The 57,671-nt window shown below is 44.5% G+C and carries 53 protein-coding genes, 5 tRNA genes and 1 rRNA gene (1 of these 59 running past the window's edge); 43 read left to right on the forward strand and 16 right to left on the reverse strand.

Going from position 1 to position 57,671, the window contains the following annotated elements; all coding sequences use genetic code 11:
* The 11 genes from ABMB67_RS19445 to dnaA form a co-directional block, all read right to left on the reverse strand.
* Nucleotides 1–62 (reverse strand): 16S ribosomal RNA (locus ABMB67_RS19445); the annotation flags it as partial.
* Between the two features lie 294 nt (nt 63–356).
* The gene (locus ABMB67_RS19450; protein WP_354573085.1) at nt 357–1,331 is read right to left on the reverse strand and encodes an NAD(P)-dependent alcohol dehydrogenase; all 975 of its coding nucleotides are present in this window, start codon (nt 1,329–1,331) and stop codon (nt 357–359) included.
* 72 nt (nt 1,332–1,403) lie between these two features.
* A complete protein-coding gene (locus ABMB67_RS19455) occupies nt 1,404–4,043 on the reverse strand; it encodes a winged helix-turn-helix domain-containing protein (RefSeq protein WP_354573086.1) in 2,640 nt (879 codons plus the stop codon).
* A 111-nt stretch (nt 4,044–4,154) separates the two neighbouring features.
* The gene (locus ABMB67_RS19460; RefSeq protein WP_354573087.1) at nt 4,155–5,243 is read right to left on the reverse strand and encodes an HD-GYP domain-containing protein; all 1,089 of its coding nucleotides are present in this window, start codon (nt 5,241–5,243) and stop codon (nt 4,155–4,157) included.
* A gap of 119 nt (nt 5,244–5,362) precedes the next feature.
* Nucleotides 5,363–7,882 (reverse strand): DNA gyrase subunit A, encoded by a 2,520-nt coding sequence (gene gyrA / locus ABMB67_RS19465; protein ID WP_354573088.1) that lies wholly within the window; start codon nt 7,880–7,882, stop codon nt 5,363–5,365.
* Nucleotides 7,883–7,906: 24 nt separating this feature from the next.
* Nucleotides 7,907–9,847, reverse strand: coding sequence for a DNA topoisomerase (ATP-hydrolyzing) subunit B (gene gyrB, locus ABMB67_RS19470; RefSeq protein ID WP_251224670.1), 1,941 nt, complete (start codon nt 9,845–9,847; stop codon nt 7,907–7,909).
* Nucleotides 9,848–9,899: 52 nt separating this feature from the next.
* Nucleotides 9,900–10,175 carry an extracellular matrix regulator RemB gene (remB, locus tag ABMB67_RS19475; protein ID WP_251224669.1) on the reverse strand — a complete coding sequence of 92 codons (276 nt, stop codon included), beginning with the start codon at nt 10,173–10,175 and terminating at the stop codon, nt 9,900–9,902.
* A gap of 19 nt (nt 10,176–10,194) precedes the next feature.
* Nucleotides 10,195–11,307, reverse strand: coding sequence for a DNA replication/repair protein RecF (gene recF, locus ABMB67_RS19480; protein WP_251224668.1), 1,113 nt, complete (start codon nt 11,305–11,307; stop codon nt 10,195–10,197).
* An 11-nt stretch (nt 11,308–11,318) separates the two neighbouring features.
* Entirely contained in the window at nt 11,319–11,534 is a 216-nt protein-coding gene (gene yaaA / locus ABMB67_RS19485; RefSeq protein ID WP_251224667.1) for a S4 domain-containing protein YaaA, read from the reverse strand.
* A 214-nt stretch (nt 11,535–11,748) separates the two neighbouring features.
* Nucleotides 11,749–12,885 (reverse strand): DNA polymerase III subunit beta, encoded by a 1,137-nt coding sequence (dnaN, locus tag ABMB67_RS19490; protein WP_251224666.1) that lies wholly within the window; start codon nt 12,883–12,885, stop codon nt 11,749–11,751.
* A 177-nt stretch (nt 12,886–13,062) separates the two neighbouring features.
* Complete coding sequence (gene dnaA / locus ABMB67_RS19495) at nt 13,063–14,418, reverse strand: chromosomal replication initiator protein DnaA (protein WP_251224665.1); 1,356 nt, start codon at nt 14,416–14,418, stop codon at nt 13,063–13,065.
* Between the two features lie 638 nt (nt 14,419–15,056).
* Here dnaA and rpmH point away from each other — a divergent pair.
* The 11 genes from rpmH (at nt 15,057) to ABMB67_RS19550 (ending at nt 25,861) form a co-directional block, all read left to right on the forward strand.
* Nucleotides 15,057–15,194 carry a 50S ribosomal protein L34 gene (gene rpmH, locus ABMB67_RS19500; protein WP_003323480.1) on the forward strand — a complete coding sequence of 46 codons (138 nt, stop codon included), beginning with the start codon at nt 15,057–15,059 and terminating at the stop codon, nt 15,192–15,194.
* Nucleotides 15,195–15,295: 101 nt separating this feature from the next.
* Nucleotides 15,296–15,664: a ribonuclease P protein component gene (gene rnpA / locus ABMB67_RS19505; protein ID WP_251224664.1), complete on the forward strand. Its 369-nt coding sequence runs from the start codon at nt 15,296–15,298 to the stop codon at nt 15,662–15,664.
* Nucleotides 15,665–15,836: 172 nt separating this feature from the next.
* Nucleotides 15,837–16,610 carry a YidC family membrane integrase SpoIIIJ gene (spoIIIJ, locus tag ABMB67_RS19510; RefSeq protein WP_251224663.1) on the forward strand — a complete coding sequence of 258 codons (774 nt, stop codon included), beginning with the start codon at nt 15,837–15,839 and terminating at the stop codon, nt 16,608–16,610.
* Entirely contained in the window at nt 16,607–17,233 is a 627-nt protein-coding gene (gene jag / locus ABMB67_RS19515; RefSeq protein ID WP_251224662.1) for an RNA-binding cell elongation regulator Jag/EloR, read from the forward strand. The genes spoIIIJ and jag overlap by 4 nt, the downstream gene beginning before the upstream one ends.
* A gap of 361 nt (nt 17,234–17,594) precedes the next feature.
* Nucleotides 17,595–18,971, forward strand: a complete 1,377-nt coding sequence (gene mnmE, locus ABMB67_RS19520; RefSeq protein WP_251224676.1) for a tRNA uridine-5-carboxymethylaminomethyl(34) synthesis GTPase MnmE — start codon at nt 17,595–17,597, stop codon at nt 18,969–18,971.
* 23 nt (nt 18,972–18,994) lie between these two features.
* Nucleotides 18,995–20,881 carry a tRNA uridine-5-carboxymethylaminomethyl(34) synthesis enzyme MnmG gene (mnmG, locus tag ABMB67_RS19525; protein ID WP_251224661.1) on the forward strand — a complete coding sequence of 629 codons (1,887 nt, stop codon included), beginning with the start codon at nt 18,995–18,997 and terminating at the stop codon, nt 20,879–20,881.
* A 14-nt stretch (nt 20,882–20,895) separates the two neighbouring features.
* Nucleotides 20,896–21,609: a 16S rRNA (guanine(527)-N(7))-methyltransferase RsmG gene (gene rsmG / locus ABMB67_RS19530; protein WP_354573089.1), complete on the forward strand. Its 714-nt coding sequence runs from the start codon at nt 20,896–20,898 to the stop codon at nt 21,607–21,609.
* Nucleotides 21,610–21,804: 195 nt separating this feature from the next.
* Entirely contained in the window at nt 21,805–22,644 is an 840-nt protein-coding gene (gene noc / locus ABMB67_RS19535) for a nucleoid occlusion protein (protein WP_251224659.1), read from the forward strand.
* Between the two features lie 338 nt (nt 22,645–22,982).
* On the forward strand, nt 22,983–23,783 hold the full coding sequence (locus ABMB67_RS19540; protein ID WP_285890600.1) for a ParA family protein: 801 nt from the start codon (nt 22,983–22,985) through the stop codon (nt 23,781–23,783).
* Nucleotides 23,764–24,618, forward strand: coding sequence for a ParB/RepB/Spo0J family partition protein (locus ABMB67_RS19545; protein WP_354573090.1), 855 nt, complete (start codon nt 23,764–23,766; stop codon nt 24,616–24,618). Before ABMB67_RS19540 ends, ABMB67_RS19545 begins: the two co-directional genes overlap by 20 nt.
* A 91-nt stretch (nt 24,619–24,709) precedes the next feature.
* Entirely contained in the window at nt 24,710–25,861 is a 1,152-nt protein-coding gene (locus ABMB67_RS19550; RefSeq protein WP_354573091.1) for an aminotransferase class V-fold PLP-dependent enzyme, read from the forward strand.
* Between the two features lie 44 nt (nt 25,862–25,905).
* Here the strand turns inward: ABMB67_RS19550 and yyaC are convergent, their stop codons facing one another.
* On the reverse strand, nt 25,906–26,547 hold the full coding sequence (gene yyaC / locus ABMB67_RS19555) for a spore protease YyaC (RefSeq protein WP_251224656.1): 642 nt from the start codon (nt 26,545–26,547) through the stop codon (nt 25,906–25,908).
* 82 nt (nt 26,548–26,629) lie between these two features.
* On the opposite strand from yyaC, the gene ABMB67_RS19560 reads away from it, so the two are divergent.
* The 6 genes from ABMB67_RS19560 to rpsR all read left to right on the forward strand — a co-directional run bounded on the left by ABMB67_RS19560 (nt 26,630) and on the right by rpsR (nt 30,480).
* The gene (locus ABMB67_RS19560; protein WP_251224655.1) at nt 26,630–27,646 is read left to right on the forward strand and encodes a YkvI family membrane protein; all 1,017 of its coding nucleotides are present in this window, start codon (nt 26,630–26,632) and stop codon (nt 27,644–27,646) included.
* 85 nt (nt 27,647–27,731) lie between these two features.
* On the forward strand, nt 27,732–27,929 hold the full coding sequence (locus ABMB67_RS19565) for a DUF951 domain-containing protein (protein WP_251195500.1): 198 nt from the start codon (nt 27,732–27,734) through the stop codon (nt 27,927–27,929).
* Between the two features lie 103 nt (nt 27,930–28,032).
* Complete coding sequence (ychF, locus tag ABMB67_RS19570) at nt 28,033–29,133, forward strand: redox-regulated ATPase YchF (RefSeq protein ID WP_251224654.1); 1,101 nt, start codon at nt 28,033–28,035, stop codon at nt 29,131–29,133.
* Between the two features lie 238 nt (nt 29,134–29,371).
* Nucleotides 29,372–29,659, forward strand: a complete 288-nt coding sequence (gene rpsF, locus ABMB67_RS19575; protein WP_251195502.1) for a 30S ribosomal protein S6 — start codon at nt 29,372–29,374, stop codon at nt 29,657–29,659.
* 24 nt (nt 29,660–29,683) lie between these two features.
* Nucleotides 29,684–30,175: a single-stranded DNA-binding protein gene (gene ssb, locus ABMB67_RS19580; RefSeq protein WP_251224653.1), complete on the forward strand. Its 492-nt coding sequence runs from the start codon at nt 29,684–29,686 to the stop codon at nt 30,173–30,175.
* A 71-nt stretch (nt 30,176–30,246) separates the two neighbouring features.
* On the forward strand, nt 30,247–30,480 hold the full coding sequence (gene rpsR / locus ABMB67_RS19585) for a 30S ribosomal protein S18 (RefSeq protein WP_251224652.1): 234 nt from the start codon (nt 30,247–30,249) through the stop codon (nt 30,478–30,480).
* 181 nt (nt 30,481–30,661) lie between these two features.
* Here the strand turns inward: rpsR and ABMB67_RS19590 are convergent, their stop codons facing one another.
* Nucleotides 30,662–30,979 (reverse strand): hypothetical protein, encoded by a 318-nt coding sequence (locus ABMB67_RS19590; RefSeq protein ID WP_354573092.1) that lies wholly within the window; start codon nt 30,977–30,979, stop codon nt 30,662–30,664.
* 437 nt (nt 30,980–31,416) lie between these two features.
* On the opposite strand from ABMB67_RS19590, the gene ABMB67_RS19595 reads away from it, so the two are divergent.
* The 18 genes from ABMB67_RS19595 (at nt 31,417) to ABMB67_RS19680 (ending at nt 47,773) form a co-directional block, all read left to right on the forward strand.
* Nucleotides 31,417–31,539 carry a hypothetical protein gene (locus ABMB67_RS19595; protein WP_354573093.1) on the forward strand — a complete coding sequence of 41 codons (123 nt, stop codon included), beginning with the start codon at nt 31,417–31,419 and terminating at the stop codon, nt 31,537–31,539.
* Nucleotides 31,529–32,308 (forward strand): collagenase, encoded by a 780-nt coding sequence (locus ABMB67_RS19600; protein WP_354573094.1) that lies wholly within the window; start codon nt 31,529–31,531, stop codon nt 32,306–32,308. The genes ABMB67_RS19595 and ABMB67_RS19600 overlap by 11 nt, the downstream gene beginning before the upstream one ends.
* 378 nt (nt 32,309–32,686) lie before the next feature.
* Complete coding sequence (locus ABMB67_RS19605) at nt 32,687–33,613, forward strand: YybS family protein (RefSeq protein ID WP_354573095.1); 927 nt, start codon at nt 32,687–32,689, stop codon at nt 33,611–33,613.
* An 11-nt stretch (nt 33,614–33,624) separates the two neighbouring features.
* Nucleotides 33,625–35,592, forward strand: a complete 1,968-nt coding sequence (locus ABMB67_RS19610) for a DHH family phosphoesterase (RefSeq protein ID WP_251224650.1) — start codon at nt 33,625–33,627, stop codon at nt 35,590–35,592.
* Nucleotides 35,592–36,035: a 50S ribosomal protein L9 gene (rplI, locus tag ABMB67_RS19615; protein ID WP_251224649.1), complete on the forward strand. Its 444-nt coding sequence runs from the start codon at nt 35,592–35,594 to the stop codon at nt 36,033–36,035. Before ABMB67_RS19610 ends, rplI begins: the two co-directional genes overlap by 1 nt.
* A 271-nt stretch (nt 36,036–36,306) precedes the next feature.
* Nucleotides 36,307–37,671, forward strand: coding sequence for a replicative DNA helicase (gene dnaB, locus ABMB67_RS19620; RefSeq protein ID WP_251195508.1), 1,365 nt, complete (start codon nt 36,307–36,309; stop codon nt 37,669–37,671).
* A gap of 237 nt (nt 37,672–37,908) precedes the next feature.
* Nucleotides 37,909–39,195, forward strand: coding sequence for an adenylosuccinate synthase (locus ABMB67_RS19625; RefSeq protein ID WP_251224648.1), 1,287 nt, complete (start codon nt 37,909–37,911; stop codon nt 39,193–39,195).
* Between the two features lie 353 nt (nt 39,196–39,548).
* A tRNA-Lys gene (locus tag ABMB67_RS19630) sits at nt 39,549–39,624 on the forward strand.
* A gap of 14 nt (nt 39,625–39,638) precedes the next feature.
* A tRNA-Glu gene (locus tag ABMB67_RS19635) sits at nt 39,639–39,713 on the forward strand.
* Between the two features lie 19 nt (nt 39,714–39,732).
* Nucleotides 39,733–39,809: transfer RNA gene (locus ABMB67_RS19640), tRNA-Asp, on the forward strand.
* A gap of 27 nt (nt 39,810–39,836) precedes the next feature.
* Nucleotides 39,837–39,912: transfer RNA gene (locus ABMB67_RS19645), tRNA-Phe, on the forward strand.
* A gap of 396 nt (nt 39,913–40,308) precedes the next feature.
* Nucleotides 40,309–40,381 (forward strand) — tRNA-Thr (locus ABMB67_RS19650).
* A gap of 320 nt (nt 40,382–40,701) precedes the next feature.
* Complete coding sequence (locus tag ABMB67_RS19655; protein WP_354573096.1) at nt 40,702–42,153, forward strand: peptidoglycan DD-metalloendopeptidase family protein; 1,452 nt, start codon at nt 40,702–40,704, stop codon at nt 42,151–42,153.
* 168 nt (nt 42,154–42,321) lie between these two features.
* On the forward strand, nt 42,322–43,032 hold the full coding sequence (yycF, locus tag ABMB67_RS19660; protein WP_251224646.1) for a response regulator YycF: 711 nt from the start codon (nt 42,322–42,324) through the stop codon (nt 43,030–43,032).
* On the forward strand, nt 43,033–44,859 hold the full coding sequence (gene walK, locus ABMB67_RS19665; protein ID WP_251224645.1) for a cell wall metabolism sensor histidine kinase WalK: 1,827 nt from the start codon (nt 43,033–43,035) through the stop codon (nt 44,857–44,859).
* Nucleotides 44,856–46,199 (forward strand): YycH family regulatory protein, encoded by a 1,344-nt coding sequence (locus ABMB67_RS19670; protein ID WP_354573097.1) that lies wholly within the window; start codon nt 44,856–44,858, stop codon nt 46,197–46,199. Before walK ends, ABMB67_RS19670 begins: the two co-directional genes overlap by 4 nt.
* Nucleotides 46,186–46,962 carry a two-component system regulatory protein YycI gene (locus ABMB67_RS19675; protein ID WP_251224643.1) on the forward strand — a complete coding sequence of 259 codons (777 nt, stop codon included), beginning with the start codon at nt 46,186–46,188 and terminating at the stop codon, nt 46,960–46,962. Before ABMB67_RS19670 ends, ABMB67_RS19675 begins: the two co-directional genes overlap by 14 nt.
* 13 nt (nt 46,963–46,975) lie before the next feature.
* Nucleotides 46,976–47,773 (forward strand): MBL fold metallo-hydrolase, encoded by a 798-nt coding sequence (locus ABMB67_RS19680; RefSeq protein WP_354573098.1) that lies wholly within the window; start codon nt 46,976–46,978, stop codon nt 47,771–47,773.
* Nucleotides 47,774–47,893: 120 nt separating this feature from the next.
* Here ABMB67_RS19680 and ABMB67_RS19685 read toward each other — a convergent pair whose 3' ends face one another.
* Complete coding sequence (locus ABMB67_RS19685; RefSeq protein ID WP_354573099.1) at nt 47,894–48,835, reverse strand: iron-hydroxamate ABC transporter substrate-binding protein; 942 nt, start codon at nt 48,833–48,835, stop codon at nt 47,894–47,896.
* A gap of 298 nt (nt 48,836–49,133) precedes the next feature.
* Here ABMB67_RS19685 and ABMB67_RS19690 point away from each other — a divergent pair, with 298 nt between their 5' ends.
* The 4 genes from ABMB67_RS19690 to ABMB67_RS19705 all read left to right on the forward strand — a co-directional run bounded on the left by ABMB67_RS19690 (nt 49,134) and on the right by ABMB67_RS19705 (nt 51,941).
* Nucleotides 49,134–50,351 carry a S1C family serine protease gene (locus ABMB67_RS19690; protein ID WP_354573100.1) on the forward strand — a complete coding sequence of 406 codons (1,218 nt, stop codon included), beginning with the start codon at nt 49,134–49,136 and terminating at the stop codon, nt 50,349–50,351.
* A 138-nt stretch (nt 50,352–50,489) separates the two neighbouring features.
* A complete protein-coding gene (locus ABMB67_RS19695; RefSeq protein WP_251195518.1) occupies nt 50,490–50,654 on the forward strand; it encodes a CxxH/CxxC protein in 165 nt (54 codons plus the stop codon).
* A 70-nt stretch (nt 50,655–50,724) separates the two neighbouring features.
* The gene (gene rlmH / locus ABMB67_RS19700) at nt 50,725–51,204 is read left to right on the forward strand and encodes a 23S rRNA (pseudouridine(1915)-N(3))-methyltransferase RlmH (protein WP_354573101.1); all 480 of its coding nucleotides are present in this window, start codon (nt 50,725–50,727) and stop codon (nt 51,202–51,204) included.
* A gap of 242 nt (nt 51,205–51,446) precedes the next feature.
* Nucleotides 51,447–51,941: a hypothetical protein gene (locus ABMB67_RS19705; protein ID WP_354573102.1), complete on the forward strand. Its 495-nt coding sequence runs from the start codon at nt 51,447–51,449 to the stop codon at nt 51,939–51,941.
* Nucleotides 51,942–52,307: 366 nt separating this feature from the next.
* Here the strand turns inward: ABMB67_RS19705 and dcm are convergent, their stop codons facing one another.
* Nucleotides 52,308–53,483: a DNA (cytosine-5-)-methyltransferase gene (gene dcm, locus ABMB67_RS19710; RefSeq protein WP_354573103.1), complete on the reverse strand. Its 1,176-nt coding sequence runs from the start codon at nt 53,481–53,483 to the stop codon at nt 52,308–52,310.
* Between the two features lie 145 nt (nt 53,484–53,628).
* Here dcm and ABMB67_RS19715 point away from each other — a divergent pair, with 145 nt between their 5' ends.
* Nucleotides 53,629–54,573: a type II restriction endonuclease gene (locus ABMB67_RS19715; RefSeq protein ID WP_354573104.1), complete on the forward strand. Its 945-nt coding sequence runs from the start codon at nt 53,629–53,631 to the stop codon at nt 54,571–54,573.
* A gap of 286 nt (nt 54,574–54,859) precedes the next feature.
* On the forward strand, nt 54,860–55,684 hold the full coding sequence (locus tag ABMB67_RS19720; RefSeq protein ID WP_354573105.1) for a recombinase family protein: 825 nt from the start codon (nt 54,860–54,862) through the stop codon (nt 55,682–55,684).
* Here ABMB67_RS19720 and ABMB67_RS19725 read toward each other — a convergent pair.
* Nucleotides 55,681–55,902, reverse strand: a complete 222-nt coding sequence (locus ABMB67_RS19725; protein ID WP_354573106.1) for a helix-turn-helix domain-containing protein — start codon at nt 55,900–55,902, stop codon at nt 55,681–55,683. The genes ABMB67_RS19720 and ABMB67_RS19725 overlap by 4 nt on opposite strands.
* A gap of 114 nt (nt 55,903–56,016) precedes the next feature.
* Between ABMB67_RS19725 and ABMB67_RS19730 the strand changes: the two genes are divergently transcribed.
* Both ABMB67_RS19730 and ABMB67_RS19735 read left to right on the forward strand, forming a co-directional pair.
* Entirely contained in the window at nt 56,017–56,646 is a 630-nt protein-coding gene (locus tag ABMB67_RS19730; RefSeq protein ID WP_354573107.1) for a hypothetical protein, read from the forward strand.
* Nucleotides 56,647–56,982: 336 nt separating this feature from the next.
* On the forward strand, nt 56,983–57,671 hold the 5' portion of the coding sequence (locus ABMB67_RS19735; protein ID WP_354573108.1) for a phage/plasmid replication protein, II/X family. The gene runs 415 nt beyond the window's last position; 689 of the gene's 1,104 nt are visible here — the first part of the coding sequence; the start codon lies at nt 56,983–56,985; the stop codon falls past the right edge of the window.

Here is a 57,671-nt window from a genome sequence, read left to right on the forward strand (position 1 = left end):
ACTTGCATGTATTAGGCACGCCGCCAGCGTTCGTCCTGAGCCAGGATCAAACTCTCCATAAAAATGGTGAGCTGATTAAGCTCTTACGTTAATAAATTGACAGTCGCTTCACCCTGCATCCTGTGCAGGCTCCGCTGACTTTTTTGTGGTGACATTCGTCACCTTTTTCGCTTGGCTTTTGTTCAGTTTTCAAAGAACTCGTTGTCGTTTATGGCGACTTAATTATCATATCAAATACCGACTCGCTCGTCAATACTTTTTTTAATTAAGAGTTCATCCGTCATTGGCGACAAGAAATAATATAACATATTTTAAAAGAACAATGCAACACTTTTTTCATAAATATATTTATCCCGTCATGAGTTTTCGCTTGCTTTCGCCATCGTAATGACGACATTACCTTTCTTATGGCCTTTTTCTACATAACGATGAGCCTCCACTATTTTTTCTAAAGGATAACAGCGATCAATAACCGGTCTGAAAGCGCCGGTCTCCAACAACTCCTTTAACGTGATAAGATGATCTGTTCTCTCAGCAGAAACTCCGGAGATTACTTTCGTACGAGTCGTTATTGAAGCAGTGACACTTTGCCACATTTGCGAAAGCCCGCTAGCCCCCAAAATCAATCGTCCGTTTTTCTTTAACCGTTTTTGGCTGGAGAGGACAGATGCTTTCCCTACCGTATCAAAGATCATGTCATACTGTTCATCACTCGCGGTGAAGTCTTCTTTTTTGTAGTCGATAACATGATCTGCGCCTAATGATCTGACTAACGCGACATTCTCTGTACTGCAAACCCCTGTAACGAGCGCACCATAATGTTTGGCGAGCTGGATTGCAGCTGTCCCGACTGCTCCGGAAGCTCCATAAATGAGCACATTCTGTCCACTTTCTATATTCGCCTTTTTTAAAAAATGCAGGGCGGTTAATCCGCCGAAAGGAACAGACGCAGCTTCTTCAAAAGAAATAGCAGGCGGTTTGAATGTTAAGACTGCTTTTTCAGGCAGGCTTATATAGTCAGCATAAGCACCGAATGTCATTCCCGTTACGCCAAAAACGGCATCTCCGGCTCTGAGTCCGCTGACATCTTGACCGATCTCCTCCACCACTCCAGCGAATACCCCGCCTAAGACCGGCCTTCTCGGTTTCGTCAGCCCAAAGAAGAACCTGACAGGAAACGGCTCTCCCTTTCGCATACGCCAATCAGCTGAATTTACGGCGGTAGCCAATATTTTAACGACTATTTCCTCTCTTTTAGGTGCAGGCTTTGTCACTTCTTCAAGCCGGAGAACGTCCGGCGGCCCATAACTCTCACAAACGATTGCTCTCACTAGATCACACCTCTCCCTTTTCTCCCTAACATACTGCTTTATCGCGAGGCTGTGCAGCTACTAAAGTATGGTTTACATCAATCCTAAATCGCGGGCGCGGGCGACCGCTTCTGTTCGCCTTTGAACGTGCAGCTTATCAAAAATATTACGATTATATCCTTTTACCGTGCTCAACGCGAGAAACAGCCTGTCGCAAATTTGACGATTGGACAATCCTTTGGCGATCAGCTGCAGTACTTCCACTTCACGTGCAGTCAGAGGGTCGGGTAACGGCGCAGCTTTTGCGCCGCTATTTTCGCTCGTGCGCTGTTCTGCACGACCAAGCAAAAGCAATCTTTGTCCATAAGGTGTCAGCAAACCTTGAGCCGCTGCTTCCGCTAACAAATTAACGATTGGCAGCCCTTCATCAAGAAAAAGCCGGACAAAGCCGTGTGGCTCGGCAATCCGCAAAGCATGCTTTAACGTTTGCAGCGCCTGTTTCTGTTCGCCGCAAGCGTGGAAAATAAGCGATTGAAGGATCTCTGCTTTAAGCTGTTCATCCTGCCATTCGTTTTCCACCACGTACCTGCGCCTTGCCGTTAAGGTCTTCAGTGCCGTATGCGTATCTCCTGACGCGAGCGACACACGAGCGTGAAGGAGAGAGTGATCGATTGAATCAGCTAATTGAAGAGCGGCAGGCAGCTCCCCGTGCAGCAGCAAGATGCGCCCCCGCAAGGCCATAATAGCCGGCTGCAGCCTGTCGTACTGCTCCTGCCGGGCGATTTGCTCAAGCTCAGCCAACCGGGCTGAGGCCCCTATTGTATCTCCTCCTGTCAGCTGAAGCTGTATAAGAAACAATTCACACGCTGCAGCTCTGTCTGAGTTTTCGACTTGCCTCGCCAATTGTGCCCCTCTTTTGCCATGCTGAATAGAAGTGTTGACATCATTCCATTCATAGAAAATCCTCGCTAAGCCAAGATGCGCCTCACACGCTGCCGGGAGGGACGGTTGGCCGGCAAGCTCCAGGGCGTTCTGATACGTTCGCGCCGCCGGTTCAAGCAGCATTTCACTTTCCTGAACATTGCCCAGTCCGATTGTCGCCATAAGCGTAATCATCGAATGCCCAAGCTTCTTGCTGCTGGATATCGCCTCTGTATACGCCCGGCTGGCAGCGAGACGCTTCCCCTGAAGCTGATACGCGTAGCCAAGCGTCCAGGAAGCTGCCGTCCGAACGGGTACGTTGTCCGGATGCAAATAGCGCAGCGCCTGTTCGGATTGGTGAACAATCGTCTCAGCCTGATGCAGACTGACCGCTGCAGTCGCTCTGATCACGGCAATATGCCCAAGCAAGTTTCGATTGGCAGCATTTTGCTCAGCGGCTAGCAAAGCGGCTTCCGCCACCTGCAGCTTTTTCTCGATTCCAGTTAGTTGGCTGATGAACAATAGTGCTGAAGCGTGTGCGACCATTAATGCCGGCCGCTCAACGAGTACGGCGGCAGGCAATGACTCCAACCAGTTTAAGACTGGCGTCACAGCTCCACGAAAGTGCAGCGGCAATCCTCCTCCGTCCATCAGCCGGCTCGCCCGCTCGATATCATTCGCCGCGGCGGCATGCTGAAAAGCCTCCAGCTCCAGGTCATGCTGTTCAAACCAGATACTCGCTCTTTTGTGCAGGCATGACTGCTCTGCATCCGCCCCTTTGGCAGCGGCAAATTTCTTTCGTAAAAGATCGGCAAAAAGATGGTGGTAGCGATACCAGCATTTTTCATCATCCAACGGAATGACAAACAGATTGAGCCTCGTCATCTGCTGCAACATTTCCTCGCTGCACTTCTCGTTTGGAAAGAATGTCCGTGCATCGAGAACGGCATCACAAAGGGATGCACAAAATCGTTCAAGAATCGAGGTTCGCAGCAGAAAGCGCTGCATGCTCTCTGGCAGCTGTTGCCACACCTCCTCTACCAAATAATCAAAAATAAAGGAATGTGTGCCGGTAAACGAGTTGATAAAATCAGTCTTGTTCTCCGCATCGCGCAAGGAAATCGCCGCCAATTGCATTCCGGCAATCCAGCCCTCCGTACGTGATTCAAGCAAGGCTGACTCTTCTAGTGAAAGATCGATTTCCATCGCATCGGCAAAAAACTGAAAGGACTCGTTTTTGGTGAAGCGCAAATCTGATCCACGCAGTTCGGTTACGTGATCACGCGCCCTTAACCGTGCGAGAGGGAATGGTGGATCTTCCCGAGTGAGAAGGACAACGTGCATATTGGACGGGAGATGGGTAAGCAAAAAGAGAAGAATCTGATTAACGGAACCGGCAGCTACAAGATGGTAATCATCGAGCACGAGAAGGAAAGGACTCTCCATTTTCCCGATGTCATGAAGCAAAGAGGTCAAAAGGAATTCAGTTGAAGGGGATTGGGGAGTTTGAAGCAGCTTCATCAGCTGATCACCTGTCTTTTCTTTGATCGTTTGCAAAGCGGCGATCAGGTAAGTGATAAAGCGTTTTGGATCACAGTCTTCTTTATCTAATGAAAGCCAGGCAGCAGGACGCCCACATTGGGAAAGCCATTCGCTTGCTAGCGTTGTTTTTCCGCAGCCGGCTGAAGTAGAGATCAAGGTCAGTTTGCGGTGCAGTCCTTTGTTTAAGCGTTCTATTAAGTGGAGACGAGAGACTGCATTAGGTGGACAGGACGGAATAAAGAGTTTAGTGGAAATAAGCGCATCTTTCATTTGAATCTTCTCACCATCCTAAAAAAACAGTTGGGCTCGCTACATTTTTATAGAGAGGCGCGCGGGGTACCCCTCTCTACAACAAGTAGTGTGAACGAAGGACGTACGGGATTATTTCTTTACAATCTCTTCAATATGAAGCTTTGGTTCCTGCACGAGCTGAATAATGGTATTGTCACTAAGCTTGACCATTGGTCTCGTTGGCGCCTGCTGATCAAAAAAGATGACTTCCGCCTCTTGACCGGACGATAAGCGGACCCGACTGCCAATCGTACTTTGAACTAAGCTTTGAACGAGCATTTCAACAACTTTTGTTTCAAGCTTTCCAAACCGCTCCTTCTCGATTTCTTCCAACACTTGAAAAGGGGAACGTTTTGGCCGGTAATGACGCTCTGAGATCATCGCATGATACATATCGGCGACAGCCACAATTTGACTGAACAAATGAATTTTTTCCGCAGACACCCCTAATGGGTAACCGCTGCTATCATACCGTTCATGATGCTGCAGCACCCCAACTAATATCGAATCGGTTACACCAGGGACACCTTTCAGCATTTTATAGCTGTAAATAGGATGCTTTTTCACTTTTTCATATTCTTCCTCGGTCAAAGAACCTGTTTTCCTTAAAATCGCTGAAGGGAGCTTTGCCATTCCTGCATCGGCCAACGCCCCACACAAACCGACCTGGATCGAGCGTTCCTCAGTCAGTCGTAATTTTTTCCCCAGGAAAGCTGAGAGGATTCCAACATAAACGGAGTGATGATAAAGATAATCCGCTTTATTATTCAAATGGTGGAGATGAAGCAAATAATCAGGTGAATGGTGGATTTTTTCAAATAGCGATTCAAAGAGTGATCTGACCGCAGACATATCTACCGCTTTTCCTTCTTTCCATGATTCGAAAAGCTTTTTGTACATTTTGACGGCTGAGAGATAGTCTTCTCCTACATCCGTTTCCTTTGACGCTGTCTGTTCTTCTTCAACCGCCGGCTCTTCTTTCACTGCGCCCGGAACAAACGTCTTGCCATCGGCGAGCCGCGGTCTTACCTCAACGGTTTCCACCAAAAAGGCTTTTAAAAATTCCAGATGCTCTTCATTCAAAACCGTGTTCCTCTTCACTAATGGAACTTCTGTTAAGCCCGGCACATCTTTTGACATCACGCACCCTGGTTGAAGCTGTGCTACTTTCACTTCCATCCCCGCTCATCTCCTCTTCTTTGAACCTTATCTTCTTTCTATTATATCGGCACATCGAAAAAAGAGCTATACGTCATGGCATAAAACAGCCTGTCCGTATAGCCCGAAAAATGAAAATATTATTCGTTACCGTCTTCTTCAATTCCTTCTTCTACTTTTGCTACTTCTTCATTTTCCTCTGGTTGATCCGCTTCTGCCTCTTCCACATCTTCCTCGTCTTCGATATCAACCCGGGCGACAGTCGCCACTTCTTCGCCTTCATCGACACGAATTAACATCACACCTTGCGTATTCCGTCCGGTCGTAGAAATTCCTTCTACTTGCGTCCGGATAATCACGCCGCTGGCGGTAATAATCATAATGTCATGATCTGCCGAAACGACCTTCAAAGAAACGAGCGGGCCATTTTTTTCGGTGATGTTACATGTTTTAATTCCTTTACCGCCACGGTTTTGAATCCGATATTCCTCAATTGGCGTCCGCTTTCCGTACCCTTTTTTCGTGACGATTAACACATCATGTCCTTCAACGACCATATCCATTCCGACGACACAGTCATCATCACCGAGCGTAATCCCGCGCACTCCGGCTGCCGTTCGTCCCATTAGACGGACATCCTGCTCATGAAAGCGAATCGACATCCCCTGCCTTGTGCCGATAATGATTTCCTGGTTGCCGTCAGTCAGACGGACACCATGAAGCTCGTCCTCATCGCGCAGGCTGATGGCGAACAATCCACCGCGACGGATATTGGCAAACGAAGACAGTTCTGTCCGCTTGGCGACCCCTTGATTTGTCAGGAAGAACAAATAGGCGTCATCTCTAAACTCTTCAATCGGAATAACCGTACTGATGTATTCACCCGGCTCAATTTGTAAAAGGTTGATAATCGGAATCCCTTTCGCCGTCCGGCCTAAATCAGGAACCTCGTACCCTTTCAGGCGATACACCTTCCCTTTGTTTGTAAAAAAGAGAATCGTATGATGGGAATTCGTCGTGAAAAGATGCTGAACAAAATCATTATCATTTGTCCCCATCCCTTGAATTCCTTTTCCGCCCCGCTTTTGACTGCGGTAAGTGGAAATCGGCATCCGTTTAATATAGCCGTGATGGGTAATCGTCACGACAATATTTTGCCGTGGGATCAGATCTTCATCCTCTAAATGATCCTCGCTCATCGAGATGACCGTACGGCGCTCGTCATTAAACTTCTCTTTAATCGCTGTCAGCTCTTCTCTGATGATTTCAAGAACCTTCTCCTCATCAGCCAAAATCGCTTTTAATTCAGCGATTCTTTCCATCAGCTCTTTATACTCGTTTTCGATTTTATCCCGTTCCAAGCCTGTTAAGCGCTGAAGCCGCATATCGAGAATCGCCTGCGCCTGCTCATAGCTCAACGAGAAACGCTCCATTAAGCCGTTGCGGGCAATTTCCGTCGTTTGCGAGGAACGAATCAGGCTGATCACTTCATCAAGATGATCTAACGCGATTCTTAACCCCTCTAAAATATGGGCGCGCGCTTCCGCCTTGCGCAGCTCGAATGCCGTGCGCCGACGGATAACTTCAATCTGATGCTCGAGGTAATACTCGAGACATTGCTTTAAGTTGAGCACTTGCGGATGCCCTTTGACAAGCGCTAGCAAATTAATCCCGAAGCTTGACTGCAAAGCCGTTTGCTTATACAGATTGTTGAGGAGCACATTGGCATTGGCATCGCGCCGCAGTTCAATCACGATTCGCATTCCATTCCGGTCGGACTCATCACGAAGATCTGTGATTCCGTCAATCTTCTTATCGCGCACCAGTTCGGCGATTTTCTCGATCAGCTTTGCCTTGTTTACTTGATAAGGCAATTCGTGAACAAGAATCCGGCTTTTGCCATTCTGCTCCTCGATTGCTGTTTTCGCCCGCAGCGTGATTGAGCCTCTCCCCGTTTGGTAGGCGCGGCGGATTCCGGAACGGCCTAAAATTTCAGCACCGGTCGGAAAATCAGGCCCTGGAATATACTCCATCAACTCTTCGACCGTAATCTCAGGGTTACGCGACAAAGCAAGCACTCCGTCAACCACTTCACCTAATTGATGCGGAGGAATATTTGTCGCCATCCCAACGGCAATTCCTGACGCTCCGTTCACGAGCAGGTTCGGAAAGCGCGCCGGAAGTACGACCGGTTCTCTTTCCGATCCATCATAGTTATCTGTATAATCAATCGTATCTTTGTTAATATCGCGCACTAATTCCATCGAAATCTTCGACATCTTCGCTTCAGTGTATCGCATCGCTGCCGCTGCATCGCCATCGACTGAACCGAAATTACCGTGACCATCAATCAGCATGTAACGGAAGCTGAAATCCTGCGCCATTCTAACCATCGTCTCATACACAGCGGAATCACCGTGCGGGTGATACTTCCCAATGACCTCACCGACAATACGTGCTGACTTTTTATAAGCTTTATCAGGCGTCATTCCTAATTCATTCATCGCAAACAAAATCCGGCGGTGTACCGGCTTCAGTCCGTCTCGGACATCAGGAAGGGCGCGACTGACGATAACGCTCATCGCGTAGTCCATAAAGGACTCTTTCATTTCCTGACTTATATTTATCGGTTTTACTTTCGATTGATCTTGCTCAGCCATTTGTATTAACCTCCATCTTCACGCCTAGACATCGAGATTCTTGACATACTGCGCATTTTCCTGAATGAAATCACGGCGCGGCTCTACTCGATCTCCCATCAAAATCTCAAAAATTTCATCCGCCTTCATCGCATCCTCTAACGTGACTTGAAGCACCGTCCGATGCTCGGGATCCATCGTCGTCTCCCAAAGCTGAGTCGGGTTCATCTCACCAAGACCTTTATAGCGCTGAATGCCGACTTTGCTGCGGTCCTCGACTTTCTTTAAAGCTTCCTCCAGCTCTTTCTCACTGTATAAATAGCTGACATCCCGGCCCACGGTCAGTTTGAAAAGCGGAGGCTGGGCAATATAAATATAGCCCTTTTCAATCAACGGCCGCATATAGCGGTAGAAGAATGTCAGGATCAGGGTGCGGATATGGGCTCCGTCAACGTCGGCATCCGTCATAATGATCACTTTATGGTAACGCGCTTTTTCAATATCGAAATCATCGGAAATACCCGTACCGAGCGCCGTAATAATCGCCCGGATTTCATTGTTGGCAAGAATCTTATCCAATCTCGCCTTCTCGACGTTCAAAATTTTTCCCCGAAGCGGAAGAATCGCTTGGAAATGACGGTCCCGCCCTTGCTTCGCCGAGCCGCCCGCCGAGTCGCCCTCAACGATATAAACCTCACTGATCGAGGCATCACGCGACGAACAGTCGGCAAGCTTCCCCGGCAACGAGCTGACTTCAAGGGCGCTTTTTCTTCTTGTTAATTCACGCGCTTTTTTAGCCGCTTCCCGGGCCCGGGAGGCCATCAGCCCTTTTTCAATAATCTTGCGCGCGACCTGCGGGTGTTCATTCAAAAACCGCGAAAAATGCTCGGAGAATAACGAATCGGTAATTGTCCGGGCTTCACTGTTTCCTAATTTCGTTTTCGTCTGCCCCTCGAACTGCGGATCGGGAATTTTCACAGAGATAATCGCCGTTAGTCCTTCTCTTACATCTTCCCCGGTTAAATTCGGATCATTTTCTTTGAAGAGGCCATTTTTTCGGGCATAGTCATTAATAACCCGCGTCAATCCTGTTTTAAAGCCGGATTCATGCGTCCCGCCTTCATGGGTACTGATGTTGTTCGCAAAGGAATAAATATTGCTGCTGTAGCTGTCGTTATATTGAACAGCAACCTCAACAGCTAAGCCATCCTTTTCACTTTCAATATGAATCGGCTCTTCGTGTAACACTTCTTTCGACCGGTTAAGATGCTGGACAAAGGAAGCAATCCCGCCTTCATAGTGATAGGTGGCTTCTTTTTCTTCTTCACGCTTATCCGTAATTTTGATCGTTAATCCTTTATTAAGAAAAGCCAGCTCACGCAGGCGTGTCGCGAGCGTATCGAAATCATATTCCGTCGTTTCCGTAAAAATCGTCGGGTCAGGCTTAAAATGAATGATCGTCCCAGTCTTGTCGGTTTCCCCGATCACCGATAAATCGGCAGCCGGCACCCCTAATTGATATTTTTGATAATGAATCTGGCCTTCACGGTGAACCTTTACTTCCAGCTCTGTCGAAAGAGCATTTACAACAGAAGCTCCGACTCCATGCAAACCGCCCGATACTTTATAACCGCCGCCGCCAAACTTTCCGCCGGCGTGCAAGACGGTCATAATCACTTCAACAGCTGGACGGCCCATTTTTTCCTGAATTCCAACAGGGATCCCGCGTCCATTATCTTCCACCGTAATGCTGTTATCTTCTTCGATCGTGACGTGAATCGTATCACAATACCCGGCCATCGCCTCGTCAATGCTATTATCTACAATCTCCCAAACCAAATGATGCAATCCGCGAGCGCTTGTAGAACCAATATACATCCCCGGCCGTTTCCGTACCGCTTCAAGTCCTTCTAAAACCTGAATCTGACTTTCATCATAGGATTGTTGTTCAGGATGTTGTTCATTCGTCACCTTGTTCACCTTCATTCTCATTTATCTATCAAATCTATTGCAAAAATCACTTGCCGTCAGGTCTCTCTCATTCAGCTTCTTTCTCGAAGGCATAGTCTGTCATCGTTTTTCCCATCGCCCGCCGATTCAGCGTCAAAGAAGAAACCGGAGAATAATAGATGTCGTTGTCTGTAATAACGATTGATTTAATATAATCAGCTGAAATGATCGTTTTTGCCTTGCGGGCTTCTTCTTCTTTCAGATAGGTTTTTGTTATCGAGGAATGCTCTTGGACATCGCGATTTAATATAGCAATAATATCTTTTGAACGGATCAGCACATCGCCGCCTAAATGAATAAACACCGGTCCACCGCCTCCCCAATCATCTTTTTTCCACCGTGCCTTCTGTCACTTCAAATACAGCCGCCTGCTTTAGCGTCTGTTCATCAATTCCTTCCACGCTTGTCGTTGTCACAAACGTCTGGACTTTATCCTGAATCGAGCGTAACAAATGGGACTGACGATAATCATCAAGCTCAGAGAGGACATCGTCCAGCAAAAGGAGCGGGTACTCCCCAACCTCGGCATAAATCAATTCAATTTCGGCTAATTTAAGAGCAAGCGCGGTTGTTCGCTGCTGACCTTGCGAGCCATATGTTTGAATATCATGCCCGTTCACCCGAAAGCTGAGATCATCCCGTTGCGGCCCAAAAAGGGTGACACCGCGTTGAATCTCCTTATCCCGCTTTTGTTTATACACTTGATAGAGTTCTTCTTTTATGTTCGACAAATCCATCTCGTCTGATACCTCTCCCGGGGGAACATAGCTGATTTCGAGCTTTTCTTTTCCCCGGCTGATATCGTAATGAATCGGAAAGGCCCATTCCTGCAACCGTTTCACAAAAGCGAGCCGGCGACTGATCACCTCTGCCGCCAGTGCGACAAGCTGATCGGTCAGAATATCGAGCATCTCACCTGAGCCTTTTCTCGCCTGAAGATCCTTCAACAGATGATTGCGCTGCACAAGGACTTTCTGATACAGGCCGAGATGATACAAATAGACCCGGCTAATCTGACCAATTTCCATATCAAGAAACCTTCTGCGGACTTGCGGGCTTCCTTTGACCAGCCCGAGGTCCTCCGGCGCAAACATGACGACATTCGCCGCCCCTACATACTCACTTAATTTGCGCTGCTCAAGCCCGTTGACCTTGCCTTTTTTCCCTTTCAGCGACAGGATCAACTCCAATTCAAAAGGACCCGTCCTTCTTGCGAAATGCCCTTCTATCCGTGCAAATTCCTCCCCCCAGCGGATAAGCTCCTTGTCCTTCGTCGTCCGGTGGGATTTGGCCAAAGCGAGAACATAAATCGCTTCCAGCACATTCGTTTTCCCCTGTGCATTTTCCCCAAGAAAAATATTTACGGGTTGTTGAAATGATAAGGCTGCCTGATCATAATTGCGGAATTGCCGAAGCGTAAGCTGCTTTAAATCCAAAGGGAGTCCCCCTATTCCGCTGCAATTTCAAATTCTGTTCCATCGGCGAGCGTCACTGTATCGCCCGGGCTGAGCTTTTTTCCGCGCCGGTTTTCTTCCTCTCCATTCACCCATACCACATGTTCAGCAAGATACCACTTTGCCATGCCGCCCGTGTCTATGATTCCTGCTTCTTTTAAAAATTGTCCCAGTGTTATGTACTCCGTCGAAATGGAGATTTGGTTCATTTCATCACTCTTTTCTGCATGAACTCGTTGGCGTATCAAAGGGAAGACAGCAACTCACCGTATGATTTGCTGTCTTCATAAAATCACGTCATTAGATTATCTTACTTTATATTGTACTAAACCAAAGCTGACTAGCCAAGTCTTATTGTGAGAGTCGTCCCGAATCATCGCGGGAATTTTAAGAAAAACGCCTCTGGCTTCGTTCCTAGCTGCTTTAATAGGTTCTTACCGGTGAAAAGAGATGCAAATAATTGTCATGATCAATCGGTTTGATGACGAACGGGCTCATCGCCCCGGTGAACATCACATGAATGTCCTCACTGTCAATAACCTTCAACGCATCAATGACATTTTTTCCGTTAAATGAAATCCTCATCTCTTCCCCGTCAATTTGCGCGTCGATATGCTCCGTAACCTTTCCGACCTCCGGTGAAATCGAAGTCACCTCAACCTGACCGTCCAATGTTTTTAAGTTAATTACATTGTTTTTTCCTTCTCTTGATAAGAGCAGCGCCCGCTCCAATGTGTGCAGAAATGACTTCGTCTTTAAGTGAAGCGACGTTTTCGACTGAGTCGGAATCATACTTTTCGTAACCGGATATTTCCCCTCCAGCAATCTTGAGAAAAAGAGCAGATTCTCCATTTTGAACAAAACTTGATTCTCCGTCACAACGACATCAATTAAGTCATTAGAATCATCAATAATTTTGCTAAGCTCAATCAAGCTCTTCCCAGGAATAACAACATTTTCAAATGAAAGGGAATTATCGTTCTTTTCGATTTTCGCCTTTCTGATCGCCAATCGGTGACTGTCTGTTGCAGTACAGATTAACTCTCCTTCCTCGGTCTCCAAGTTTACACCTGTCAACACCGGACGTGTTTCCTGAGTGGACACCGCAAACACCGTTTGCCTGATCATATTCTTCAGCATATCTTGCGGCAGTTTAAAAAGAAGATCCTCCTCAAGCTGCGGCAGACGTGGATATTCCTCTGGATCAAGGCCGTTTAAATTAAATACGGAAGAACCAGAACGAATCGTCGTCGCAAACTGATCGGTGACGCTCACTTCAATATCCTCACCAGGTAATTTCTTTACAATTTCCGCAAAAAAACGGGCCTGTAACACGATGCTGCCAGGCTGTTGGATCGTCACGATTTCTGAATCGGCATCCTCTTTTGGAATAAACGTTTCGATCGAGACATCCGAGTCACTGCCGGTCAGCGTGATTCCATCCTCTGTCGCCACAATTTTAATTCCCGTCAAAATCGGAATGGTCGTTCTTGATGAAACGGCTTTTGCTACATGCTGGACATCTTGAACAAATCGATCACGCGTAATTGTAAATTGCATTCTGAAAAACTCCTTATAATTCATTAATATTTTTAATAAAAAGTAGAAGTACTAGTAATAGAGCCTGTGGATTTGTGGAAAACTGATAAAAAGAACGAAAAAAGCAGCCTATCCACATGTGGGCAGTATGTTGATAGGCAAGTAAACATTATCCACAATTCACACAAAATAAAAAAGTTAAGAAGTACGAAGCTGGTCCATTAAATCCTGAATTTTCGCCTGGAATTCCTGATCACTTGCTAGCAAAGCGGAGATTTTTTCATGGGCATGAATCACCGTCGTATGGTCTCTGCCGCCAAATTCGCTTCCGATTTTAGGAAGGGAGGCATCTGTCAGCTCTCTCGATAAATACATGGCAATTTGTCTTGGGAAAGCGACGGATTTTGTTCGTTTTTTTGCTTTGAAATCCTCCAACTTTACATGATAGTGTTCACCGACAAATTTTTGGATGTCGGTGATCGTCAGCACCTTTGGCTTCGAATTCGGAATGATGTCCTTTAATGCTTCAGCGGCCAGATCGGCATTCATATCCTGATTAATGAGAGAGGAATAAGCGACGACCCGGATTAAAGCTCCTTCCAGCTCGCGGATATTCGTGTCGATTTGATTGGCGATATAAAGCATGACTTCATTTGGAATATCAAGGTTTTCCGCTTTCGCTTTCTTACGTAAAATCGCGATTCTCGTTTCTAAATCTGGCGGGGTGATGTCGGTAATTAACCCCCATTCAAATCTGGAACGAAGCCGATCCTCAAGTGTCGGGATCTCCTTCGGCGGTCTGTCGCTCGAAATGACAATTTGTTTTGATTCCTCGTGAAGTGCGTTGAATGTATGGAAAAACTCTTCCTGAGTTTGTTCTTTTCCCGCTAAGAATTGAATATCATCTATTAGAAGCACGTCGACATTTCGGTATTTATTGCGAAAATGGACGGCTTTGTTATCACGGATTGCATTGATAAATTCGTTCGTAAATTTCTCCGAAGATAAATAAACAACTTTCGCATTCGGGTTATGATCCATCACATAATGGCCGATCGCATGCATTAAATGCGTCTTTCCAAGTCCAACCCCTCCATAAATGAAAAGGGGGTTGTACGCTTTTGCCGGAGCTTCGGCGACTGCGAGTGAAGCCGCATGGGCAAACCGGTTCCCAGAACCGATTACGAACGTATCAAACGTATATTTATCGTTCAGCATCGTCTTCGTCACATGATTTGTTTGGCCATTGTCCTGCACGGGCCGCTTCTTGGGCACCGGCTCAATCAGAAAGCTTTCCTCCATTTCATTTTGAGGAATGACAAATTTAGGCTGGAGTCTGGTTCCTGTCAGCTGTTCAATCGTGTCAGAGGTTAAATCAGCATAATGATCTTCAAGCCAATCACGGGCAAATTCATTCGGCGCCGTAATAATAATGACGTCGTTTTGGATGTCATTCGCCTTCGTCGCTTTTAACCATGTCTCAAAACTAGGCTTGCTGACCTTTTTTTCAATTTCAGCAAGAGCCTGGTTCCATAAATCATGGATGTTTTCCAAAAGTTTCGCCTCCTTGTCCTTTTTTCAATACAATACCAAACAAGCATCTACCGTATGTATAAGGCGATGAACGATTCAAACCGCTTAGCTGTTCAACCTTTGTACAATCATGAGATGCGTTCGTATAAATATACATATGCACATATAATGTGAAAAGGATATAATATAGTAGAAAAACGTCGCGAAGTTTCTTTTTGAACAGGCTGTGGAGAAAAAAACTCACAAGATAAAAAAGATGTCCACAACGTTACCCACAGACTGTGGACAAGATTGTGACCGTGGATTGCTGCCCACGAGTGAAAACAACTTAATCATAGCAAAAAAACGCTTGAGTGGCAACGCTTTGTTGCATTTATCCACATAACACAGCATCTTGTGTTCAAATGATATCCACAGCACAAGATATGTGAACAAGTTGTCAGTATTTTTGTGGAGAAGTCGGATTGTGTCGAGAAATGATTATCCACAAGAGGTAAAATGTAAAAATTGCTAGAAGGATTGTAAAGAAATTTAGTAGACTGTTAAAATGGAAAGAGAGAAAGAAACAAGTTGAAAAGGTTTCTTGACAACTGCACCTAATGTTCCTTATAATTTACAAGAATGTCTTTTTGAATAGTATCCTCAGGGAGGTGTAATAAATGGGAAAACCAACATTTCAACCGAATAATCGTAAGCGTAAAAAAGTCCACGGTTTCCGTGCGCGTATGAGCACTAAAAACGGCCGTAAAGTGTTAGCGCGTCGTCGTCGTAAAGGAAGAAAAGTTTTATCTGCATAGGCCACTGAATGTCAGTGGTCTTTTTCTTCATGCTTATCTTGAGGCCATGTCGCTGAAAGAGGGAGGAAGAGAGAGACGCTGGCAAGTAAGGAGTGAAGAGGTTGAAAAAAAAGCAGCGGATTAAAAAGAATGAAGATTTTTCTCTAGTTTTTAAGCAAGGTCATTCCGTTGCGAATCGACAGTTCGTTCTTTATATCCTGCCAAAAGAGGGACAAACCTGTTTCCGATTAGGTTTGTCAGTAAGCAAACGTGTCGGAAACGCGGTTACCCGGAACCGAATTAAGCGTTATGTACGGGAAGTGTTTCAGGCAAAGCGGGAGCAGCTTAAGGCAGGGGCTGATTATGTAGTGATTGCGAGAAAACCGACGGCAGAGATGAATTTACAAGAAATCGAGCAAAGCATGCTGCATGTGCTGAGAAAGGCCCGTGCGTTAAAACAAAGAACGTCAAAGCGGGAGAGTGACAAGTAGTGGAAGCTGAACAAAAAGAGCTTGCTGCTGCGTTTGTTACAGGCCGAGGATGAAAGAAAGCCGCTTTCAGCCAGTAGAGGACCGGCACGATGCATGTAAGAAAAGCGCGACCGCGTTTTTCTGTAAAGCGTTAACATATAGATGAAAAGAAGCGAAACAAGGAGGAGAACACGTGCTCAAAAAATTTGGCTTGGTTGCGATGATGGTTGGGCTGCTTGTTGTCATGACGGGCTGCTTCGATGTTGACCAACCAATTAATGAAAATAGTGAGGGTTTTTGGGATTCTTATCTTGTTTACCCTCTTTCATGGGTAATCATTTACTTTGCCGATTTATTTAATGATGACTTTGGGTTATCGATTGTTGTCGTGACGATTTTGCTGCGGCTGTTAATTTTGCCGTTAATGATTAAACAGACGAAGAGCGCGAAGGCGATGCAGGCGATTCAGCCTGAAATGGCCAAGCTGCGTGAAAAGTACAGCGCGAAGGATCAGAAAACACAGCAGAAGCTCCAGCAGGAAATGATGGCGATGTTCCAGGAAAAGGGCGTTAACCCGTTAGCGGGCTGTCTGCCTTTATTAATTCAAATGCCGATCTTGCTTGCCTTTTATCATGCGATTATGAGAACGGAAGAAATTGGCGGACATCATTTCCTCTGGTTCGCGCTTGATGCTCCGGATCCCTATTACATCTTGCCTGTTGTCGCCGGTATTACGACGTTTATCCAGCAGAAAATGATGATGGTTCCGGACAATCCGCAAATGAAAATTCTATTGTATATGATGCCGATTATGATTTGTGCGTTTGCTATCTTCTTCCCAACAGCGCTTACTTTGTACTGGGTAGTTGGTAATATCTTTATGATAGTTCAAACCTATTTCATAACTGGACCGAATGCCGGCAAATCCAAAGTGGCTGAGGCCAGTTCGGGAGGCAAAAAGAAGTGAAAAAAGTGATTGTGTCAGGAAAAACGATAGATGAAGCTGTCGAGAAGGCGATCAATGAATTACAGACAACAAGAGACAGGCTGTCTTATCGTGTTGTTCAGGAACCTCAAAAAGGTTTTTTCGGTATTCTTGGTTCAAAGCCTGCGATGATTGAAGCACATCTTTTACCTGATCCAGTCGATGTCGCGTTTCAGTTTTTGGAACAAACAGTTGCGTTGATGAAGGTAAATGCGACCCTTACGAAGGACGATGCGGGAGAGCATATTGTCTTTAATCTATCAAGCGAAGAAGAACTTGGCCGTCTGATCGGCAAACGGGGACAAACGCTTGAATCATTAGAGTATTTGACGAATCTTGTCGCGAACCGCCAGGATGGAACGTATACCCGGATTGAGCTTGATGCAGAAAACTACCGTGAACGCCGCAGGCAAACATTGGAGCAATTAGCCGAACGGGTTGCGTATAAAGTGAAAACAACAAAAGAGCGTGTTTCGCTTGAACCGATGAATGCCCTTGAACGGAAAATCATTCATACGACGTTGCAGCGGGTAGAAGGAGTCGAAACTGTCTCAGAAGGAAAAGGGCTGAAGCGTCATGTCGTCATTCAGCCTCATCAATCGTAACTAAATGAAAGCAGGCTGTCTCCAATTGGTGATCTTCCGTCCGAAAAAGAGACAGCGGCTTACTGCGCAATGTGCAGACTCCGTTTCGGGGGTGTGCCAAAAGGAGAATCAGCCCTTTTGGCACACCCCTTAAGCAATGTGTGGAGCCGCTGCAAACTTTTGCAGCCGATTGCAGCACTGTGCAGCAGCCTGTTCATGGTAATTCCACTCATGCTGTGCTATTCTAATCTTTTAGATGACAGGTTTCCGGTTGCTCTTTGCCGGACCTGATAAAGACGGATATGTATGAAATGAAGCGAAGCAACCGAACAATAGATAAGAACGTAATGAAGATAATGAAGCGAGGAGGAGGTGAGTGAGCATGCAATCTGATACAATTGCAGCGATCTCGACCGCATTGGGAGAAGGAGCGATCGGAATTGTCCGCTTAAGCGGAGAGGAAGCGATTTCGATTGCGGATAAGATGTATAAAGGTAAGGACGCGCTTGCGGAAGTCGCTTCTCATTCGATTGTGTACGGTCATATTATTGATCGCACAACGGAAGAGCTGATCGAAGAAGCGATGGTGTCGGTGATGAGGGCGCCGCGGACGTTTACGAGAGAAGATGTCGTTGAAATCAATTGTCATGGTGGCTTGCTTTCCGTTAACCGGGTCCTCCAGCTCGCGCTGAAAAATGGGGCGCGTTTAGCAGAACCGGGTGAATTTACAAAACGGGCCTTTCTTAATGGGAGAATTGATTTGTCGCAAGCTGAGGGGGTAATGGACCTTATTCGCGCCAAAACCGACCAGGCGATGAATGTTGCCTTGAAGCAGGTCGAAGGAAGGCTCTCGACAAAGGTCCAAGTGCTGCGCCAGGCTTTATTGGAGACCGTCGCCCATGTCGAGGTGAATATCGATTACCCGGAATATGACGCGGAGACGATGACGCATGCGCTTTTACGGGAAAAAGCGGAGTTTGTAAAGAATGAAATCGACAAGCTCCTTCGTACGGCGGCACAAGGGAAAATATTGCGTGAAGGACTTTCGACGGTGATTATCGGACGTCCGAATGTCGGCAAATCTTCCTTATTGAATAGTCTTGTTCATGAAAATAAGGCAATCGTCACCGATATTCCCGGCACAACGCGGGATGTAATTGAAGAGTATGTCAATGTCAGGGGGGTACCTCTACGGCTTGTCGATACAGCAGGAATCCGGGAAACCGAGGATATCGTTGAAAGAATCGGCGTCGAACGGTCGCGTCAGGTGTTAAAGGAAGCTGACTTGATCTTGCTCGTTTTAAACTATGGCGAGGAGCTTTCGCCTGAAGACCGGGCGTTGTTTGAAGCGGTGGCCGGCATGAATGTGATCGTCATTGTCAATAAAACGGACCTGCCGCGGAAAATAAATATGGAAGAGGTTCGGGAATTAGCTGAAAAAGAGCAGCTTGTCACGACCTCCCTTCTTCATGATGAAGGAGTAGATCAGTTGGAACAGGCGATCGCTGAGTTGTTTTTTGGCGGAGGCATAGAGAGCGGAGATATGACCTATGTCTCCAATTCCAGGCATATTGCCTTGCTGGAGCAGGCAAAAGCGACGATTACAGACGCACTGGACGGAATAGAAGCCGATGTCCCGATCGATATCGTGCAAATCGATATTACGCGTACATGGGAGCTGCTCGGTGAAATTATTGGTGAGAGTGTACAGGAAAGCTTGATTGATCAGCTTTTTTCACAGTTTTGTCTTGGGAAATAGAAGATATAAGGAGGTAGTTGAAAATGAGTTATGATGGTGGTCATTTTGACGTGATCGTCATTGGAGCCGGCCATGCAGGTGTCGAGGCGGGGCTTGCCTCTGCAAGAATGGGCGCGAATACGCTTATGCTGACGTTAAATCTTGATGCCGTGGCGTTTATGCCATGTAACCCTTCTGTAGGAGGCCCGGCAAAAGGGATTGTTGTCCGGGAAATTGATGCGCTTGGCGGTGAAATGGGCAGAAATATCGATAAAACCCATATTCAAATGCGAATGCTTAATACGGGGAAAGGCCCGGCAGTAAGAGCGCTGCGGGCGCAGGCTGACAAATTCATGTATCAGCATGAAATGAAAAAGACGATTGAGGAGCAGGAAAACCTTTTGCTCAGACAGGGAATGGTCGAGCGTCTGATCGTCGAGGATGGCGTCTGCCGAGGAGTAGAAACGAATACCGGAGCAAAGTATTATGCCAAGGCTGTTGTGATTACGACCGGAACGTACTTGCGCGGAAAAATTATCCTCGGGGAGCTGGCGTACGAAAGCGGGCCGAACAATATGCAGCCGTCTGTGCAGCTGTCTTACCATTTACAGGAACTCGGGTTTGACATGGTTCGCTTTAAAACGGGCACACCGCCGCGTGTGAACGGGAGCACGATCGATTATTCGCAGACAGAAATTCAACCGGGAGATGACCAGCCGCGGGCATTTTCCTATGAAACGACGAAGTATATTACCGATCAGCTTCCGTGCTGGTTAACGTATACGAGCGAGGAAACCCATCAGATCATTTCCGGCAATTTAAATCGTTCGCCGATGTATTCCGGGGTCATTGAAGGGACGGGACCGCGTTATTGTCCATCAATAGAAGATAAGATTGTTCGCTTTTCGGATAAGCCGCGTCATCAAATCTTTTTGGAGCCTGAAGGACGCAATACATCTGAAGTATATGTACAGGGGCTGTCAACGAGCTTGCCGGAAGACGTCCAATTAAACATGTTAAAAAGCATTCCCGGGCTGCAGGAAGTGCGGATGATGCGTCCTGGTTATGCGATTGAGTATGATGCGATTGTGCCGACGCAGCTCTGGCCGACATTGGAAACAAAAGCTGTTGAAGGCTTGTTTACCGCCGGCCAAATTAACGGAACATCCGGTTATGAGGAAGCAGCCGGACAAGGAATTATGGCAGGCATTAATGCAGCCCGCAAGGCAAAGGGGGAGGAGGGCGTTATTCTTGACCGCTCTGATGCCTATATCGGCGTCCTCATTGATGACCTTGTCACAAAAGGAACGAATGAGCCGTACCGCCTGCTGACATCACGGGCTGAATATCGCCTGCTTTTACGCCATGATAATGCCGATCTTCGTTTGACCGAGCTTGGTCACCAAATCGGACTCATTCCAGACGAACGATACGAGCGTTTTTTGGTGAAGAAAGCGCAGATCGAGGCGGAGAAAAAGCGGCTTGAATCGATTATCGTCAAGCCATCGCCCGAGCTGGCTCAACTGTTGGAAGAAACCGGATCAGCACCGTTGCAGGAAGCAGTTCGCGCGACGATGCTCTTAAAGCGCCCGGAGCTCGGCTACAAGGATGTTGCTAAAGTGATTGAGCCGCCGTCAGAGACGTTGAGTGAGGATGTTACGGAGCAGGTTGAAATTCAAGTGAAGTATGAAGGGTATATTGAAAAGCAGCTTCAGCAAGTGGAGCGAGCGCAAAAGATGGAAAACAAAAAAATCCCAGAAGATCTTGATTACTTTGCGATTAACGGTCTTGCTTCAGAGGCTAAGCAAAAACTGAGCGAGGTTCGACCGCTGTCCGTTGGTCAGGCTTCTCGTGTATCCGGTGTGAATCCGGCGGATATTTCCATTTTACTCGTTTATTTAGAACAAGGCAGATTGGCAAAAATCCAATAAAACGGAGCGAACGGATGAGTAAAAAACAATTTATACCTTTATTAGAAGAAAAAGGAATAAAGCTGTCGACGAAACAGGAAGAGCAATTCTTTTCGTATTTTCAGCTGCTTGTCGAATGGAATGAAAAAATGAATTTGACGGCGATCACCGAAGTCGATGAAGTATATATGAAACATTTTTATGATTCCTTGTCGGCTGCTTTCTACTATTCCTTTCAACCGGGTCAGCGCTTAATTGATGTTGGCGCTGGTGCCGGTTTTCCAAGCATTCCGCTCAAGATTCTTTTTCCTGAGCTGCATGTCAGCATTGTTGATTCCTTAAAGAAACGAATCCATTTTTTAGAGCATCTTGCCGCGGAATTGGAGCTTACGGATGTGTCATTTTATCATGATCGCGCGGAAACATTTGGTCAAAACCCTTTGCACCGTGAGGCCTATGATATTGCCACTGCCCGGGCGGTGGCGAGAATGTCGGTTTTGGCTGAGCTTTGTTTGCCGCTGGTGAAAAAAAATGGCGACTTTTTGGCGATGAAAGGGGCAGGAGGAGCAGAAGAGGTGGCTGATGCTTCCAAGGCTTTATCATTGCTCGGAGGGGAAGTTGTGTGCGACTATCACTTCCGCCTGCCAATTGAAGAAAGCGAACGGCATATTATTCATATTAAAAAGAATAAACCTACACCGAAGAAATACCCGCGCAAACCTGGAACACCGAATAAAGCGTCTTTATAAAAAAGATGTTTCACGTGAAACATCGACTCATTGTTTCACAGGCTGCTGCAAAGCAACTTTTGGCATAGCCTCACGGAAATTTCACTTGACGGTATCTTATGTGAGCGATATAAAAGAACTAGAGAGAAAAGCAGGACATGATTAACAAATGTCGAATGTAGAAAGACGGTTACTATCAGAAGGTGGTGTCAGGCGATGAAGCAACCGTTTTCCCGCCTTTTTGGCTTTAGTGATAAGCAGGAAGAGGTTGAAGTGAGTGGGAATGAAGAGGTAAAGCAGCTTAAAATTACCGAGATTGTTCCTAATCGTTTTCAGCCCCGGACCGTATTTGACCAGGAGCGAATTGATGAGCTAGCCCAAACGATTCGTACCCATGGTGTCATTCAGCCAATTGTGGTCAGAGAACGTGACGGAAAGTATGAAATCATTGCAGGGGAAAGAAGATGGCGAGCTGTAACGTCACTCGGATGGGAAACGATCCCTGCCATTATAAAAGAATTTAATGATTCCCAGACGGCTTCTATAGCTTTAATTGAGAATCTCCAACGAGAAGGGTTGACGGCGATAGAAGAAGCGGTCGCTTATGCGAAATTAATTGAAATCCACGGATTAACCCAGGAAAGCTTAGCCCAACGATTAGGAAAAGGCCAATCAACGGTTGCCAACAAGCTGAGATTGCTTCACCTTCCGGAAATCGTACAAACAGCTATCATGAACAGGGACATATCAGAACGGCATGCGCGCGCGTTATTAGCCTTAAAGGATCAACAGCTTCAAACTAAGCTTTTGGATGAAATAAAAGAAAAACAATTGAATGTGAAACAGACAGAAGAGAGGGTCAAACTCCTTCTTGAGGGACAACCTGCCCCGAAAAAGAAGCCAAAAAGAAAGTCCTATTCTAAGGATATGCGGATTGCGATGAATACGATCAGACAGTCAGTTGATATGGTCATGAAAAGTGGGTTACATGTCGATACAGATGAAGAAGAACATGAGGAATTCTATCAATTCACCATTCGCATTCCAAAGAAATAAAATAGAGAATGGGGCGAAAGGTTGTTTTAAGCAATGAATGTAACCGTCACGATCTTCTAAAGCCCGTTGTGAGTAGGTTTCTCACAACGGGCTTGTGGCGAGGATAGCCATTCCCAACAGATTAACTTGATTCTATTATTTATTTTTGGAAGAACGTTCAGGAAGTAGTATCGTTCTGGATGTTGTCTCCCCTGACAAAAAAGATTGTCGGGGGTTTTTTTAAAAGGTTGAAGCTGAAAAGACGATAATTGGTTATTTTGACATCCGCAGAAGTTACGATTTATAACTTTCTGAAAACGAATGCAAATAATTATGGTAGAATAAAAGCAGCAATGCGAATGTTTGGACGGAAAGCAGGTGACAGTGTGGCCAGAATTATTTCTGTAGCGAATCAAAAAGGTGGCGTCGGAAAAACGACGACAGCTGTCAATTTAAGCGCGTGTTTAGCTCATTTAGGCAAAAAGGTATTGCTTGTCGACATCGACCCACAAGGGAATGCAACAAGTGGGGTTGGTGTGGAGAAGGGGGAAGTCGATGAATGCATTTATGACATTCTTGTGGAAGATGTAGACGCGACTGAAGTCATTCGTTCTACTCCTTTAGCAGGGTTGGAAGTTTTGCCTTCAACGATTCAATTGTCGGGCGCTGAAATCGAGCTCGTTCCGACGATTTCCCGGGAGGTTCGTCTGAAAAGAGCGTTAGCCGCCATCTCTGATAAATACGATTATATTTTTATTGATTGTCCACCTTCCTTAGGTTTATTGACGATTAATGCACTGACGGCTTCTGATGCAGTATTAATCCCGGTTCAATGTGAATATTATGCACTGGAAGGATTAAGTCAATTGCTGAATACGGTCCGACTCGTGCAAAAGCATTTAAATACAGAGCTTGAAATTGAAGGAGTACTGCTAACGATGCTTGATGCCCGGACGAATTTGGGGATCCAGGTGATTGATGAAGTCAAAAAATACTTCCGAGAGAAAGTATTTGAAACAATCATTCCACGAAATGTTCGTTTAGGAGAGGCTCCAAGTCACGGACAGCCAATTATTGTCTATGACGCGAAATCACGGGGAGCCGATGTCTATATAGAATTAGCAAAGGAAGTGGTAGCAAGTGGCGAAAGGGTTAGGTAAAGGGTTACAGGCGTTATTTCCTGACCAGACAGGTGAGCTGAAAGATCAGATTGTACAAGTTGCCATTAAAGAATTGCGACCAAATCCGTATCAACCTCGCCAATCATTTTCAGATGAATCGATTGCGGAGCTTGCTGATTCCATTACCGAGCATGGCATTCTGCAGCCAATCACGGCGAGAAAAAGCATCAAAGGCTACGAAATTGTAGTTGGCGAGCGGCGCTATCGGGCTGCACAAAAAGCCGGTTTGAAAGAAGTTCCCGTCATTGTAAAGGAATTTGACGAACAGAAGATGATGGAGCTCGCTTTGATTGAAAATTTACAGCGGGAAGACCTGAATCCAATTGAAGAGGCTGTCGCTTATGAAAAGGTGATGGAGCAGCTCTCGTTGACCCAGGAGCAGCTGGCGGCCCGTCTTGGAAAAAGCCGTCCTCATATTGCCAATCATCTGCGGCTGCTGCAGCTTCCAAAAGTGGTGCAGCAATTCATTTCAGACGGCAAACTTTCAATGGGGCACGGCCGCGCTTTGCTAGGGTTAAAGGATAAGAGAAAGCTTTCTGCTCTTCTTGAAAAAATCTTACAGGAGAGATTAAGCGTTCGTGAGGTTGAAAGCCTGGTCAATCAAGTAAATGAGCATGTTCCACGTGAAACAAAACGAAAAAAAACAAAGCTTTCTCCATTTTTGCAGACTCATCAAGAGGCGCTACGCAGCCGCTTAGGTACATCAGTCGCGATTAAACCGGGAAAGCGAAAAGGGAAAATTGAGATTGAATTTTTTTCGGATGAAGATCTGGAACGAATCATTCAATTGTTAAATGTGGAAGAAAAGGTGTAACATGAAAACTGGCTCATTGATAGTTGAGTCAGTTTTTCTATTTATAAAACGACGTGAATGAACAGATAAATAAAGAAGAGGAGACTAAGAGATGATTTATTTTGATCACGCTGCTTCTTCATTTCCAAAGCCAAAAGCGGTTGCTGATGCCATGTATGAAGCGGTTACGCAGTATGCTGCAAATCCAGGGCGCGGCGGACATGTTCTCGCTGAACGTGCCCGCCTGGCAGTAGATGAGGCAAGAACAAAGCTGGCAACGTTCTTTGGTGCGCCACATCCCAAACATGTCTGGTTTTATCAAAATGCGACGATGGCGTTAAATCAAGCCTTGTTCGGATTTCGCTTTGCCGAGGGCGATCATGTCGTCACGACAGCATTTGAACATAACTCTGTGCTGCGGCCGCTTGAACGACTGAAACGAGATAAAGGGATAGATGTCACCTATGTAAAGCCAAATGACGAAGGTGAAATTACAGCTCAGGCGTTGATCGAAGCATGCACAGCGAAAACAAAAATGTTCGCCATCAGTCATGCTTCTAACGTAACGGGTGCGTTTGTTCAAATGAATCAGCTGGCTTCCTTCGCAAAAGAAAATCAGATTGCTGTTCTGCTTGACGCTTCCCAGACAGCAGGAACGTTGCCGATTGACCTAGAGAACGATGGGATCGATCTGCTCGCTTTTGCTGGTCATAAATCGCTGCTCGGTCCACAAGGGACAGGTGTTCTCATAAGCAGGGAAGATTATGACTTGCTTCCTCTCGTTGAAGGGGGAACGGGGAGTTATTCTGAGCTGCCACATCAACCGCATATATGGCCGGACCGATATGAAGCTGGTACCTTGAATACCCCGGGTATTGCCGGTCTCGCGGCAGGAATCGAGGCGATCATTGAAAAAGGGGTCACATCGATTTATGAGCATGAGCAGGCGTTATTAACACTTTTTATAGAAGAGACAGAGCAGATCAGCGGACTGAAACATTACGGCCCGATGGATTTGTCGAAACGGGTCGCTGTTGCTTCTTTTTCTTTGGAGGGGATTGGCAGTCATGAACTGGCGATTATTTTGGATGAACATTATCAAATTGCTGTGAGGGCCGGTCTTCATTGCGCTCCGCAAACCCATCAAGTGCTCGAGACGAGTGACAGTGGGCTCGTTCGCGTCAGTTTCGGTCCCTACAATACAAAAGAAGAAGTAGAGACGCTCATTCGAGCATTAAAGGAGATCCAACAGGCTTTCGGATAAGGTTCCATGAGGAAATAGGGATGGTTCAAAAGGCTGGTTACTCCTTATGAAACATCCCCTTCTTTTGAGGTTGATTTTAAGCTGAGAGCACGGAAAAAGGAAGGACGTGTTTCCTTTTCAGGCAGCTTCTCGTCTGCCTTTTTAATAGAAGCTGCCATCGTCTCAGCCATTTGAACGACGGTAAACAGCCGTGTATTTTGGAGAATGAAATAATCCATCATTCCGCCAATATTAACAATCCCGGTCATATGAATATCGCCAACTTCGGGGAGTTTCTTCTGAACCGCAGCTCCGGGATGGAGAGGTCCTTCAGCTAATGTAATTTTGCCAACTCCCGATAATCGTCCTAAACAAGCATCTATCGCCAAAATAAAAGAGCGTGGATGCTTATTTTTGATGTCCGCTAATTTGTCCTTTAAATTAACTGCATGGACAGGATGCTCAAGCGTCCCGTACACGATAAAGTGGCGCAGGTTTTGATGGGCAAGAATGGAGCCAATTAAAGGTCCCAATGAATCGCCGGTTGAGCGATCTGTCCCGATACAAATAATAACCAAATCGGATCGCGTATGGTTCTTCGTCATACAAGTGAGCTGATCTGCTAATACGTCAATAACTCCTTCTGCTTCCATGTGAACACGTAAGGGAGAATGTTTTTTTGCGAATAGACGATGGTTTGTACTCATATCATCGCCTCCTTTACCATAATAGTAATAGTATACGGAAAGTTTTTCCTTTCTATACATACGGATTAAAGGAGCGATGGGGATGTGGGCAAATGGACTGAAATGGATGTTCCTGATCATAGGAACGATGATCGGGGCAGGCTATGCTTCCGGCAGGGAATTATGGGAATTTTTTGGAGCGGAAAGTGGACTAGCAATTCTATTATTTACCATTCTTTTTACAATTTGCTGTATGGTGATTATGACGATCAGCTATACGCATAAATCGCGCCATTATCTCCCCGTCCTCCAGCTGTTAATGGGAAAGCAGCTGACGAAGCTCTATGATTTTATGATTATGCTTTATCTTTTTTCAACGACCGTCATTATGCTGGCCGGGGGAGGGGCGACGCTGGAAGTATTTCAGTTTCCTTATTGGCTCGGAACCGTTATTTTAGGCGGCTTTGTCGTTCTCTTATTCGTGTGGGATACGAAAGGGGTGACAGCGATGAATGCGATTCTAATTCCAATTTTGATTTTTTGTCTAGTTGGAGTATTAATTGCTTTTCAGTCGCTGCAGGGCTTTCCAATTCACCTTTCTTTGGACGAGCAGAGCAACTGGCCGTCGGCTTTAACTTTTACTGCCTTGAATATTTTGCCACTGGTCGCCGTTTTGGCGGCAATTGGCGATGAAATGAAGCATAAGGGGGAAATTTGGATTGCCAGCATTGGCAGCGGTCTCGCGCTTGGAAGTGTCTCCTTTCTTTATAATGAGTCCCTTCTCCAGGTCGCAGGCGATATTATGCTTTACGAAATTCCGTTATTCGCCATTTTAAAGCACTATCCTTATTATATGGTGTTAATTATGACCTTGCTGTTGTGGATGGCGATTTATACGACAGCCGCGGCGGGAGTATTTGGGCTGCTTTCGCGGATGAAGGACTGGATCAAAGGACCGGCGTGGCTGCTCGCTTTATTGCTGATTGCCATCATGTCGCCGTTGACGACGTTCGGCTTTTCCAACTTAATTGCCATTCTTTATCCGTTATATGGGGTACTGAATTTATATGTTTTCGCTGCAATTTTGCTTTATCCGATTTTTCATCATCGTTCGCTGTAGAAGATAGAGAGGACGGCTATTCCTTCCAGCCTGTTTCGTGTATAATAGACGAGCATAGGACAGTAGAGGGAAGGAGGCACCTGGCATGGCTGATAAGGAGTTTGCATTGCATGATGTCGTGGAGATGAAAAAGCAGCATCCATGCGGAGAAAACCGCTGGAAAATCATCCGAATGGGGATGGATGTCCGGATTAAATGTCTTGGTTGCCAGCACAGTGTGATGCTACCCCGTAAAGAATTTGCAAAAAAAATGAAAAAAGTGATTGAGAAAGCAGGCGAATAAGCGCACGGAGCGTTTGTCTTTTTCACAGGAAATCTCTATAATTGGTATCATTATCATAGAAATGAAGCGATAGATGAAAATAGAACGAAGGAAGTGAGTCGTCATGGCCTTAACAACAGGTATTGTCGGTTTGCCGAACGTAGGTAAATCGACGCTTTTTAATGCAATCACACAAGCAGGAGCGGAATCCGCCAACTACCCATTTTGCACGATTGATCCAAATGTCGGCATTGTCGAAGTGCCCGATCACCGTTTGCATACATTAACCGAGCTGGTCGAACCGAAAAAAACAGTTCCGACCGCCTTTGAATTTACCGATATTGCCGGGATTGTCGAAGGAGCGAGTAAAGGGGAGGGATTGGGAAATAAGTTCCTTTCTCATATTCGCCAAGTCGATGCGATCTCCCATGTCGTTCGTTGCTTTGCGGATGAGAACATTACCCATGTCGCCGGAAGCGTCAACCCGCTTAATGACATTAAAGTTATTAATCTTGAGCTGATCCTCGCCGACTTTGAAACAGTGGACAAGCGTATTACCCGCACGGCGAAGCTCGCGAAAACGAAAGATAAGGACGCTGTCGCTGAACTGGAAGTGCTGGAATTGTTGCGCGATGCGTTTGAAGAGGAAAAGCCGGCGCGCAGTATTGAGTTTACCGAAGAACAACAGAAAATCGTCAAACAGCTCCATCTGTTAACGAGCAAGCCGGTGCTTTATGTCGCCAATGTCAGCGAAGAAGATCTCCTGTCGCCAGAAGATAATGATTATGTGAAGCAGGTGAAGGAATTTGCGGCCGCTGAAAATAGCCAGGTGATCGTCGTCTGTGCGAAAATTGAAGCGGAAATTGCCGAGCTTGAAGGAGAGGAAAAGCAAATGTTCCTTGAAGAGCTCGGAATTCAAGAGTCGGGGCTTGATCAATTGATCCGCGCCGCCTATGAATTGCTCGGCTTGCAAACATACTTTACAGCTGGTGTTCAGGAAGTACGTGCCTGGACATTCCGCAAAGGGATCAAAGCACCGCAGGCCGCGGGCATTATTCACTCTGACTTCGAACGCGGCTTTATCCGCGCCGAGGTGGTTTCCTATGAAGATCTCGTCGATGCCGGCTCCATGACCGTCGCCAAGGAAAGAGGGAAAGTACGGCTTGAAGGAAAAGACTATGTCGTTCAAGATGGGGACGTCATTCATTTCCGTTTCAACGTATAAAGTCCAACAATGTCGATGTACAATTGAGCAGATTCGCCTGCTGTTTTGAGGGTGTGCCAAAGGCCAGCTTTTTTCCTTTTGGCACGCCTTTTGTTTTGCCGCTGATCAACTGGAAAATAGCTTGCAGTCGATCATTGGTTCTGGTATAATCTATAAATGCGAGTAAAATGACTCCTTATTGATGAGTTTTGCTCCTTGCTCCAAAACGGAGCCGTTAGACCAAAAGGAGGTGACCGGAATGCGTAAGTACGAAATTATGTACATCATCGCTCCAAACCTAGAAGAATCAGCAACAAAAGAGATCATTGAACGTTTCAATGGTGTTTTGACAAACAATGGAGCTGAGATCGAAAAGGTAGAAGAGATGGGCAAACGTCGTTTAGCATATGAAATCAATGATTTCCGTGAAGGTTTCTATGTGCTTCTAAATGTACAAGCCAACTCTGAAGCGATTGCAGAATTCAACCGTCTAATTAAGATTAACGACAACGTGATTCGTGTTCTTATTACAAAAGACGAAGATTAATGAATACAATGGGGAGGGGTATGGATGCTTAACCGAGTCGTGCTTGTAGGACGCTTAACGCGTGATCCTGAGCTTCGCTATACGCCGAATGGCGTTGCGGTTGCGAATTTCACATTAGCGGTAAATCGCACATTTTCCAATCAGCAGGGCGAACGCGATGCTGATTTTATCAATTGTGTCGTTTGGCGGAAGCCTGCCGAAAATGTGGCGAACTACTTGAAAAAAGGCAGTCTTGCTGGTGTAGATGGCCGAATTCAAACACGCAGCTACGACAACAACGAAGGTCGTCGTGTCTTTGTAACTGAAATTGTCGCAGACAGTGTGCAATTTCTTGAGCCCCGCGGTGCGAGCCAAGGGCAGGGAAATGATTATTTCGGTGGTCCGCCTTCAGGTGGCAACGACTTTGGGAATCAGCAGAACCCTAATCAGAACCGATCATCTGGCGGATTTAATGATGATCCATTTTCCAATGATGGAAAGCCAATCGATATTTCGGATGATGATTTGCCGTTCTAATCAACCTCTCTCCTTAGTCGATCCGTTTATGAAAATAAAGATACTATTTTATAGGAAAGGAGTGCTGTCAAATGGCTCGTCGTGGTCGTCCAAAGCGTCGTAAAGTTTGTTTCTTTACAGTAAACAAAATTACAAAAATTGATTACAAAGATACGGATCTTCTGAAGCGTTTCATTTCTGAGCGTGGTAAAATCCTACCTCGCCGTGTAACTGGAACGTCAGCGAAGTATCAACGTCAATTAACAATCGCAATCAAGCGCGCTCGTCAAATCGCTTTATTGCCTTATGTATCAGAGGTTAACTAATTATTATTTAAAGCATAACAGTCTACTTGCTGTTGTGCTTTTTTTATTCCTTTACATAATGGCAGCGTTCCTATGTAGTCACCCGCACTATATCCAGTACTTGAACCAATAAATTGAACCCAAACATTAAAGGGAGATTTTGCTTTTTTCACTGTCAAGCACGGCTTTCTGAGGAGTGCCTTTAAAATGGATTTTGACCTTTTAAAAAAGGAATAAAAACTATGTAAATGGAACAGGTAAATAGCAACCAAAATAAAAATGATTTCATTCTTCCTTCGAAATAACTATTCTTTTTTTGTGTTATAAAGAAAGCTGCTATAGAGTATAGTACAAATAAAAAGTAGGATAACCCAAACCAGTTTATCCATGTATTTCCCATAAAAAGTATACCGAAGCTCTCAAGAATTTTTTTATATACGTCTAAGGTCAGAAAAAAACCTATTATAATAAATAGTAATACCTCAAGCATAATCGCTACATCTTTTTTCCACATTTGCATAATATCAACTCCAAATTATATTAATGATTATTATGATTTGAAAAATTGTATTTGGCAAGCTGAAAATCCATATAATCCCTTTCTTATCTTTGCTATTAAGAAAGGTTGTGGTATTGTACTTAAACTATTGGGAGCTTTAGTGCTCTTGAACTCTAATATTAAAAGCGGTATGTGTGCTGTCAAATGGCTCGTCGCGCTCGTCAAATCGCTTTATTGCCTTATGTTAGCGAAGTTAACTAATATGAATGAGACACAGTGTTTATCACTGTGTCTTTTTATGTGTGATATAATTTTAAAGTGATTGGTCAGGAAATTGGATGGGATAGCCCCGTAGGTGAAGTATAGAGGTGTGGCTAAATCAATAGAGTTATACATCTTTACTGAATTAGGAATAAATAAAAGCCTTTTAATCTTGAAACAGGTAAGGGGGTTGCTCTTTGAAAGTGGAAAAGGTCGAAAGTCTTCATGGTTACTTACAGTTGATAGATGACAAGATGGCACAATCATCTGAAGAGGTTTCTAAACTATATAATTTGAGTGAACAAATAAATGGTTTATAAAAAAATGCTTCCATTTGCTTTAAGTTTTATTATTACTTGCGTATTGATGGTTTTCTTACTATCAATTCACACAACAAATATTGGAAAACTTTTAGAGGAGGAAGAATTTCAGGTAATAGATGGGGTTACCATATATAACTCGCTAAACGACGAGTTAAATAACATAATAATTAAGGAAATAACACGACTAAGAAAAGAACTAAACAGTATATTTGAACCATTTAATGTAGACGAAGGATTAAACATAATGATTTTTGATGACCTTAAAGTTTTACAAAAATATTCTAAATTAGACGATGTTGGAGCATTCTACGCTAATGAATATAATTTAATTTCTCTAGTTATACCTCAGTCACTTAACAATGAAGCAGATGTTTGGTTTTTTAAAAGAGATTTACGTCACGAATATACACATTATTATTTGTCTAATTATTTAACTGTAAATAAAATTAGTGACTTACCAAAATGGTTTGATGAAGGGTTAGCTGAATATGTTGCGATTACCATGGATGGAATTGAGGCTGTAGACCCATTAAAGGAAATTATTAATTTTGAATTATTAAAAAGTAGAAAAGATTGGGCTGAAATGAGAGGAGAAAATGCTCAAGTATATCTCCAATCACACAAAGCAATTGTATATATCGTAGAAAATAATGATCTTAACATTGTAAAAAAAATCATTGATGATAGCAAAAGGTTAGGATTTTCAGATTCTTTTAAATATCATACTAATATAGAAGTAAGTCAATTACATAAAATAATTAATTGACTTACTTCTATTGTAAGGGTCAAATCATCCCCCTGATAAATATCAAACCTCAACAAATGTTGATACATCCAACCATAGATAAGGTTTAGCCATATATTCGCACCATAAAATTCAGGTTTGTCACGTATATTGCCTTATATATCAGAGGTTAACTAATTGGATTTCAATCAGGCTGTTGAGTATATCGCTCAGCAGCCTGTTTTCATTCACTCGTCTTCAGGAAGATGTGACAATCCTCGGCGTTCGCTTTAATTTTGCGGCTGGATACGCTAAAATAGACAAGGATATGGGAAACCATCAAAAATTGTGAGGACAAATGAAAACAAAGGATGTAGCTTCGGCAGTAATGACTGCGATGTTAAAAAATGAGGTGGATATGTGAAAGACATAAGAACACTGACAGAAGGGGCTATTTTGGCCGCTGTGTTTGCGATTCTTTTACTGGTGACAGCATATGTTCCGCTTGTCGGGATGATTACGCTCTGGGCGCTGCCGCTCCCGTTTGTGATTTATGTGCTGCGGCGCGGTTTAAAGGCCGGCTTTATGCTCGTGGCGGTCGCCTGCTTTCTTGCTTTTCTGGTCGGAGGACTTCCTTCTGTCCCGGCGGCGCTTGTATTTGGAAGTGCCGGGTTAGTCGTTGGGGAATTATACCGGCGGGAACAACCAGGATTGACAGTTTTAGTCGGCGCGGGCTTAACATATACCGTTAACATGCTGCTCGTTTTTTTAGGGCTGGTTTTCCTATTAGGAGAAAATCCGATGCAAATGGCAGTGGATTTAACCCGCGAACAAATTGAATTCGCTGAATCAGCTTTTGATATGCCTACTGAGTCTGTGGCCCAAATGAATGAGATGCTCAACCAGCTTGGCTATTTAGCGCCTTTAATGATCGTCGGTGCGGGAGTGTTTTGTGCGCTGATTACACTATGGATCAGCCGCCTTGTCCTACGCCGGTTAGGCCATGAGGTTAACGGACTGCCTCCGTTTCGCGAGTGGCAGTTTCCAAAATCATTTCTGTGGTATTACTTAATTGTGCTAATCCTTGCGATGGGTGGATTCGAACAAGGGACGACGATGTATGCGATCGTCTGGAACCTGTTTCCTCTGCTTGAGATTATATTAGCGGTACAGGGATTTGCCTTTATCTTTTTCTTTTGTCATCACCGAGGAATTTCGAAGGCTGTACCGATTCTTTTAGTCATTTCAGCGATCATCATGTCGCCTTTATTGTTCATCATTCGAATTCTGGGAATCATTGATTTAGGCTTTGACTTGCGAAAACGCGTCATAAGCCAGAAAAAATAGGAGCTGACATTATGCCTGAGTTCTTAATGAAACGGTGGCACGGCTACCACGTCAAAGCTCTGTTTGCTGTCGCTGTTCTCTTTCTTGGCATCTTGACATTTTTTCAATGGCAAATAGGAGTGGTTGGCTTTATTCTACTGGGAGTGTTAGCGATTTATTCTGCTCAGGCCAAACGCTCCTTTGAGCGGGAACTTGAGCATTATGTCATGACGCTGACCTATCGGGTGAACAAAGCCGGAGAAGACGCGGTTACCAAAATGCCGATCGGTATTCTTCTTTACAATGAAACGGGAAACATTCAGTGGGTAAATCCGTTTATGGCGACGTTGATTGACGAAGACCTGTTAAATAAAGGGTTGGAAGAGCTGAGTGAGGAAATCGTGGAAATGCTTCGTCAAGAAGAGGATGAGAAGGTCATCACGCTAGAGGACCGCTATTATCATGTGACGCTTGAAAGGGAGGAGCGCCTGATATACTTCCTTGATGTGACCGAAAAGGAGAAAACGAAGGAACGCTTTGAAGAAACACAGACTGTTGTTGCCCTGATTTATTTGGATAATTATGATGAAATCACTCAAGGCATGGAGGACCAGGTTAGAAGCCGTTTAATCAGCCAGGTGACAGCTGCCCTCAACAACTGGGCAAATGATAACGATATGCTGTTAAGAAGAACGTCGTCTGACCGCTTTATCGCGGTGTTTAATGCGAAAACACTGGAAATGATTGAAGGGCAGCGGTTTGACATTATTGATGAAATTCGCCAGCTTACCGGAAAAGATAAAGTGCCGATCACCTTAAGTATCGGTGTCGGAACGGGGGAGAATTCATTAAGAGAGCTGGGCCAGCTTGCTCAATCAAGTCTTGATCTCGCTCTTGGACGTGGAGGAGACCAGGTGGCGATTAAACAAAGGAATGGCAAAGTCCGCTTTTACGGTGGTAAATCAAATGCGATGGAAAAACGGACACGGGTGCGGGCACGCGTCATTTCTCATGCTTTGCGTGATTTCGTGCTTGAATGTGAAAAAGTGATGATCATGGGTCATCAAAATCCGGATATGGATGCGATTGGCGCGGCGATCGGTGTGCAGAAAATTGCTGAAGTGAATGGCAAGGAAGGCTATATTGTTCTTGATCCGAGCGACATTAACCATGACGTTCAGAAGCTGATGGAGGAAGTTGAAAACCATGACCATCTCTGGTCACAGTTTATGACACCGGAAGAAGCAGAGGAGCAGATTACGCCACAGACGCTGTTAATTATCGTTGATACTCATAAACCGTCGATGGTGATTGAGCCCGCGCTGCTGGACCGGGTAGAGCGGATTATCGTGCTTGACCATCATCGGCGCGGCGAGGAATTTATAAAAGACCCTGTTCTCGTTTATATGGAGCCTTATGCGTCATCAACTGCTGAGCTCGTTACCGAGCTGCTGGAGTATCAGCCGAAGCAGCTGAAAATGGATCGGCTCGAAGCAACCGCTTTGCTGGCGGGAATCATTGTCGACACGAAAAGCTTTGCCGTGCGCACCGGCGCTAGAACCTTTGATGCGGCTTCGTTTTTACGTTCAAACGGAGCAGATACGACGCTCGTACAAAAGCTGCTGAAGGAGGATCTTGAGCAGTATGTGAAACGGGCAAAGCTCGTCGAAAGCGCCGAATACTACCGCGATGGCTTGGCGATTGCGGTAGCGGAGGAAGAAGAAACCTACAGCCAGATTATTATTGCCCAGGCTGCCGATACGTTGTTGAATATGAAGGATGTCGTTGCATCATTCGTTATTTCCAAACGAAAAGATGGTATGATTAGTATAAGTGCCAGATCGCTTGGGGACTTCAATGTTCAGCTGATCATGGAAAAGCTAAATGGCGGAGGGCACCTCTCCAACGCAGCTGCGCAGCTCGAGGAAGTGACGATTGAGGAAGCGAAAGAGCGGCTGCAGGAAGCGATTGATGATTATGTTGAAGGAGGTCAATCATAATGAAAGTCATATTTCTAGAGGATGTAAAAGGAAAAGGGAAAAAAGGCGAAACAAAAAATGTTTCTGAAGGCTATGCCAGAAACTATCTTATCCCCAATCAGCTTGCTGTTGAAGCGACAAAAGGCAATATGAAAAACCTGGAAGCGCAAAAGAAAAGTGAGCAAAAGAAGCAGGAAGAAAACCTCGCTGAAGCTGAGGTCTACAAAGCGGAGCTTGAAGCGCTTGAAGTGAAAATCACAGCGAAAGCCGGGGAAGGTGGACGCCTGTTCGGAGCGATTTCCACAAAGCAGATTGCCGAAACATTGGCGAAGATGAAAAAGAAAGTCGATAAACGGAAAATTATGCTTGATGAACCGATACGTTCATTGGGATATACAAACGTCCCGATCAAAATTCATCCGGAAGTGATCGCAACCGTCAAAGTCCATGTCGTAGAAGAATAACAGCATAAGAGAGAAGGGTGACAAAAACGAGTGTTCTCTTGACCAGTGGTGGTATAATTAGGGCTGAACTAGCTTATCCATTCACTAGGAAGAGGAGGCATTCGCGGATGTCACCCTTTTTCAAAGTTTACAATTTTGTAGGTTAATTCGCGTGAAAATGTCGGCTGGGGCCCGTTACAAAAATACGTAGCAGCTCTGGACGGCACTTTTGTGGGATAATTTGAGGAAGGCACTGGCTCCGCACCGTGCTTCTATGAAAGGATGAACATGCATGAGTGATCTGTTTGCTGATCGCACACCACCGCAGAATATTGAAGCTGAACAGGCCGTACTGGGCGCTATTTTTCTGGCCGATGAAGCCCTTGTGACAGCTTCTGAACGTCTTGCACCTGAAGATTTTTATCGTGCGGCTCACCAGCGGGTATATCAAGTCATGCTTGAACTGGCTGAAAAGGGAGAGCCGGTCGATCTTGTAACGGTGACAGCTGAACTCCAGGATCGCAAATGGCTCGATGATATTGGCGGCGTCGCTTATCTCGGCGACTTGGCCAATGCTGTGCCGACGGCGGCCAATGTGGAGTACTACAGCAGGATCGTTGAGGAAAAGTCCCTATTGCGCCGTCTGATCAAAGTGGCGACGAGCATTGCCGCTGAAGGCTATGCAAGTGAAGAAGAAGTCGACGCGATTCTCGATGAAGCGGAAAAGAATATTCTCGATGTCTCACAGCGTAAAAATACAAGTGCCTTTATTTCGATCAAAGATGTGTTGATCGAAACGTACGATAAAATCGAAATGCTTCAGCACCATAAAGGGGACATTACTGGGATTCCAACTGGATTTGTTGAGCTTGATCGCATGACGGCAGGCTTTCAGCGGAATGATTTGATTATCGTCGCTGCCCGCCCGTCAGTCGGTAAAACGGCATTTGCCCTAAACATTTCGCAAAATGTTGCCACCCGTACCGACGAAAACGTCGCGATCTTCAGCCTGGAAATGGGGGCGAGTCAGCTTGTTCAGCGGATGCTTTGCGCAGAGGGAAACATTGATGCCCAGCGGATGCGGACAGGGGCGCTTAATACCGAGGATTGGCAGAAGCTGACGATGGCGATGGGGAGCCTGGCGAAAGCGGGAATTTACATCGATGATACGCCGGGTATTAAGGTCAATGATATCCGTGCCAAATGCCGGCGCTTAAAGCAGGAGCACGGACTTGGGATGATTATGATTGATTATTTGCAGCTCATTCAGGGCAGCGGCCGCAGCGGGGAGAACCGCCAGCAGGAAGTATCTGAAATATCGCGCTCGCTAAAAGCAATTGCCCGTGAACTCGAAGTGCCTGTAATTGCGCTCTCGCAGCTTTCCCGTGGCGTGGAATCAAGACAGGACAAACGTCCGATGATGTCCGATATTCGGGAATCGGGAAGTATTGAGCAGGATGCCGATATCGTCGCTTTCCTTTATCGCGATGATTATTACGATAAGGAAACGGAAAATCAGAACATCATCGAGATTATTATTGCCAAGCAGCGTAACGGCCCGGTTGGAACCGTGGAGCTGGCATTCGTAAAAGAATACAACAAATTTGTCAATTTGGATCGCCGTCATGATGAACGCGATATGCCGCCGGGAGCTTAAATAAGCTTGCGGTATTTTTTTTGAATTTGTTAAAAAAGGAAAAATAGGGCCAAAGGCTGAACGCTTGTTGGGCGGCATGACTGTCCCGTGCGAATAATCGAATATTTAACGAACAAAACTAGATCTCTATGAATCCAATGTTCGGATTTTCGTTGACGGCGATAGAGGGAATTGGTATACTTAACAAGGCTTTGGAAAAAACTTGACTATATGATCGTTAAGGTGGAGGTGCATCAAATGTCATCAGTTGTAGTCGTTGGTACCCAATGGGGAGATGAAGGAAAAGGAAAAATTACAGATTATCTTTCTGAAAAGGCGGAAGTCGTTGCTCGTTACCAAGGTGGAAATAATGCTGGTCACACGATTGTCTTTGGAGGAGAAAAATACAAGCTTCATTTGATTCCATCAGGGATTTTTTATAAAGATAAAAGATGTGTTATTGGAAACGGGATGGTGATTGATCCGAAGGCGCTTATCGAAGAGCTCGCTTACTTGCATGAGCGCAATGTCGATACGAGCAATTTGCGGATCAGCAACCGGGCCCATGTGATTCTTCCGTATCATTTAAAGCTTGATATCGTCGAGGAAGACCGTAAAGGAGTAAATAAGATCGGCACGACGAAGAAAGGGATCGGCCCGGCTTATATGGATAAGGCGGCACGAATCGGTATCCGGATTGCCGATCTGCTTGATAAGGAAGTCTTTGAAGAGAAGCTTGAGCGTAATCTAGCTGAAAAGAACCGCATGTTTGAGAAGTATTATGAAGTGGAAGGCTTTACAAAGGAAGAGATTCTGGAAGAATATTTCGAGTACGGCCAACAGATTGAAAAGTATGTTTGTGATACATCGGTTGTGTTGAATGACGCCCTTGATGAAGGAAGACGCGTGCTTTTTGAAGGAGCGCAGGGGGTTATGCTTGATATTGACCAGGGGACATACCCATTTGTTACATCGTCCAACCCAATTGCCGGCGGCGTTACGATCGGTTCAGGCGTTGGTCCTTCCAAAATCAACCATGTGGTCGGTGTCTCAAAGGCGTATACGACGCGGGTTGGAGATGGTCCTTTCCCGACAGAGCTTCATGATGAAATCGGAAACCAGATTCGTGAAGTAGGAAATGAATACGGTACGACAACAGGCCGTCCGCGCCGTGTCGGCTGGTTTGACAGCGTCGTCGTTCGTCACGCTCGTCGTGTCAGCGGCATTACTGATCTTTCTCTTAATTCAATTGACGTGCTGACAGGCATTCCAACTTTAAAAATTTGTACGGCTTATAAGTACCGTGGCGAGATCATGGAAGAATTTCCGGCCAGCTTAAAAGTACTGGCGGAATGCGAGCCTGTTTACGAAGAGCTTCCAGGCTGGGATGAGGACATCACAGGCGCGAAGTCATTAGGTGAGCTTCCAGTCAATGCCCGTCATTACATTGAACGCGTTTCGCAATTGACAGGCATTCCGTTAACGATCTTCTCTGTCGGACCGGATCGCAGTCAAACGAATTTAGTACGCGGTGTATTTGCCTAAATAAATGAAGTAGGAAATGGTGTCCGCTGACCGCGCTGCAGCGGACGCCTCCGTTCCTGCCATATGTTTTTTTCTCTTTGCTTTTACACCCGTTTGAGCGGTGTGCCAACAAGGAAACAGCTTTGCCACATCATCTTTACGTTCTGATTGGAAAAGCACTTGCATCGGGCGTCATTTTTCGCTATCCTGTAAAGAGTACGGATCAGAACGCGATCCGGGAAATAAAAACTTTTTCAAAAAAATTGTTGCGCATCGATAGGCGCTATGCTATTATAAATCTTGTCGCTAAGATAACACTCATTTGAAGATGCCATCCTCAACAAAGAGATGCAACATTTGAGCGAGGGAGCTAGGAGCCATTAGCTCAGTTGGTAGAGCATCTGACTTTTAATCAGAGGGTCGAAGGTTCGAGTCCTTCATGGCTCACCATGTTTACGTTCACTGGCCCGTTGGTCAAGCGGTTAAGACACCGCCCTTTCACGGCGGTAACACGGGTTCGAATCCCGTACGGGTCACCATACATATTTTAGCGAAATTGGTCCGGTAGTTCAGTTGGTTAGAATGCCTGCCTGTCACGCAGGAGGTCGCGGGTTCGAGTCCCGTCCGGACCGCCATTTCCTTACTCATATCCTATACAGAATGGCTTGGTAGCTCAGTCGGTAGAGCAATGGACTGAAAATCCATGTGTCGGCGGTTCGATTCCGTCCCAAGCCACCATTTTTATTTTCAACGAGTCGTCTCGACGCAGCCTGCCTCGAAGCATAATCAGGCAAGAGGAAGAGACACAATCTCAGCATAAAATAAGGAACACTGTCTATACCATGCCGGTCTAGCTCAATTGGTAGAGACGAGCAAAAGCATCGTCGAATAAACGGCGAGTTGTCTCGACGCAGCCCGCATCGAAGCAAAAGCTGTCAAGAGGAAGAGACACAGTCTCAGCATAAAGTAAGGAATACTATCTAAACCATGCCGGTCTAGCTCAATTGGTAGAGACGAGCAAAAGCATCGTCGAATAAACGGCGAGTTGTCTCGACGCAGCCCGCATCGGAGCATAATCAGGCAAGAGGAAGAGACACAGTCTCAGCATAAAGTAAGGAATACTATCTAAACCATGCCGGTCTAGCTCAATTGGTAGAGCAACTGACTTGTAATCAGTAGGTTGGGGGTTCAAGTCCTCTGGCCGGCACTTCTCAAATCCACATGGGTATCTGTGTGGATTTTTTCATTTGTCAGGCTGCGCTGAATCTTTAGCCGGAGGCACTGTCACGACAATAGGCGGGGAAATTCAAAAAGCGACTTCCAAATTTAGCTAAAATTCTAGTAATGTAACAACAATATTACAATCTTTTATCATTTTTTTTCATTTGACCCCTGACCTTAATAGTATGCTAGAATGGAGAAGGTTGACGAATAGTGTCAACCATTGTTGTACTGTCGTGTCAGGGGATAGTAAGGGATCCTTCCTGGTTCTATACGGAAGGGGAGTTTTACGGGGGGAATTTATAGATGAGCTCTACGAACATAGGCTCTTTGAATAGGAGAAAAAAAGTACTGATTGGTCTTATGCTGCTTATGATGATCGTTGCGGCACAAATCGTGAAAGCCGATGGAAAGCTGATCTATACGATTTATCATGTGTATGTCGATGGAAACCACGTCGGTTATTTGCTAGATGAAGAAAAGTATAACAGCCTGGTTGAAAATATGGTAGAAACCTATCAGGAGCAATATCCGGATTACTCGCTTCAGATTGCTGAGCAGGTCGAAATTATTCCTGAATTCGTCTTTCACCAAAAGAGTATGGATGAACAAACGCTCGCTGCATTAAAGGAGAAGTTGTCTGTTGAGGCGGAAGCGGTGGCGATTTATGTGAATGAAGAGGCTGCTGTTTATTTGCCAACGGAGGAAGAGGCCGACAAGACGCTTGAGAGCTTTATTACGCAATTCGTTGATGAACAGGAATATGAGAAGTATCTCGAAATCGAAGAGGCCGCGAAGGCTAGTGAGACTGAGGAAACGACTGTCTCAGCGGCAGAAGTCGGAGAGACTGAGCTCGTTGATGTTGAATTGAGTGAGGACGTCGTACAGGTCGCGCAAAAGACAAGTCCGGAAAATGTTCTGACTGTAAAGGAAGCTGTAAAAAAGCTGACAAAAGGGGTACTGGAAGAGCAGCCATACGAGGTAAAAGAAGGCGATGTTCTCGGCAGCATTGCCAATGAACACGACTTAACAACAGCTGAGCTGCTCGACTTAAATGAAGGGCTGACTGAAGAGACGGTTTTGCAAATCGGACAAGAACTGAAGGTTACTGCCTATGAACCTTATATGGAAGTCATCTCAACGATGAAAAAGTCGGTGGAAGAAGAGATTCCTTTCCAAATCGAGGTGAAAGAAGATGAATCGATGTGGAAGGGCGATCAGAAGGTGACCCAACCGGGCCAGAACGGCTTGCAGCTTGTCGATTATCAATTAACGGAACGAAATGGTCAGCTTGTTAAAAAAGAAGCAGTACAGGAAGAAATCATTCAAGAGCCGGTTACAAAAGTCGTTGTGAGAGGAACGAAGGAAATGCCTTCACGCGGTACCGGCGAGCTGAGCTGGCCGGCTGTAGGCGGCTATATCTCAAGCTACCAGGGGAACCGCTGGGGAAGATTCCATCGCGGAATCGACATTGCCCGTCCGAGCAACTACGATATTCTTGCTGCTGATAACGGTACGGTCACCTTTGCCGGCCAGCAAGGAGGCTACGGCAATGTCGTGAAGATTAATCATAACAACGGAATGGAAACATTGTATGCCCATCTGCGCTCGATTGACGTCCAGGTTGGCCAAACCGTCGCCCAAGGGCAGAAAATCGGTGTTATGGGAACGACCGGAAATTCGACCGGTATTCATCTTCACTTTGAAGTAACCGAAAATGGACAGCTGAAAAACCCGATGGATTATTTGAATCGGTAAAAATAAGCTTTTTATGGCTATCTCAAAAGAGTGAATCTATCTTTTGAAGATAGCCTTTTCTAATACATTTAGAGTACAGGACTGAATTGGGAAATCGTTCTTAAAAACGAAAGAGCATTAATGTGTTAGAATGTGAGGGAGACTACTTGAAAACGGGAGAGATTCTGAATGGATAAACGAATTTTAGTTGTCGATGATGAAAAACCGATTGCAGATATATTAAAGTTTAATCTTGAGAAGGAAGGTTTTGCTGTTACATGCGCCTATGACGGGCTGCAGGCGATTGAGGCGGTCAGCAACGAGTCGTTTGATTTGATTCTGCTTGATATTATGCTTCCTCATAAAGATGGAATGGAAGTTTGCCGCGAGGTTCGTAAAAAATACGATACGCCGATTATTATGCTGACGGCAAAGGATTCCGAAATTGATAAGGTGCTCGGGCTTGAGCTTGGTGCTGATGATTATGTGACGAAGCCTTTCAGTACACGGGAATTGCTGGCGCGGGTCAAGGCTAACTTACGTCGCCATAAAGTGAGCGGGGAAGAAACGAACGCGCAGCGGGAAATTGTCGTTGGTGATTTAACGATCTACCCGGAAGCGTACCAGGTAAAACGCCGCGGGGAAACGATCGAGCTGACTCACCGTGAGTTTGAGCTGATTCATTATTTGGCCAAGCATCTCGGGCAGGTTATGACGAGAGAGCATTTGCTCCAGGCAGTATGGGGCTATGATTACTTTGGTGACGTACGGACCGTCGATGTGACCGTCCGGCGCTTGCGCGAGAAGGTCGAGGATAACCCGAGCTTTCCAGTCTGGATCATCACACGGCGTGGAGTCGGGTACTATCTGTCCTCCCCGGAAAAACAGGAGCAATCGTAAATGAACAGAAAAGTTGGCTTTTTTAAGTCGATTCGCTTTAAGCTGATTATTATTTATGTTCTTCTCCTTTTAATTGCGATGCAAATTATCGGCGTCTACTTTACCCGGCAGCTGGAGGATCAGCTTGTCGCCAACCATGTCGACTTATTGAAAGAACGGGGCAACCTCCTCGCCTATAATCTGGCTCAGGAAATGACGGAGGTCCGCGAAGACCGGAGCACATTGACAACAGATATCCGGTCATTGCTGCGTGATATTTTCTCGATTGAAAATGCGGAGGTTCAGGTCATTGACCAGAATCGGGTTGTAATCAGTACCTCCAACTTTCAAAACCGACATATCGTCGGTCAGCAAAGCACGGAAGTCCGGGTAACTCGCGCGTTAATCGGGATGCCCGATGAAACGATTTTGCGCGACCGGCACACAGGTCATCGGATGGCTGTGCTCGCTGTGCCGATTACGACCGATGATGGGCCGATTGGCGCGCTTTACATTGAAGCTTCGATTGAAGAAATTTATGGACAAGTGCAGGAAATTAACGGCATCCTGGCGAGCGGGGCGTTCATTTCTTTAACGATTTCCGCCTTGCTTGTTGTCCTATTGGCGCGGACGATCACGGCGCCGATCATTGATATGCGAAAGCAGGCCCTGCGGATGGGGCATGGAGACTTTTCCCGTCAAGTAACGGTTTACAGTACAGATGAAATCGGTCAGCTGGCGATTTCGTTTAACGAGCTGACGATGAAATTACAGGATGCAACAGTGACGCGCGACCGTGAGCAGAAGCGGCTGAAATCCGTGTTAACTCATATGACCGACGGGGTCATTGCGACCGATGAACGTGGACGAATCATTTTGCTGAATAAGCGGGCCGAGGAGCTGCTGTCTGTTGCCAGCTATCAGGTAATCGGTCAGCCGATTCTTGAAGTGCTGAAGCTGTCGGAGAGCTTTGCGATTTATGATTTGTACGATCAATCCGACTCCGTCTTGCTCGATTTCAGTACCGATGAAAGCGAATATATGCTGGAAGCCAGTTTTTCCGTGATACAGGAAGAAAACGGTCCGATTAATGGTCTGATTACGGTGCTGCATGATGTGACAGAGCAGGAAAAAATTGAACAGGAGCGGCGAGAGTTTGTCGCGAATGTCTCGCATGAGCTGCGGACGCCGCTGACGACGATGAAAAGTTATTTGGAGGCGCTTGAGGATGGAGCGATCACTGATCCGGAGATTGCGCCGCGCTTTTTAGGAGTGACACAAAATGAAACGGAGCGGATGATCCGCCTCGTCAATGATTTGCTCCAGCTTTCGAAGATTGACAGCAGAGACTATCGCCTGACGTTGCAATGGGTCGATTTTGGCCAGTTTTTACATAGCGTCATTGACCGGTTTGAAATGATTGCTGAGGAAAAAAATATCGAATTTTCGCGGGCGATTACCGCGCACCCGACGTATGTGCAAATTGATCGCGATAAAATGACACAGGTGCTCGACAACATTATTTCCAACGCGATGAAATACTCGCCTGAAGGAGAAGGAGGAAATGTCGTTATCACCTTGCTTCATCAAGGCCACAATGTCCGGGTAAGCATCTCTGATCAGGGGATGGGTATTCCCCGGGAAAATCAGGCGAAAATCTTTGACCGCTTTTATCGCGTTGATAAAGCAAGAGCGAGAAGCGTCGGCGGGACAGGCCTCGGGCTGGCAATTGCCAAGGAGCTTGTCCATGCGCACCGCGGTGAAATCTGGGTTCAAAGTGAATATGGGGAAGGAACGACGATCTACTTTACATTGCCTTATTCCACATTCAAGGGGGAAGAGGAATGAATTACGAGCATATCAAAACCGGACTGTTAATCGGGCTCATCGGCTTAAGCATGGTGCTGACATGGAAGCTCTGGACCTTTCAGCCAAACTTCGCCCTGCTTGATGATACGACGCGCTATGTGCCGAATGAAGCTGTGAGTGAAGAGAAAAGGCTGACGGATCTGATCTTACCTGAGCAGATGGTGATTCATTATGGAGATCAGCATAGCATGATTCCGCGCGAAGCGGCAGAGTTTGAAGAGCTTTATCAAAGCCTGCTCAACGCCAGTCTCGATGAAGGGGAACTGATGTCGGCCGGTCCTTTTCCGAAGGAGGGGACAGAAGGTGGGATTGAGTTTGTTTTTCCTGCCGCCTTGCCGATTGATATTTTTCTCGGATTGTTTCAGGTTGACCGGGAAGAAATGAGTATTCCGATCACAGCGGTGAACCGCTTGTATGTCTATATTGAAGAGCAGTCGGAGCAAGTCCGGATGCAGCTGCTTTCAAGTGAAGATGAGCCTATAGTAGAGCTTGATACAACGCTTGCGCCAGGCGAACTTGAAGAAAAGGTTGTCCGCGGAATTGAGGAGTACCCGGCTGTGACGGCTTTGTCAGAAATAGATGAGGCGCTGCAATCTACTAACAAAGCGATCTATATCCCGAATGTACCACTTACAGCTGAGCGGTTATCTTTTACCGTTTCGCCAATTCCGGGTGAGTTTTTCAGGCAGTCGTTATTTACCGATCCCGATTCGGTCAAATATTATCGCCAGTCCGGCAGTGAAGAGTCTTATACAGATGGAAACCGGATTATTAATATTAACAATAACGGTTTGTTTATGGAGTATAATAATCCGATTTTTTCAGACACACAGGAGCGGAGCAGCAAACACATCATTTTAAGCAGCTATGAATTTATTAACGGCCATGGCGGCTGGTCCGATCAATATTTACTGTCGAGCTGGGTGTCAACCGAGGCGCGCGATGAAGCTGAATACCGGATGCATGTCAATGACTTACCGGTCATCTCCTTTCAGGGCCTTGATCAAATGAAGCTCTCGACGACTCGTTCTGGCAATCAAATTGAAAGCTATTCCCGGCCGTTGTTTGATTTGGACGCCAGTCCGATCGATGCACGGCAGGAGGTTGAGCTGCCGAGTGGCGAAAGGCTCGTTGAGCGGCTGCGTGACCAGGAATTTTTTGATTTCGAGCGTTTAGAGAAAGTCACGGTCGGCTATGAAATGATTATGCCGAACCCTTCTTTTGTAACGGTAAATCCATATTGGTTTATTCTCTACGATAACCATTGGCAGAAAATAACGTTTAATGAGGAAGGGGGAGAAGCGGATGGATTGGAGTAAAACGAAAACAATCTTTATCGTCACCTTCCTTATCCTTAATTTATTTTTGACGTGGCAGCTCGTTGAAACGAACAGCGCCAATCAAATTAGTGTCATAACCGAGGCGACGATTCAGGAGAGGTTGAATCAAATGAACGTGACGATTGAAGCCGAACTTCCTGAAGAAGAGCTGCTCGGCCGTCATGTCATCAGCAAAAAGGTACCGCTCACAGAGGAGGCTGCCGCTGGACTGGCGGAGCAGCAAAGCCTCAGGCTGACAGAAGGGGGCGAAATTATCTCCGAGCTGCTCGAGCCGTACCCGACAACGTCTGAGCAATTCTGGACGGAGCTACAGACCTTTTTGACGACGTATGTGTATCAGGGAGACGAGTACCGCTACGGCCACTTTGACCCTGAGACAGGGCAGATGAAACTCTATCAGACATTTAAGGATAAAACGGCCTACACATTTGATGAAGATCCGCTTGTGCTTTGGTTTGACGAGAGCCAGCAAATCATCGGCTATGAGCAGAGCTATTATGAGTTTGAAGAGCTTGATGGCCGTGAGCGCGAAATGCTATCCAGCTTAAAGGCATTGGAAGTCTTGTTAAATGACCAATTAATCAGAGCCAATCAGACCATTTCCAGCATTGAATTTGGTTATTACAGCTTTTTCAGCCCCCAAGGCGGCGTCCAGGTTTTTGCGCCAATGTGGAGAGTGATGGTCGAGGATGAGACGTACCTCGTCAACGCGATAGAAGGCTCTGTTCAGCAAATAACGTAGAAAGGGTGTTTCGATGACACTGCGCTTTAGTGTACTTGCCAGCGGGAGCACGGGGAACGCGATTTATGTGGAAACGAACAAGCAGCGGCTTTTAATCGATGCCGGCTTAAGCGGCAAGAAGATGGATGAACTGTTTACCCATATTAACCGCGACCCGAAAGAGCTCGACGGGATACTTGTCAGTCATGAGCATAGTGACCATATAAAAGGAGTCGGCGTTTTTGCCAGAAAGCATAAGCTGCCGATTTACGCCAATCAGTTAACGTGGCAGGCGATGGACGGCCAGCTTGGCACGATTCCAGTCGAGCAGAAGTTCACGCTCGGCACAGGTGAAGTGAAAACATTCGGCGATCTGGATGTCGAGACATACGGGGTTTCCCATGATGCGGCTGAACCGATGTTTTTCTGCTTTCATCACGAAGGAAAAAAGCTCGTGCTGGCAACCGACATGGGCTATGTCAGCGAGCGAATTAAAGGGACGATCCGCGATGCCGATATGTACATCTTTGAATCGAATCATGATTTAAATATGCTGCGGATGGGACGCTATCCGTGGAATGTGAAAAGACGGATTTTAAGCGATGTCGGCCATGTTTCCAACGAGGATGCCGCGCTTGCTCTTTCTGAAGTAATCGGTGATCGAACAAGCCGGATTTATCTCGCCCACCTCAGTCTCGATAATAATATGAAAGACCTCGCACGCCTGTCTGTCGAGCAAGTGCTTAAGCAGGAAGGAATGGCTGTCGGCGAGCAATTTGAGCTCTACGATACCGACCCGCACACCCCAACAGCACTGGCTGTCGTTTCCTAAAAAAATGCCCCACAAGGAGTACTTTCTCTTGTGAGGCATTTTTTATCTTAATAGAGAACTGGGCAAAGGGAAAAGCTTTTGCGCCGGCCTCCAAGCAATGAGCGTAACCGCCACAAGCGCTTATTCGCCGTCTAAGAAGCCTTCTGCAAAAATGTCCAGCAAGTATTCAAGTGTAATTGGGTCACTGTAGGTTACCGCTTTTGTCTCGATTTCAATCACATGACCATTTTGCACCGCAGGAATGCTGTTCCACATCTCAGTTTCCATAAAAGCATTGTCTTCCCCTTGGTTTCTGCTCAGGACGATATAATCTCCTACATATTCCGGGATCACTTCCTGAGACAGCATATAATAGCCCTCGCCTAACGCATTCTCTTTCACCAGTTCGGGCATTCCAAGTCCCATCGCCTGGTAGAGAATTTCCGTACCGCGTGCCCAATCATCACCGAAGACGGAAAAGTCCTTGCCGTTCGTCTCCAGCACCGACACCGTGACATCCTCGCCGGCTTTTGCTTTTACCGCTTCACCAAGCTCTGTCGCCCGCTCAGAGAAGTCGTCAATCCACTGCTGCGCTTCCTCTTCTTTATTCAGCAATTTGCCAATCTCAAGCTGTTGCTCCAAGTAGTCGAGCTTACCCCATGTATAGACGACGGTCGGGGCGATTTTTTCCAATTGGTCGAGATTTTCGGTCGTCGAACCGGCAATAATCAGATCCGGCTTTTGCGAGATAACCGTTTCCAGATCCGATTCGGAAACGACGGCAATATCCGTTAATTTTTCGGTGAAAAGCGGGTTCATGTTCGTCCATTGATCAACACCAACGATTGCGCCATCAAGCGCCAATACATTCGGCGCATTTGTTAAGGCGACGATCCGCTGTGGATTTGCCGGAACGTCAATCGGCCCATTTTCCGATTCATATGTAACCGTCTCCGAATTGTCCGCCTCATCGGCTGTATGTGTATCGTCTAAACCAGTATCAGTCGAATTGGTCTCACTGCCGCAAGCGCTGATAAAGGCGAGCATCAATATCAACATTAGGATAAAAAGCTTATGTTTCATTTCCCGACCTCCTCATAGATTTAATTAATAATGATTCTCAATATCGCATATTTCACTATAAATTTTCTATCTGCGGTTGTCAATCATTTATCGCACGTATCAAGCTGATCGACTAATCTACCGAGCGTGAAGGTCCTTTTTCCTCGTTCATTTTACATGGTTATGCGTCATTTTTGTTGGGAATTATAGTAGAAGTATCAAAAATATACGAAAAGCAGGAATCGAAGTAGCATTTTAAAAAGCAGATATTATAATAAGAAACAAATACATCATATAAAAAAAGGATGGTGTGCCAGTCATGGGTTATTACGACGAACAAGATTATCAACGTCCTACTAGACAGAAAGGCTTAAAACGCTTTTCTGGCCTATCGGCTTTTCTTGGTGCTATTGTCGGGGGTCTGATTGTTTTATTTATGTTACCTGTCTTTTCAAATGCTGGTCTATTACCGTACAGTCTTGCAGATAATGATACGAGTGATGAGGTAATCGAACCGAACATCCCTCAGGAAGGGCTGGAAACGGTCAATGTCAACGTGAATTCTGATGTCGTGAAAGCAGTAGAAAATGTGTCTGATGCCGTAGTTGGAGTAATCAACATGCATCAGTCAAGCGTCTTTTCCCAGGAAGCGGGAGAAGGCACCGGATCAGGCGTCATTTACAAAAAGGCGGGCGACAAAGCCTTCGTCGTCACCAACCATCACGTTATTGACGGAGCCAATCAAATTGAAGTCAGTCTGGCAGATGGCACGCGCGTCCCGGCCACGCTGTTAGGAACAGATGTGATTACCGACCTTGCCGTTCTTGAAATCGACGGCAGCAACATCGAAACGGTCGCAGAATTCGGCAACTCAGACTTGCTGCGTGTCGGAGAACCGGCAATCGCAATCGGCAATCCTCTCGGGCTGCGTTTCTCCAGCTCTGTAACACAAGGAATCATCAGTGCGACAGAACGCAGCATCCCTGTTGACTTAACAGGAAATGGCCAGGTAGACTGGCATGCCGAAGTACTGCAGACAGACGCAGCGATCAATCCGGGGAACAGCGGTGGCGCCCTCGTCAATATTGAAGGCCAGGTCATCGGGATTAATTCGATGAAAATCGCCCAAGGCGCCGTCGAAGGAATCGGCTTTGCGATTCCAACAGGAATTGCCCTCCCGGTTATTGAGGACTTAGAGCGCTATGGTGAAGTTCAGCGTCCACAGCTCGGCGTCGGCATCCGTTCGCTATCGGAAATCCCTAGCTTCCACTGGCAGGAAACATTGAAGCTGCCTGAAAGTGTCAAAGCAGGTGTCGTCGTCACAAGCGTCACGCCAATGTCACCGGCGGAGCGCGCCGGCTTGCAGGAGTATGATGTCATCGTAGAGATTGACGGCGAAGAAATCGGCGACGGTCACGCTCTCCGCAAATTCCTATATACAGAACGCGAGATCGGTGACGAGGTCGAAGTCACCGTATACCGGGACGGCAGTAAGCAAACCGTCACAGTTCAGCTCGCCGAACAGCAAAATTTTTAACTAGATGAGAAACCGGCTACAAGCTCAAATCGCTTGCGGCCGGTTTTTTGTTTTATTAATTTAAGCTCATATAATTTTATCCACAGGCTAGAAATGGGTATGCTATAATGGAAGCGGACTAGAGAAAGGACGATTATCATGACCTATTATGCCTGCCACGACCATATTGACATCGCGCTCGACACAGTCGTCGACGAGCACGAAAGCGCACCAATCATGACCGCTCTAACAGAGCAAGAAACGTTATCCACAGCATGCAGCTTCTGTGAAAAAACAGCCAAATATAAGGTAGAAGCCGAATAATCACAATCCACAATGTTGATATGTGGATAACTGCTGTGGATAACCTTCCCCGAAAGGAGTTACAAACACTGTGAACATCACAATTCTTGCCGTCGGCAAGCTAAAAGAAAAATACTTAAAACAAGGCATCGCCGAATACACAAAGCGCCTCAGCGCCTACGCCAAGCTCGACATCATCGAAATCCCCGACGAAAAAGCACCCGAAAACCTCAGCCCCGCCGACAGTGAGCTTATCAAACAAAAAGAAGGCGCCAAACTCCTCGCCAAAATCCCACCCGACGCCCATGTTATTGCACTTGCCATCGATGGAAAAATGAAAAGCTCAGAAGAATTAGCCGATATAATAGATAAACTCGCTACTTATGGGAAAAGTAAAGTCGTCTTTGTCATTGGCGGTTCTCTCGGCCTTAGCGAAGATGTGCTGAAACGTGCCGATGAACAGTTGTCCTTTTCAAAAATGACGTTTCCCCATCAGCTTATGAGGTTGATTTTATTGGAGCAGGTGTATCGGGCGTTTCGGATTCTGCGGGGGGAACCGTATCACAAGTGATGGTAAACAGGAAGATACAACTTACAGTACATATGAGCAAACCTAGACTATGATGACATTATTTTAAATAAAGCGTTGAGAAAAGTACAAAGCTGTCGAATTGGAATTTTACGGTATGATATCGGGGGGGGCATTAACAGGCTAGAGATGGGGCGATATAAGATACTTGAAAAACAAGTCGAAGCGCTTAGATTAAAGAGACTTTAATTGTTTAAATTGATAATTATTAAGGGGAATTAAGAATGGATTTAATAAAGAGTTTATCTGATAACGATTTAATTAAGGCCTACGGTGAAGTGATTAACGAGTTAAAAAAACGCGGAATTATTAGAAGTAAAAACTTATTAGGAGATTTAGGTGAATATGTTGCAATAAATCACTATTGTAGTACTACAGGTCTGCCAAAGTTACAGCCTGCACCTATAGGGACACAAAATATAGATGCAATAAGTGTAAAAGGTGATAGATATAGTATCAAATCTACTACAGGAAAAGTAACAGGGGTTTTTTATGGACTAAATGAGCCAAATTCTATTGAACCAGAATCACAAAAGTTTGAGTATATTATAGTCGTGAAATTTAATGAAGATTATATACTTGAAAAGATTATAGAATTGAATTGGGAAAATTTTCTTGAAAATAAAAAGTGGCATAGTAGAATGAGGGCATGGAACTTAACGATTACTCAAAAGTTAATAAACGATTCAAAAGTTATTTACTCTAAAGACCTTAAATAATAATATTGTAATAGAAAAGGATTAATGAGATGGAGAATCAGAGCTAAATTAAATAAAGAAAGGGCCAGAGGGCGTTTATATAATACTTTTCCCTGATGGCAGATTTAATTACTTACTCTTTATAAAATATGAAACTAAAATATAAAGCTTTTTAGCTAATAATTATTAAGGTAAGGGATTCAAAAAAACAGTAAAAAAGACCGCCTTAGGCGGTCATCTACACAATTAAACCCTAGAAAGAATAATATCTTTCAGAATATATCTTAATACTAGAGCTACTAGCAATTTGCCTATATAAATTAAAAAGTCTGAACAACATGAAGGAGTTAGATAAACGCAACCTTTTTCTAGAATTAAAACTGCAAACTATAATTTAACTAACTCCTTCCTATTAATATTTTCATGCATTTTTGCAAGAGATTGCAGAAGTTCCTTTGCTACTGCTTCTACTACAGGAACAGCAACAGAATTTCCAAACTGTCTATATGCTTGTGTATCAGACACCGGAATAATAAAGTTATCTGGAAAACCTTGTAATCTAGCACATTCTCTAGGTGTTAATTTTCTTGGATTTTTCGAGTCTCCTTGGTCAATTAAAATTTCGCTACCATCTTTATAATATCTAGCACTAATCGTGTTAGTATATGGGCTTTCTTCATTAAATAACGAAAAACCAAAGCCATTACCTTTCTTTTTGTGTTCTTCTTTTCTTCTTAAGTGTCCTTGGTAAAGACGGTCTGAAATCGTGTATTTTTCGTCAACATTGAATTCTAATATGTCACCTACTCTAGTAGGTTCATATGTAGGTTCAGGAAATTCAAAGCCTACTTCATTTCCTCCACTTGGATTATATAATCCTACAATGTAAATTCTTTCTCGATTTTGAGGTACTCCAAAATCAGCAGCACGTAAAATTTTATAATAAACAGAATAATTTAATTCCTCTTCTAAGACCTGAATTATAGTTTTTAATGTACGTCCTTTGTCGTGCCCTTTTAATTGTTTTACGTTCTCTAATAAAAATGCTTTTGGACGTTTCTCTTTAATAATACGTGCAATATCAAAAAATAAAGTTCCTCGAGTATCTTCAAAGCCTTTTTTTAATCCCGCTTGGGAAAAGGGTTGACAAGGGAACCCAGCTAAAAGAATGTCGTGGTCTGGAATATCTTTTTCATCAATTAAAGTAATATCCCCAACTGGGGTTTCTCCATAATTAGCTTTGTAAGTTTTAATTGCAAATTTATCCCATTCGGAAGCAAATACAGACTTTCCTCCTAGTTTTTGAAATGCTAATCGAATACCACCTATACCTGCAAATAAATCAATCATAGTAAACTTTGGATTATTAACATTCTTGAATGCGGGTTTTTCTGGGAAATTCATTATTGCGTTATATTCAATTGGTGATGGCTCCGATTCTCCATTTTCCCACCTTCTAATAGTTCTGTCACCATGCTTACCCATTCCAAGTGAATCAGCAAGCTCTTTTTGGGTCATACCTAATCTTTTGCGTTTATTTTTAATCTTGTTTGAAAGTTCCATAAGCATCCTCCGTGACAAAAATAGGACTTGTTGTCCTGTTTGTAACACAATTATACCAATCGTACGTTCGCATTGTCAATTATTTATTGCTAGATTTTATAAAATAGGTCAAAATAGAAGAAATAGGTATAAAGGTGGGGTTGTTTTGAGTATTGAAGCTTTTAAAAAGTATGTAAAAAAAACGAGAACAATTATAATGACAAAACCAAAAAAATTGGTAGAAGAAGTATTTGAACAGGCACCATTTTTCCATAATAATCAAACCTATTTTTTTGAGCATTGTACGGAGATTTTATATTATGTAAGAAAGGTATGTTGGAGAAAATATACGGAAGCTGAGCGGAAATTAACATCAAATATAAGTGAATATTTAATATCATCAGATAGTGATTTTATGGATACTTTAAACAGGCATAGAGGTGACCCTAAAAAGATCATTACTGATTTCTTAGAAAATTATAGTGAGCATTTATTTGAGTTATCTAAAAGTCATACAAACTCGCGTCGTTCCAGAGCAGGGAAAGAGTTTGAGGTAATTATTGAAATTTTGTTGTTACGAAATGGAGTAGTATTTGATAACCAAGGTGTAATTGGTTCAAAGCTATTCAAAACAGATAGGTTAGGAAAATTGGTTGATTGTGTGGTTCCGGGAGTAGCTGAATATAGTGAAGAAAGACGAAAATGTGCATTGGTATCTATGAAAACGTCACTAAGAGAAAGGTGGCAGGAAGTAATAGAAGAAATGACACGTACAGGCGCTCATGAAATGTTTCTTGTTACCTTAGACGAAGATATAACAAAAAATACTATTGAGGCATTGGCTTCTCATAACGTAACTTTAGTAGTACCAGATGACCTTAAAGACAACGTTTATAATGATTACCATAATGTTTATGGACTTACTAAGTTTTTAAAAGAAATGGTTGATATAAGTAATAGGTGGAAACAAAGAGATGATTTATCAACTGAATTTTATGAAAAACGGTTGCTAGCTATAGAAACAAGATTAAAAAGTTTAAATAATGAATATGTATGTCAACCATTTGAGGAATATAAAGTTCATTGTGAACAGCAAGTCAATAAAAATTAATTTATATATATTAATTTATATATATTAAAAAGAGCAGAGTGAAACAATGATTTCTGAAAAAAAAGCATTTATAACTGGATTTTATTAAGGCAAGGGCTAGAGATAGTTCTTGTCTTTCTTGTTGTAGCCAATATAAATAGTTGTTAAAAATTTTAAGGGATTAAAGGCAAACTGAAGCACCTTATTTTGGCATCAAATTGGATACTTTATAAAATCTTATACATAACACTTTACGAGTTTAAAAATCGAACATATAATATCGGTAAAAAATGGAAGGGGGATGTATATGGAAAAGGTTCTAGGGTATGTACGGGTATCGACTGAAACACAGGCTGAGAAGGGTTATGGTAAAGAGGTTCAAGAAAGTGCGATTCAGGAATACTGCGATAATAACAATCTAAGCTTAGATGCTGTTTTTCGAGATTTGGGAGTGAGTGGCACTTTACTTGAGCGCCAAGGTCTATCTGGACTGCTGACAACTTTATCGGAGAAAGATATTAAAACAATAGTAGTGATGAATACAAGTCGTCTATGGAGAGAAGATACTGCTAAGGTTTTAATTAAGCGTGAATTACAGAAAATGAGTGTAAATGTTATTAGTATCGAACAAAAAGATTATAACCTTTACAGTAAAGAACCAAATGATTTTTTAATAAATGGTATGATCGAGCTGTTAGATCAATATGATAGGCTGAATATTAACAAAAAGCTCGCTAAAGGAAGAATACAAAAAGTAAAGGCTGGAATTAAAGCATGTGGAAACACACCTCTAGGATATAAATGGAAAAGGGAGGGTGTAGTTAAGCCAATTATTGTGCAAGATAAGGAAACTATGAGGGTAGTACAAATAATCTTTAAAAAGTATCTTGAATTAAAATCACTTTTAAAGGTACAACGATATTTAAAGGAAGAAAACATTAGAACCCAGCGAGGAAATCAATTTTCAACGATGGCAATTAAAAATATTTTAAATAACCGATTTTATATTGGCGAAATAAAGCACGCTGATTTAATTGTTAAGGGCACTCATAATCCGATTATCTCTATGGTGATCTTTGGAAAGGTACAAGCACAATTGGAGCGAAATAAACGGAAAGGATTTTTAAACTAGTCTTTTTTGTGAACTAAATCAATTATTTCACGGATATCGGTGATATTTAATGCATCGGCGATTTTTTCAATGTGCTGGAAGTTGATATTTTGTCTCTTATGATTGGCAAGTTCGCTAAGTGTTGCATGGCGAATGTCAGTGAGTCGTGAAAGTTCTCTTAAAGACAAATTATTACGTTCTAGTAAGTCTTTAATTTTAATGACGACTAATCTATTCATAAGGACTCCTTCTGTAAATGCAGTTGACTTCTAGCAAAAATCTACCATATACTTAAAGTTGATGTGGTACGCATAAGAGTACCAATGGATTATGAAAATAAAAGAGGTGGGGTTATGGAAAAGAAAGAGGATACGATGTCTCCATTAAAAGCTTGTATGATAATTTGTGTGGGGGTGTTATGTAGTGCTACTATTTTATTGACTACATATTGGTATTTATTTGGATTTGGTGATGCAGAAACAGCGGCTGAAGTGGAAAATGGAAATAATATGATAGATCCTGAACATGTGGTAGATGAGATAGTAGTTAGTGAAGAAGAAATAGACCAGCAAGTAAAGGAAATAATACTAAGTATTGTCGGGGAAGAAACGGATTATGGAGTTGCTACTATTATAGATTTACAAGTCAATGATCATTTAGGCACTGAAGACCCTGATGATAAGTTAATTATTGCAAGGATCTTTGGCAATGATAATCTAACCCCGAGCTTAACGCGAAAAGGATGGCTGGCAAAATCAGCGGATTTGTTCGAAGAATTATTCTCGTTAGAAAATATTGAGGAAGTGAGTTTAATGTGGAATTATCCTTTTACAGATACTGCTGAAAATGAAGAGCCTACTATGGTATTAAATATTTCAATAGAAAGAGAATCAATTTCAGAAATTAATTGGGGAAGCTTCGACTATAACAGGTTGGATCAAGTAGCAACACAGTACTGGGTACACCCCGCAATTCAAGACTAATATGAGAAGACTCAAGCAGACTAATTATTGCTTGAGTCTTTTCATTTTTAGAACAGGACCTCATGCATGTGATTTAAAAATTAACAGGCATCCATTCCTTGTATTTTGAGGAAGGTAGAGAGGTAAGGAATTTGAAGGGTTCAAAAAAAGAATCCGAGCGATTTACATATATAATTGCACGTGAAAAGCTCATGTATGTAAACTTTTTAATTTCACTTAAAAAGCTCTCATAAAATTTTATATATCCTAGTGTAGGGGGCAAAGACAATAAAAAGTTCCATTAGTATCACAGTACAAACCTATGGTAATTAAAAAATTTATGAGGAGGAAAAAGTCATGTCAGTAGACACAGTTAAGTTACGCTCGCCTTTTTTACGGGAAGAAGTGGCAGAGCAAATCGAAAACAGGGGAATGTTACGCCAAGGGATAGATTTAAAGACAGGTGAAAAAATTTATGCATTTACAACTGTCAAACTAAAAGGCATGTATAATTCAACGATTTCAGTGAAAGTGGAACGCTCATTAAAAGGTTTCATGAATAGAAAGCCTTATAAAAAAATAACCCCACCCTTTGTAACAATTGAATGCAGTCTTCATAAGGCATTGTTAGGTCATAATATTTTAGGCGGTACGATGCAGTTCCTTCCATCTGTTAGGTGGTTAATTCAGCGAATTGAAAAACAATTGGGGATTAGTTTACCTCAGGCCGAAGAATGGCAGGTTAGAAGAATTGATGTAGCATCTACGTTTGTTTTTCAATCGGCAGAAGAAGTTTTTAGATGGTTGAATGGATTAAAGTTTGAGACCAATCAAAAGATTCAAACCTTCGGTAGGCATGGAATAAGCATGGTAAATAGTCTTACAGCTTTAAAACTTTATCATAAAGGGATGGAGTTTAAAAAGAATGATCTTAAAAGGTTAAAAAATTTGTTGGACAAGACACAATTACATGAGATGCAACTTGTAGCAGATAGCACTTTAAGAACGGAAGTTGAAATTAAATTTAGAAAACTTAGACATGATTA

The sequence above is a fragment of the Halalkalibacter oceani genome, from assembly GCF_040544555.1.
GTDB classification, from domain to species: domain Bacteria; phylum Bacillota; class Bacilli; order Bacillales; family Bacillaceae_D; genus Halalkalibacter; species Halalkalibacter oceani.

What these genes read in the sequence shown, in the direction of transcription:
- ABMB67_RS19455 (WP_354573086.1), bottom strand. Translation starts at nt 4,043, where the DNA reads ATGAAAGATGCGCTTATTTCCACTAAACTCTTTATTCCGTCCTGTCCA.
- ABMB67_RS19460 (WP_354573087.1), bottom strand. Translation starts at nt 5,243, where the DNA reads ATGGAAGTGAAAGTAGCACAGCTTCAACCAGGGTGCGTGATGTCAAAA.
- gyrA (WP_354573088.1), bottom strand. Translation starts at nt 7,882, where the DNA reads ATGGCTGAGCAAGATCAATCGAAAGTAAAACCGATAAATATAAGTCAG.
- gyrB (WP_251224670.1), bottom strand. Translation starts at nt 9,847, where the DNA reads ATGAAGGTGAACAAGGTGACGAATGAACAACATCCTGAACAACAATCC.
- yaaA (WP_251224667.1), bottom strand. Translation starts at nt 11,534, where the DNA reads ATGAACCAAATCTCCATTTCGACGGAGTACATAACACTGGGACAATTT.
- dnaN (WP_251224666.1), bottom strand. Translation starts at nt 12,885, where the DNA reads ATGCAATTTACAATTACGCGTGATCGATTTGTTCAAGATGTCCAGCAT.
- rpmH (WP_003323480.1), top strand. Translation starts at nt 15,057, where the DNA reads ATGGGAAAACCAACATTTCAACCGAATAATCGTAAGCGTAAAAAAGTC.
- mnmE (WP_251224676.1), top strand. Translation starts at nt 17,595, where the DNA reads ATGCAATCTGATACAATTGCAGCGATCTCGACCGCATTGGGAGAAGGA.
- mnmG (WP_251224661.1), top strand. Translation starts at nt 18,995, where the DNA reads ATGAGTTATGATGGTGGTCATTTTGACGTGATCGTCATTGGAGCCGGC.
- rsmG (WP_354573089.1), top strand. Translation starts at nt 20,896, where the DNA reads ATGAGTAAAAAACAATTTATACCTTTATTAGAAGAAAAAGGAATAAAG.
- noc (WP_251224659.1), top strand. Translation starts at nt 21,805, where the DNA reads ATGAAGCAACCGTTTTCCCGCCTTTTTGGCTTTAGTGATAAGCAGGAA.
- ABMB67_RS19540 (WP_285890600.1), top strand. Translation starts at nt 22,983, where the DNA reads ATGTTTGGACGGAAAGCAGGTGACAGTGTGGCCAGAATTATTTCTGTA.
- ABMB67_RS19550 (WP_354573091.1), top strand. Translation starts at nt 24,710, where the DNA reads ATGATTTATTTTGATCACGCTGCTTCTTCATTTCCAAAGCCAAAAGCG.
- yyaC (WP_251224656.1), bottom strand. Translation starts at nt 26,547, where the DNA reads ATGAGTACAAACCATCGTCTATTCGCAAAAAAACATTCTCCCTTACGT.
- ABMB67_RS19560 (WP_251224655.1), top strand. Translation starts at nt 26,630, where the DNA reads ATGTGGGCAAATGGACTGAAATGGATGTTCCTGATCATAGGAACGATG.
- ABMB67_RS19565 (WP_251195500.1), top strand. Translation starts at nt 27,732, where the DNA reads ATGGCTGATAAGGAGTTTGCATTGCATGATGTCGTGGAGATGAAAAAG.
- ychF (WP_251224654.1), top strand. Translation starts at nt 28,033, where the DNA reads ATGGCCTTAACAACAGGTATTGTCGGTTTGCCGAACGTAGGTAAATCG.
- rpsF (WP_251195502.1), top strand. Translation starts at nt 29,372, where the DNA reads ATGCGTAAGTACGAAATTATGTACATCATCGCTCCAAACCTAGAAGAA.
- ssb (WP_251224653.1), top strand. Translation starts at nt 29,684, where the DNA reads ATGCTTAACCGAGTCGTGCTTGTAGGACGCTTAACGCGTGATCCTGAG.
- rpsR (WP_251224652.1), top strand. Translation starts at nt 30,247, where the DNA reads ATGGCTCGTCGTGGTCGTCCAAAGCGTCGTAAAGTTTGTTTCTTTACA.
- ABMB67_RS19590 (WP_354573092.1), bottom strand. Translation starts at nt 30,979, where the DNA reads ATGCAAATGTGGAAAAAAGATGTAGCGATTATGCTTGAGGTATTACTA.
- ABMB67_RS19600 (WP_354573094.1), top strand. Translation starts at nt 31,529, where the DNA reads ATGGTTTATAAAAAAATGCTTCCATTTGCTTTAAGTTTTATTATTACT.
- ABMB67_RS19610 (WP_251224650.1), top strand. Translation starts at nt 33,625, where the DNA reads ATGCCTGAGTTCTTAATGAAACGGTGGCACGGCTACCACGTCAAAGCT.
- rplI (WP_251224649.1), top strand. Translation starts at nt 35,592, where the DNA reads ATGAAAGTCATATTTCTAGAGGATGTAAAAGGAAAAGGGAAAAAAGGC.
- dnaB (WP_251195508.1), top strand. Translation starts at nt 36,307, where the DNA reads ATGAGTGATCTGTTTGCTGATCGCACACCACCGCAGAATATTGAAGCT.
- ABMB67_RS19625 (WP_251224648.1), top strand. Translation starts at nt 37,909, where the DNA reads ATGTCATCAGTTGTAGTCGTTGGTACCCAATGGGGAGATGAAGGAAAA.
- ABMB67_RS19655 (WP_354573096.1), top strand. Translation starts at nt 40,702, where the DNA reads ATGAGCTCTACGAACATAGGCTCTTTGAATAGGAGAAAAAAAGTACTG.
- yycF (WP_251224646.1), top strand. Translation starts at nt 42,322, where the DNA reads ATGGATAAACGAATTTTAGTTGTCGATGATGAAAAACCGATTGCAGAT.
- walK (WP_251224645.1), top strand. Translation starts at nt 43,033, where the DNA reads ATGAACAGAAAAGTTGGCTTTTTTAAGTCGATTCGCTTTAAGCTGATT.
- ABMB67_RS19670 (WP_354573097.1), top strand. Translation starts at nt 44,856, where the DNA reads ATGAATTACGAGCATATCAAAACCGGACTGTTAATCGGGCTCATCGGC.
- ABMB67_RS19675 (WP_251224643.1), top strand. Translation starts at nt 46,186, where the DNA reads ATGGATTGGAGTAAAACGAAAACAATCTTTATCGTCACCTTCCTTATC.
- ABMB67_RS19680 (WP_354573098.1), top strand. Translation starts at nt 46,976, where the DNA reads ATGACACTGCGCTTTAGTGTACTTGCCAGCGGGAGCACGGGGAACGCG.
- ABMB67_RS19685 (WP_354573099.1), bottom strand. Translation starts at nt 48,835, where the DNA reads ATGAAACATAAGCTTTTTATCCTAATGTTGATATTGATGCTCGCCTTT.
- ABMB67_RS19690 (WP_354573100.1), top strand. Translation starts at nt 49,134, where the DNA reads ATGGGTTATTACGACGAACAAGATTATCAACGTCCTACTAGACAGAAA.
- ABMB67_RS19695 (WP_251195518.1), top strand. Translation starts at nt 50,490, where the DNA reads ATGACCTATTATGCCTGCCACGACCATATTGACATCGCGCTCGACACA.
- ABMB67_RS19705 (WP_354573102.1), top strand. Translation starts at nt 51,447, where the DNA reads ATGGATTTAATAAAGAGTTTATCTGATAACGATTTAATTAAGGCCTAC.
- dcm (WP_354573103.1), bottom strand. Translation starts at nt 53,483, where the DNA reads ATGGAACTTTCAAACAAGATTAAAAATAAACGCAAAAGATTAGGTATG.
- ABMB67_RS19720 (WP_354573105.1), top strand. Translation starts at nt 54,860, where the DNA reads ATGGAAAAGGTTCTAGGGTATGTACGGGTATCGACTGAAACACAGGCT.
- ABMB67_RS19725 (WP_354573106.1), bottom strand. Translation starts at nt 55,902, where the DNA reads ATGAATAGATTAGTCGTCATTAAAATTAAAGACTTACTAGAACGTAAT.
- ABMB67_RS19730 (WP_354573107.1), top strand. Translation starts at nt 56,017, where the DNA reads ATGGAAAAGAAAGAGGATACGATGTCTCCATTAAAAGCTTGTATGATA.